The following is a 56459-nucleotide window of genomic DNA, read 5'->3' as shown; positions in this document are numbered from 1 at the left end:
GAACGGGAGGTCGCGAGGCGTGTACTCAGCGTGTCCGATATCGCGCCGTCCCTTTACTGTCCGGCAACCCCTGCTGGTCGGGGGTGCGAGAGGAGTACCCATGTCGCTCGACGTCTCACCGGCCCTACTCGAGAAGGCCGAGCGAGGCGAGGTCGACGAAGCAGAATTCGTCGACTGCGTCCGGACCTCCCTGCCCTACGCATGGGAGATGATCAGCTCCCTGGTGGCACAGCTGAAGGTAGACGGCGGAGCGTTCGCCGACAACCAGACGCCCCCGCCGGACGAGCAGGCGCGCGGTCAGCTGCTGCGTGCGCTCGCGAGTGACGCCATCCGCGGTGCGCTCCAGCGGCACTTCGGGGTGCGGCTGGCCTTCCAGAACTGCCACCGGGTGGCGGTGTTCCCGTTGGACTCCTCCGTCGACGAGACGCTGACCCGATTCACTTCGGTGCGCAGCCAGTTGCTGAACCAGTCGCCGGAATTCCGCGACTGCTGAGGCGATGGCCGTCCGCTTGCCGCTCCGTACGCGGGAGGTGCAGTTCGTACCGGAGCGGCAAGCCTTCCGCCCGGCCCCTCGCGGGCCCCGGGCGCCCGTCCCCGCCCGGCCCACTCAGCGGAGCTGGGGGAGCACCTCGGTCCCGAGCCGGCGTACGTTCTCCTCGGTCGCCGCCAGGTCGCCGGAGCCCTCGACGAGCAGGGCGAAGCGGGAGATGCCGGTCCGTTCGCCGGTCGCCGCGAGCCGGTCCGCGCACAGCCGGGGCGTGCCCACCGGGTGCAGTCCGCAGAGCAGTTCGGTGTAGGCCAGCGGGTCGCGCATCCGCCGGGCCCGGCCGTCCACCGTGACGTGGGCGCCCAGCCCCTGCCGCAGCCAGCCCGGCATCATCTTGAGCAGCGTCTCCGCCGCGTCGGCGCGCCGGTCCGCGATCTGGCAGACCCCGGCCGAGACGTGGGCCGCGTCGCGGACCTCCGGCTCCGGGCGCCCGGCGGCGCGGGCCTGCCGCTGCCACAGGGCGACCATCTCGGCCTTCTCCTCGTCCCCGATGTGCATGCCGAGCAGCATCGGCAGCCCCCGCTCGGCCGCCGTGCGCACGCTCGCCGGGGAGGTGCAGGCCACCACGACCTCCGGCCCCGGGGCCTCGGACAGGGCCTCCGAGGGTCGCGGGACGACGGGCACCTCGCGAAACCGGAAGCGGTCCCCGACGGCTCCGACGGCCGGCTCGCGCAGCCAGCGCACCAGCAGATCGAGTGACTCCGGGAACCCCCTCTCGTACGCCTCGAGTCCGGCGCCGAACACCTCGAGGTCGACCCAGGGGCCGCCGCGGCCCACACCCAGCGAGAACCGGCCGCCGCTCGTGACGTGCAGCAGCGCGGCCTGCTCGCCGAGCGCCACGGGATGGACGGTGGGCAGCACGCTGACCGCCGTGCCGACCCGGATGCGGCGGGTGCGGCCCAGCAGCAGCGCGGCCAGCGTCACGGCCGACGGGCACGTGCCGTACGGCACGAAGTGGTGCTCGGCCAGCCAGACCGTGTCGAGCCCCGCCTCCTCGGCGACCTCGGCCGAGCGGACCGCGCGGTGCAGCGCTTCCCCCTGGCCCTGGCCCGGAAACTGGGCGCCCACCACGAAACTTCCAACGCGCATTGCTCTTCCTGCTTCCTCGGCTCCGACACGGAGCTCCCCCGCAGGGCATAACCGCCGGACACGTGCCGAGGACACGGTCGGACCAAAGGATTTGCGGATTGTCTGCAGAATCGGGCCGTCACAGGAGGTCCGGGGGGCTCCGCCCGTGCCGCGTAGGCTGGAGACGGTCCGTACCCCCTGTATAGCTCCGTGAGGTGTCCCGTGTCCCCGCGTCGCAACCGACCCAAGGAGACCGGCATGTCCGGCCGGAGCGCCGAGGACGACGGCTCCGGCCGCTACGGAGGCTGGCAGTCGTCGGAGAGCTGGCGGGGCGAGGACTGGAGCGTACGGCACGTCGCGGGCGCGAGCGCGCAGGGGAAGTCGTACCGCTGCCCGGGCTGCGACCAGCTCATCCCCGACGGCGTCCCGCACGTGGTGGCCTGGCAGGCGCACGCGGGCGTCGACGACCGCCGGCACTGGCACAAGTCGTGCTGGAACGCGAAGGACCGCCGCACCACGCGGGTGCAGCGGTCCCGTAACGCGCCGAGGTTCTGAACGCCGGTCAGACGTCCCGCTTGTGGAGCAGGGCGACGGCGCCGGCGAACACGACGGCCGTCACGACCAGCATGATCCACAGCGGGTCCCAGCCGGACGGGCCGGACTCGGTGAGCGAGTTGGTGTAGAAGATGCTCATCTGGTTCGGGATCGAGTACTCGAACAGCGCGGTGCGCACGTCCTCCAGGGACTCCGAGAACATGAACAGCGCGATCACCAGCGGCGCCAGCACGGCACCGATCATGAGGGTGATGGCCCCCGCCGAGTGCCGGATGACGGAACCGACGGCGAGCGAGAGCAGTCCGAGCAGCGCGACGTAGAGCGAGACGCCCACGGTGCCCTTCAGCCACTCCCCGCCGGTGGGCGACACCGCGCCGTGGTCCTCCAGCAGGGCCACGTGCAGCAGGGCGACGAGCGTCGCGGACACCAGCGTCACCACGAAGGCGACCAGGAAGAAGACGATCGCCTTCGCGGCGAGCACCCGGCCGCGGCTGGGGCACGCGGTCATCGTCGTGCGCACCATGCCGGTGCCGTACTCCGATGCGGTGGTCAGCACGCCGAGCGTGATGACGCACATGCTGCCGAGCAGCAGACCGAAGAAGCCGAGGCTGAGCGCGCTCTCGCCGGACGCGTCCGCGCCGGAGTTCGCCACCACCACGCCGGTCAGCAGGCCGATGCCGATGACCAGCAGGACGAACACGCCCAGCGTCCACATCGTCGAGCGCACCGACCTGATCTTGGTCCACTCGGAGGCGACCGCGTGCCCGAGATGCGTGCGCACCACCGGGATCGGCGAGGTGTAGGTGGGGAACGGCGCACCGGGCGCCGCCTGCCACTGGGGCGCGGCCTGCGGCATCGGGGGCTGGGGCGTGCTCATCGGGCGTCCTCGGGCTTGGTCGGGTCGGTGACGGGCGCGGGGGCGGTGGCGGGAGCCGGGGCGGCGGGAGCGGGCGCGGGGGCGGCCTGGGGCGCCGCGGGGGCCGACGGGGACGGCTGTGCGTACGGGTTGCCGGCGGACGCGCCCCCGGGCGGTGCGACAGGCGCGGCCGGTGCGGCCGGGGCGCCGTACGGGCCCGCGGGGGCCTGGCCCGGCGCCCCCTGCGGCGCCGGCGCGGGCCCGCCGCCCGGCTGGGGCGGCGGCGGGGCGTACCAGCCGGGCTGGCCCTGTCCGGGCAGCGGCATCGGAGGCTGCGCTCCGGGCGGCAGCGGCTGCTGGAGCCCGGCCTTCTGGTCGATCGTCGACCGGTAGTCGACGGCGCCCTGCGTCATCCGCATGTACGCCTCCTCCAACGAGGCCTGGTGCGGCGACAGCTCCCACAGCCGCACGTCGGACTCGTGCGCGATGTCGCTGATGCGGGGCAGCGCCAGGCCGGTCACCCGCAGCGCCCCGTCCTGCTCGGGCATCACGTGGCCGCCCGCCTCGGTCAGCGCGGACGTCAGCTTCTCGCGCAGCTGCGGCTCGGTGTCCGGCGTGCGCACCCGCGCGAAGTCGGCGGAGTTCGCCGAGATGAACGCCGTCACGCTCATGTCGGCGAGCAGCTGGCCGCGTCCGATGACGATCAGGTGGTCGGCGGTCAGCGCCATCTCGCTCATCAGGTGCGACGAGACGAAGACCGTACGGCCCTCGGCCGCGAGCGCCTTCATCAGGTTCCGCACCCAGAGGATGCCCTCGGGGTCCAGGCCGTTGACCGGCTCGTCGAAGAGCAGCACCTGGGGGTCGCCGAGCAGCGCGGCGGCGATGCCGAGCCGCTGGCCCATGCCGAGGGAGAAGCCCTTGGAACGCCGCTTGGCCACGTCCTGCAGGCCGACCACGCCGAGCACCTCGTCCACGCGCCGGGCGGGGATGCCCGACAGCTGGGCCAGGCTCAGCAGGTGGTTGCGGGCCGACCGGCCGCCGTGCACCGCCTTGGCGTCCAGCAGGGCGCCGACCTGGCGCGGGGCGTTGGGCAGCCTGCGGTACGGGTGACCGCCGATCGTCACGTGTCCCGCGGTCGGGTTGTCCAGGCCGAGGATCATGCGCATCGTCGTCGACTTGCCGGAGCCGTTGGGGCCGAGGAAGCCGGTGACGGCACCGGGCCGCACCTGGAAGGACAGGTTGTACACAGCGGTCTTGTCGCCGTAGCGCTTGGTCAGGCCGACTGCCTCGATCATGCTCCGCACCCATCGAAAGGTTCAGGACAGCGGGGCACACGCCCCCGTAAGGGTTAGGAGGATATCGAGGCGCTGACGGTTCCCTTCAAGTCCGGGTAAAAAAAACCGGGCGCCCCGCACCCCGCCGCTAGGCGTCCCGCCGCTTCAGCACGAGATATCCGCCGACGAGCGCCGCCACCACCCACAGCGCCATGATCCCGAGGCCGCCCCACGGGCCGTAGGGGGTGTCGTCGTCGATGGGCGTCACCACCTGCATGATCTTGCTGCCGGCCTGGTCGGGCAGGAACTGGCCGACCTTCTTGGTCACGTCGACGTTGCCCAGGATGTTGGAGATCAGGAAGAAGAACGGCATCAGGATGCCGAGGGACAGCATCGGTGAGCGCAGCATCGCGGCGACCCCCATGGAGAACACCGCGATGAGCGTCATGTAGAGCCCGCCGCCGATGACCGCCCGCAGCACGCCCGGGTCGCCGATCGACGCCTTGAGGTCGCCGAGCATCGCCTGCCCGAGGAAGAAGGTGACGAAGCTGGTGATCATGGCGACGACCAGGGCGAGCCCAGTGGCCACCGCGATCTTGCTGAACAGGAAGGTCGCGCGCTGCGGCACGGCCGCCAGTGAGGTGCGGATCATGCCGGTGCTGTACTCGTTCGCCACCACCAGCACCCCGAACACGATCATCGCCAGCTGACCGAGGCTCATCCCGGCGAAGCTGATGTAGGTCGGGTCGAAGGAGAGCCGGTCCCGCTCGCTCAAGTTGTCGAACTCGTTGTTCGACAGGGCCGAGATCAGCATGCCGAGGGCGACCGTGACGACCACGGCCAGGGACAGCGTCCACACCGTGGAGGACACCGACCGGATCTTGGTCCACTCGGACCGGACGACCTGTGTCGCGGCCGTGCTCATCGCTGCCTCCAGTCGTCGCCCCACTGCTGTGCCCGCTGCTGTCCGTCCTGACCCGCCCGCTGCGCGGGTGCCGCCGCGACCGGCTGCCCGTCGTGCGCGTGGTACTCCACCGACTCCGCCGTCAGCTGCATGAACGCCTCCTCCAGCGAGGCCCGCTGCGGGCTCAGCTCGTGGAGCACGATCCGCTCGCGCGCCGCCAGCTCGCCGATGGCCTCCGACTTGTCGCCGTCGACCTCCAGGACCTCGGCACCGCTCTCGGCGACCGTGATCCCGGCGTCGTGCAGCGCGTCGAGCAGCCGTTCGCGCTGCGGGGTGCGGATCCGGACGTAACTGCGCGAGTTCTCCGCGATGAACTCGGCCATCGAGGTGTCCGCCAGGAGCCTGCCCTGGCCGATGACGACCAGGTGGTCGGCGGTCAGCGCCATCTCGCTCATCAGGTGGGAGGAGACGAAGACCGTACGGCCCTGGGCGGCCAGCGTCTTCATCAGATTGCGGATCCAGTGGATGCCCTCGGGGTCCAGGCCGTTGACCGGCTCGTCGAACATCAGGATCCGCGGGTCGCCGAGCAGTGCGCCGGCGATGCCGAGCCGCTGCCCCATGCCGAGGGAGAAGCCCTTGGCCTTCTTCTTCGCGACCGCCGTCAGGCCGACGGTGTCCAGCACCTCGTGCACCCGGCGGGCCGGGATCCCGTTGGCCTGCGCCAGACACAGCAGGTGGTTGTAGGCACTGCGCCCGCCGTGCACCGCCTTGGCGTCGAGCAGGGCGCCGATGCGGGTGAGCGGGTCCTTGAGCCGGTCGTAGTGCAGGCCGTCGATGCGGACGTCTCCCGCAGTGGGCCGGTCCAGGCCCAGCACCATCCGCATGGTCGTCGACTTGCCCGCACCGTTCGGCCCGAGGAAGCCGGTGATGATGCCGGGTCTGACGGTGAACGTGAGGTTGTTGACCGCGACCTTCTCGCCGTACCGCTTCGTCAGCCCCTCGAGCTCGATCATGCGGCCCACGCTAGAACGGGACGAAGCCCTCTGCCACCCCAGTGACAGAAGGCTTCGCCCTTTGTTCGCCCTGCCCGGCCGGACCGTGTCCCGGCGTCAGCGGGACTGCTGGGCCGGCACCCCGCGGGAGGCCGACTCGTCCTCGGCCGGCGAGCCGGCCGCGGCCACCGCGGCGCCCGTGAGGGTCGCCAGCATCTCGCGCACGTTGGTGAGCTGCGCGTTGATGGAGTCGCGGCGGTTGGTCAGGGCGGCGAGCTCGCGCTCCGACTCGGAACGGATGCGGTCGGCCTTGGCGTTGGCGTCGGCCACGATGTCCTCGGCCTGACGCTGCGCCGTCTCGACGGTCTGGCGGGCGCGGCGCTCGGCGTCCGTGCGCAGCTTCTCCGCCTCCAGGCGCAGCTGCTCGGCGCGGTGCTCGATCTCCGCGAGGCGCTTCTCGGCCTTGGCCTGACGGGAGGCCAGGTCGCGCTCCGACTGCTCCCGGCGCTTGGCGAGGTTCGTCTCGAAGTCGGCGGCGGCCTGCGCGGCCTTGGCGCGGGTCTCCTCGAAGAGGGCGTCGGCCTCCTCCCGCTTCGACTGCGCGTCCTTCTGCGCCTCCGAGCGCAGCTGCGAGGCGTCGCCCTTGGCCTTCTCGACGATCCGGACGCCCTCGTCCTCGGCCTTGGCCTTGCGCTCCGCGGCGTACGACTCGGCGTCGTTGCGCACCTGCTGGGCGGCCGACTCGGCCAGCTCGCGGTGCTGCTCGGCGGCGCGCCGGGCCTCGTCGCGCAGGTCCTTCGCCTCCTCCTCGGCGAGGCGCAGGATCTTCTCGACCCGCGCACCGAGGCCGGCGTACGACGGCTCGGCGTCATTCACCTGGGCCTGGGCGTTCTGGGTCTCGAGGTGGAGCTCCTCGATGCGCTTTTCCAGAGCGGTGATGCGGGAGAAAGCGCTGTCGCGATCAGAAATGATCTTGGAGATGTACTCGTCCACCTGAGCGCGGTCGTACCCACGCCGCACGTGCTCGAAGCCGTAGGGGGAAGTGTCGCTCATGGGGTTCCTGTCGAAAGAGACCGGGTGAGGTGATAGAGGGAATCCTAGGCGCCAATGCGGTGTGTCATCGAGCGGATGCGTGTTTGATCTGGAGAATGACACCTCTTTTGAGTGGCTAACCCACGGACGGCTTGCCAAAGTTCAGGTCAAAGGTCCAGGCGGAGGGTGAGTCAGAGCCCTCCAGGAGACACCGAAACCGCCTCGGATGCTAGCCGTCTGACGACTTGCCACCCGAACGGGGGGCGCCGACCGTGGCACCGGCCTTGACCCCGCCGTCCTTGCCGCCCGCCGGTGCCTCGAAGGACTCCAGCGCCTCCAGCACGTCCTGCACCCGGGAGATCTCGGTGTTGATGTCCTCGCGGCGCCGCACCAGGATCTCCAGCTCGCGCTTGCCCTCCTCGACCGTGCGCCGGGCCTCCCGGACCGCCTCGGCCTTGAGCTCCTCGGCCTCCCGGACCAGCGAGGCCTTCTTCTGCTCGGCCTCCTTCAGCAGGCCCTCCGCCTTCTTGACGGCGGCGATGCGCACCTTGCCGGCCTCGGAGTTGGCCTCCGACACAAGCTCCTTGGCCTTCGCCTCCGCCTTGGCGAGCTGCTCCTCGGCGGCCTTGATGAGCGCGTCGCAGCGGTCGCCGGCCGACTTCATCGTTTCGGCGGCCTCGCGGCGGGCCCGCTCGTGCAGCTCCTCGATCTCGGACGTGAGGCGCTCGCGCAGCTCCTCCGCCCGCTCCCTTATGGCCGTCGCGTCCCGCCGGGCCCCGACGAGCAGCTCGTCCGCGTCCGTGCGGGCCTTCTCCACCCGGGTGTTGCCCTCGACCGTCGCCTCGGCGACGATCCGGTCGGCCTCCGTACGGGCCGCGCCGACCATCGTGTCCGCCTGCGACTCGGCGTCCGCGGTGGTCTTCTGGGCCTGCTGCCGGGCCTCGGTGAGCAGCTTGTCGGCCTCCGCCGTGGTCTCGGTGATCAGCGTGTCGACCTGCTCGGCCGCCTCGGAGCGCCGCTTGTTGGCGTCCTTGCGGGCCTCGTCCAGGGTGCGCTCGGCCTCCTCGCGGGCGGCCGTGGTCACCCGTTCGGCCTCCGCCGCCGCCTCCGCCCTGAGCCGCTCCGCCTCGGTGCGGATGCGCTCGGCGTGCTGCTGCGCGGAGCCGACCGCCTCGGCGGCCTCGGCCCGCAGCCGCTCCGCCTCCCCGCCGGCCTCCGACAGCAGCCGCTCCGCCTGGGCGCTCGCCTCGGACCGGACCCGGTCGGCCTCGGAGACCGACTCCGTGCGCAGCCGCTCGGCCTCCTCCAGGGCGGCCGTGGTGACCCGCTCGGCCTCCGCCGCCGCCTCGGTGCGGACCCGCTCCGCCTCGGCGACCGTCTCCGTGCGGATCCGGTCGGTCTCCGCGGCCGTCTCCGTGGTCAGCCGCTCCGCCTCGGAACGCGCCTCGGTGATCAGGGTGTCCGCCTGCGTCGCCGCGTCGGACCGGATGCGGTTGGCGTCCTCGCGGGCGTCCGCCCGGGTGCGCGCCGCGCTCTGCTCCGCCTCGGCGATCGTGTCCGACGCCTCCGTGCGCACCCGCTGGGCGTGCTCGGACACGTCCGCGCGGATCCGGTCGGCCTCCGTGATCGCCTCGGACATCGTCCGCTCGGCGAGCGACTTGGCGGCCTCCGACTCCTCCTGCGCCTCGCGGCGCATCCGACCCGCGTCCTCGCCGGCCCGCTCCCGCTCCGCGTAGGCGTCGGCGCGGACCCGGTCCGCCTCCTCCTCGGCCTCGCGCCGGGTGCGCTCCGCCGCGTGCTCGGCGGCGCTGCGCAGCCCGGTGATCTCCTCCTGGGCCTGCTCGTGCAGCCCGGCGACCGACTCGCGCACCTGCTGCGCGTGCTGCTCGGCCGCCGACACCATCTCGGTCGCGCGCCGGTCGGCCTCCTCGACCAGCCGGGTCGCCTCGGCCTGCGCCTCCTCCACCCGGGTGCGCGCCGAGGCCAGCAGCTCCTCGCTCTGCTCGCGGGCCCGCTCGCGCTCCTGGTCCGCCTCCTGCCGGGCGGCGCCCAGCAGCTCCTCGGCCTCGCGGCGGCGCCGGGCGGCCTCCTCCTGCGCGGCGGCCAGCGTCTCGGACGCCTCGGCCGCGATGCGCTCGGCGGCGGCCTGCGCCTCCGCCCGGACCCGGTCCGCGCTCTCCTGCGCCTCCGACTTCAGCCGCTCCGCCTCGCCCGCGGCCTCCGACCGCAGCCGTACGGCGACGGCCTCGCCCTCCGCGCGGGACGCGGAGGCGTCGGCGGCGGCCTCGGTGCGCAGCCGCTCGGCCTCCGTCTCGGCCTGCTGCTGGAGCGTGCGGATCCGCTCCGCGGCCTCGGTGCGCAGCCGCTCGCTCTCCTCGGCGGCCTCGCGGCGGATCCGCGCGCCCTCCTCACGGGCCTCGGTCAGCGCCTGCTCCGCGGAGTTCCGGCGCTCCTCCGCCTCGGTGTGCAGCCGCGTCAGCTCCTCGGCGGCCTCCGCCTGCCGGGCCTCGACGGCGCGCTCGGTCTCCTCGCGCAGCTCACGGGCGGCGCGCTCGGCGTCGGCCTGGAGCTCCTCGGCGCGTTCGGCGGCCTCCGCGCGGTGCCGCTCGGCCTCGGCGCGGGTGCGTTCCAGCGTCTCCTCGGCCTGGCGGCGCAGGGTCGTCGCCCGCTCGATCGCCTCGGTGCGGACCTTCTCGCTGTCCGCGGTGGCCGTCCGCCGCAGCTCGTCGGCGTCCGCCTTGGCCTTGGCGAGCAGCTCCTCGGCGGTCTTCGCCGCCTCCTCGATCTGCGCCACGGCCTCCTTGCGGGCCCCGGCACGGATCTTCTCGCCCTCGGCGGCCGCGTCGGCGCGCAGCTGCTCGGCCTCGCCGCGCAGCCGGCGCGCCTCCTCCTGGAGCTCGACCGTCTTGGCGCGGTACTCCTTGGTGTCGTCCTTCGCCGCGCCCTTGAGCCCCTCGGCGATGTCGTGCGCCTCGGCCCGCAGCCGGTCGGCCTCCGCCTCGGCCTCGGTGCGGATCCGCTCGGCCTCCTCGACGGCGGCCTTCGTGGTCCGGCTGGCCTCCTCGGACGCCTTGTTCAGCACGTCCTCGGCGGTCTTGGCGGCCTTGGACAGCTGGGTGGCCGACTCCTCGGCGGTGACCGTACGGGCCTTCTCGGCGGCCTCGGCGACGATCTTCTCGGCCTCGGCACGGGCGTCCGCGACGAGCTGCTCGGCCTCGGCTTTGGTGGTCTCGGCGTCCTTGGTGGCCTCGCTGACCAGCCGGGCGACCTGCTCCTTGGCCGTGCGGGTGCGCTGCTCGTTGGCCGACTCGGCGCTGGAGAGGGTCTTGGCCGCGGACTCCTTGGCCTCGGCGACCAGCTTCTCGGCCTCGGTCTGCGCCTTGCGCAGCGCCTCCTCGGCCTCGCTCATGCGCTGCTCGGCGGTCCGGCTCAGCTCCTGGGCCTGCCGGCGCGCGGACTCCGACTCGCTCGCCGTGGAGCTGCGCAGCTGCTCGGCGTGTTCGGTGGCCTCCTGGGCCTGTGTGGAGGCGGCGTTCAGCAGCCGTTCGGCGTCCGCGCGGGCGCGGCGCAGGATCTGCTCGGCCTCGCCGCGCGCCGCCTCGGCGTCGTCGCGCAGCCGCTGCCGGGCCTCGGACGTCAGCCGTTCGGCCTCCGCGCGGGCCGTGGCCAGGGCCTGCTCGGCCTCGGTACGGGACTCGTCGAGCAGCCGGCGGGCCTGCTGCTCGGTGCGGGCGCGCAGCTGCTCCGCCCAGGCCACGTTCTCGTTGACGTGCGACTCGACGGTCTGCCGGCGCTCGGCCAGCTCCTGGTCGAGCTGCTGGCGCCGGGTCACGGCCTCCTGATGCAGCTCGGCCTGGAGCCGGGCGGCCTGCTCGGCGTGCTCCTGCAGGATGCGCTGGGTCTGCGCGCGGGCCTGGCTCAGCTCCCGCTCGGCGTCCGCGCGCAGCTGGTCGGCCTGCATCTGCGCGTTGCGCAGCAACTGCTCGGCCTGGTACCCGATGTCGCCGCCGTCGAAGGCGGGCCGGGACATGATGGTGCGCCGCGCCTCGTGCAGCTTGGCGCGCAGCACCTCGACCTGGTAGCCGAGGTCCTCGGCGTGCTGGATCGCCTTTTCCCGCTCGGTCTTCAGCCGCTTCATCTCGGCCTCGAACCGAGAGAGGTGGTCGACGTCAGCCGCCGGCTCTCGCTCCTGGCTCTCGTAGCCCCGCACTGCGCGGTCCCATCCGTCCCCTGGTCGCAAATCCCTTAGAACGGGCTCCGTCCGTCCACCGAACGGGGCCCCCGGGGGAATGGTGTCAGATCAACGGCGGAGCATGGGCTGCTGCCCCGTCCCTCGCCCCCCGAAACACGGACCCCGGCGGTCCCGGCGCCGGCGACGACAGGACCGGGTCACCCTGGACTGAGCGGCGACCGCACCCAACCCTACCGGCCCTTATGTACGAGGGTCAGTGCTCAGGTGACTCAACGGCCGCCGAAGTGACGAGTTCTGTCAGGACGCCATGGCAGTCCTTGGGGTGCAGGAAGGTGATCCGGGACCCCATGGAACCGCGCCGGGGCTCGTCGTACAGCACGCGTACGCCCTTGCCGCGGATGTCCGCCGCGTCCGCGTCGACGTCCGCCGTCCCGAACGCGATGTGGTGGACGCCCTCGCCGTTCTTCGCCAGCCACTTCCCGACCGCGGAGTCCTCCCGGGTCGGCTCGAGCAGCTGGAGGTACGAGGCACCGCCGTCCGACGTATCGTTGATCTTGAGCATGGCCTCGCGCACGCCCTGTTCCTCGTTGACCTCGGTGTGGAACACCTCGAAGCCGTAGGTGGCACGGTAGAACTCGACGGTCGCGTCGAGGTCGTGGCAGGCGATTCCGATGTGGTCGATTCGCGTCAGCATGGAATCAGTGCAGCGCTCCGGAGGTGGTTGCGCAACGTGCGGGCGATCACACCGACAGCACGGTGACGGGCGGGATACCGCTCAGTACATTCGAGTAAACCCTCGTTCACTCCTCGGCCTGTGCGGGCCGGAAAAGGGGATCGCAGCTCATGTCTTCTGCAACGAACGGCACGACCTCCGTCATCGTCGCGGGTGCCCGCACCCCGATGGGACGGCTGCTCGGCTCGTTGAAGTCCTTCTCCGGGGCCGACCTCGGAGGTTTCGCGATCAAGGCCGCCCTGGACCGCGCGGGGATCGCCGGTGACCAGGTCCAGTACGTGATCATGGGGCAGGTCCTCCAGGCCGGCGCCGGCCAGATCCCGGCCCGCCAGGCCGCCGTCAAGGCCGGCATCCCCATGAACGTCCCGGCGCTCACGATCAACAAGGTGTGCCTCTCCGGCCTCGACGCCATCGCGCTCGCCGACCAGCTGATTCGCGCGGGTGAATTCGACGTGGTCGTGGCCGGCGGCCAGGAGTCCATGACCAACGCCCCGCACCTGCTGCCCAGGTCCCGCGAGGGCTACAAGTACGGCGCGGTGCAAATGCTCGACGCCATGGCGCACGACGGCCTGACCGACGCCTTCGAGAACATCGCCATGGGCGAGTCGACGGAGAAGCACAACACCCGGCTCGGCATCGCCCGTCCGGAGCAGGACGAGATCGCCGCCCTGTCCCACCAGCGCGCCGCCGCCGCCCAGAAGAACGGCATCTTCGAGGCCGAGATCACCCCGGTCGAGATCCCGCAGCGCAAGGGCGACCCGGTGCTGTTCAGCAAGGACGAGGGCATCCGCGGCGACACCACCGCCGAGTCCCTCGGCAAGCTCCGCCCGGCCTTCTCGAAGGACGGCACGATCACCGCGGGCTCCTCCTCGCAGATCTCCGACGGCGCGGCGGCCGTGGTCGTCATGAGCAAGGCCAAGGCGCAGGAGCTCGGCCTGGAGTGGATCGCCGAGATCGGCGCCCACGGCAACGTGGCCGGCCCCGACAACTCTTTGCAGTCGCAGCCGTCCAACGCCATCCTGCACGCCCTGAAGAAGGAGGGCCTGGAGGTCGGCGACCTCGACCTGATCGAGATCAACGAGGCGTTCGCGGCCGTCGCCGTGCAGTCCATGAAGGACCTCGGCGTGTCCACCGAAAAGGTGAACGTCAACGGTGGCGCCATCGCCCTGGGTCACCCCATCGGCATGTCCGGCGCCCGGCTCGTCCTGCACCTGGCGCTGGAGCTGAAGCGGCGCGGCGGCGGCGTCGGCGCGGCGGCGCTGTGCGGCGGCGGCGGCCAGGGTGACGCCCTGATCGTCCGGGTATCCAAGGCCTGAGCCCCCTCTCCCTCACGTACGTGCACCTCGGAACGGAGCTGTGATGCAGGACGTCTCCTCGCTGGTCGCCCAGGCCCGGGAAGGCCGGCCGCGGGCCGTGGCCCGGCTGATCTCCCTGGTGGAGGGGGCGTCTCCGCAGCTCAGGGAGGTCATGGCGGCCCTCGCGCCGCTGACCGGGGGCGCGTACGTGGTGGGCCTGACGGGCTCGCCGGGCGTCGGCAAGTCGACGTCCACCTCGGCGCTGGTCACGGCGTACCGCAAGCAGGGCAGGCGGGTCGGCGTCCTCGCCGTCGACCCGTCCTCGCCGTTCTCCGGCGGTGCCCTGCTGGGCGACCGGGTCCGTATGTCGGAGCACGCCTCCGACCCCGGCGTCTACATCCGTTCCATGGCCACCCGCGGCCACCTCGGCGGCCTCGCCTGGGCCGCGCCGCAGGCCATCCGCGTGCTGGACGCGGCGGGCTGCGACGTGATCCTGGTCGAGACCGTCGGCGTCGGCCAGTCCGAGGTCGAGATCGCCTCGCAGGCCGACACCTCCGTCGTCCTCCTCGCCCCCGGCATGGGCGACGGCATCCAGGCCGCCAAGGCCGGAATCCTGGAGATCGGCGACGTCTACGTCGTCAACAAGGCCGACCGGGACGGCGCGGACGCCACCGCCCGCGAGCTGAACCACATGCTGGGCCTCGGCGAGGCCCGCGCCGCCGGAGACTGGCGCCCGCCCATCGTCAAGACGGTCGCCGCGCGCGGCGAGGGCGTCGACGAGGTCGTCGAGGCGCTGGAGAAGCACCGCGCCTGGATGGAGGAGCGGGACGTGCTGGCCGAGCGCCGCCGCGCCCGCGCCGCCCGCGAGGTCGAGACGATCGCCGTCACCACCCTGCGCGAACGCATCGGCGACCTCCACGGCGACCGGCGCCTGGGCGCGCTGGCCGACCGGATCGTGGCGGGCGAACTCGACCCGTACCGCGCCGCGGACGAACTGGTGGCCGGACTGACGCGGGGATGACGCGGCCGGCGCGCACCGGAAAAGGGATGGCGGGTGCGCGCCCCGCGCTGCTAGCTTGACGCGCGTGTTCCTCCTCTTGGCCTAGGACCCGCCCCGCACGCGACCGCCGCATCCGGCCGTCGCGCGCTTCGGCGTCCCCAGTCGCCTCCCTCCCGAGGAACCCTTCGCGTGTCCACGCCCCTTCCGCGGCCCTCGTACGCCGCCGTCCTCCGCGCCCCCCATGCCCGCCGCACCTTCGCGGCCGCCCTCGTCGGCCGGCTGTCGTACGGCACGGTCAACCTCGCCCTGATGCTCTCCGTGACCCGGGCCACCGGGTCGTACGCCGTGGCCGGCTCGGTCATGGCGCTGTTCGGCGCGACGAGCGTCCTGCTCTCCCCCTACCGCGCGGGCCTGGTCGACCGGCACGGCCCGCGCCGGGCCCTGCTGCCCATGGCCCTCCTGTACGCCGCCCTGCTGTGCGCGCTGGCGGCGGCCTGCGTCCACCCGGGCACCCCCGCGGCCGTCCTCGCGGCGACCGCCGCCTGCACGCCCCCGCTCGGCCCCACGATGCGCGCGGTGTGGGCCGGACTGCTGCCCGACCGGCGGATGCTCCAGCGCGCCTACAGCCTGGACGGGGTCGCCGAGGAGCTGCTCTTCGTCTCCGGTCCGCTGCTGGTCGGCGTGGTGGTCGGCGTCGCTCCGCCGGCCGCCGCCGTGGTGCTCAGCGCCCTGCTGGTGGCGGCGGGCACCCTCGCCTTCGCCGCGTCGCCGGCGGCGGGCGCGTCGCCGGCCGCCGATGGCGCGAAGGAGGACGCCGGCCGGGCGGGCAGGGGCCAGACCCGCGCCCTGCTGCAACCCGTCGTGGTCACCGCGGCCGTCGGGGTCGCGGTGAGCGCCGTGGACCTGCTGGCCGTCGCCTTCGCCGGACAGCGCGGCCTCGGCGGCGCCACCGTGGCCTGGGTGCTCGCGGCCCTGTCGGTGGGCAGCGCGGTCGGCGGCCTGCTCAACGGCGCCGTCGCCTGGGGCTCGTCCGCCCGCGCCCGGCTCCCCTTCCTCGCCGCCGGCCTCGGCCTCTGCCTGACGGCCGCCGGACTCGCCCCCGGCGTCGGCACCCTGGTGGCGGCCGTCGCCTGCGCGGGGCTGTTCGTGGCACCGGCGCTCACCACGGCGTACCTGGTCGCCGACGAGAGCGTGGCGCCCGGGTACCGGAACCGGGCGGGAGCCTGGGTCAACGCGGCCGTGAACGCGGGCAGTTCCGCCGGTGCCGCGACGGTGGGCCTGCTGGTGGAACGGCTGCCGCTGCCGGTGTGCTTCGCGGTGTCCGGCGCGGTCGCCGCGGTGGCGGCGCTGGTGCCGCCGGGCCGCCGCGGCCGGCCGGGCGAGCCGACGGGGCCGCTCAGTCGTCGTCCGGGCCGGAGTCGTCCGGCTCGTCCGAGCCCGAGCCGGCCCGGTGATCGGCCGTGACCTCGCCGGTCCGCCCGTCCACCCGCCAGTCCTGCCCGGCCTGGCCGGCGGAGCGGGTCCCGACCTCCCAGACGGCCGTGCCGTCGCCGTGACGGCCGTCGTCGTCCAGCTCCACCGAGGTCACGGTCCCGTGGCCGGCCCCGGCGGCCTTCGCGGCCTCGGCGGCGCCCACGGACGTGCCCTTCAGGGCGGCCCGCACCTCGGCGGTGTCGTCCTCGTCCTCCGTCCGTTCCCCGAGGACCTCGCCGGTGGCCGGGTCGATCCTGACGCCGTGCCAGGTGCCGTCGCCGGCAAGGACGTCGACCTCCCAGACGGCGCGCTCGCGGCCACCGTCGTCGCCCTTGCCCCGGTCGTCCCGGTCGTCCCGGTCGTCATCGTCGTCCTCGGAGTCGAGTTCCGCCGAGACGGCGGTGCCCGGCACCTCGCGCAGTGCGGCGGCGAGGGCGTCGCCGGCCGTCACCTCGACCGAGGTCGTACGGGCGCCGTCGTCCGCCTGACGTGCCGTGCCGGTGCCCGGGGCGTCGTCGTCCGAGGCCGCCAGGGCCGTCGCCGTCACGCCTCCGGCCAGTGCGGCGGCGGTGACGGCGGCGATCACGATGGTGCGCTTCATACGTCTTCCTCCGAGTCCGTGGGCTGTCGCTCCGTTCCGGCGTCCCACTCTGACCGGCCGACGCTGAGGGCAGCCTGAAACCACCTGAAGGGATCTTCAGCTTGCCTCTGGGACCCTTCTCGCATGCGCCTGTTGATCGTGGAGGACGAGAAGCGGCTGGCCCTGTCGCTCGCCAGGGGCCTGACCGCCGAGGGCTACGCCGTGGACGTCGTCCACGACGGGCGGGAGGGACTCCACCGGGCCGGCGCGGGCGCCTACGACCTGGTCGTCCTCGACATCATGCTGCCCGGCCTCAACGGGTACCGGGTCTGCGCGGCCCTGCGCGCCGCCGGGCACGACGTGCCGATCCTCATGCTCACCGCCAAGGACGGCGAGTACGACGAGGCGGAGGGCCTGGACACGGGTGCCGACGACTACCTCACCAAGCCCTTCTCGTACGTCGTCCTCGTCGCCCGCGTGAAGGCGCTGCTGCGGCGGCGGACCCGGGGCGCCGGGGCCTCGCCCGTGCACGTCCACGGGGACCTGAAGGTCGACACCGCCGCCCGCCGGGTCTTCCTGGGCGAGAGTGAAGTGCCGCTCACCGCGAAGGAGTTCGCCGTCCTGGAGGAGCTCGTGCTGCGGGCCGGGCAGGTGGTGTCCAAGGCGGAGATCCTGGAGCACGTCTGGGACTTCGCCTACGACGGCGACCCCAACATCGTCGAGGTCTACGTCAGCGCGCTGCGTCGCAAGCTGCGCGCCGGGCTGATCCGGACCGTGCGGGGCGCCGGGTACCGGCTGGAGGGCGGGCGGTGAGCCGGCTCCTCGGCTCCGTCCGGGCCCGCGCGACCCTCGCCGCCACCCTCGTCGTGGCCGTCGCCCTCATGGCCGCCGGCACCGCGGTCCTGCTGTCCCTGCGCTCCAACCTGCTCGGCGAGGCCGGCACCCAGGCGGAGCGCTCCGCACGGGAGGTCGCCGCCGAGCTCTCCGTCGGGACGCCGTACGGCGAGCTGTCGCTGGACGTGGACGACCGGCCGGTGCAGGTCGTCGACGGCGACGGCGGGCTGGTCGCCGCCAGCGAGGACCTGGAGCGGATCAGCGGCACCGGCGTCGGCACGGTGAAGCCGCTGCCGGCCGCCACGGGGGAGCGGGGCGACGACGACGGGGACGACGACCGGGACGACGACCACGGCTCCGGCGAGTCCCTCGAACCGGGCGAGATCGGCGAGCGGACCACCGTCGGTGACGGATCCGCGACGATCGACGGCGACACGGAGGACTACCGGTTCGCCGCCGTGTCCGTCGAGACCCGGGACCGCGGCCGGCTCACCGTCTACGCCGGTGCCCCGCTGTCCGCCGAGCACGGCGCCGTGGACACCGCGCTGACCGTCATGCTGATCGGCTTCCCGGCGCTGCTCGCGGTCGTGGCCTGGGTGACCTGGCTGGTCACCCGGCGCGCGCTGCGCCCGGTGGAGGGCATCCGGCGGGAGATGGCCGCGATCACCGCCAGCGAGGACCTCGCCCGGCGCGTCCCGGTGCCGGACACCCACGACGAGATCGCCCGGCTCGCCACCACGACCAACGAGACGCTGGCCGCGCTGGAGAGCTCGGTGGAACGGCAGCGGCGGTTCGTCGCCGACGCCTCGCACGAGCTGCGCAGCCCGATCGCCTCGCTGCGGACCCAGCTCGAGGTGGCCGCCGCCCATCCCGAGCTGCTCGACCTGGACGGTGCCGTCGAGGACACCGTGCGGCTCCAGCGGCTCGCCGCCGACCTGTTGCTGCTGGCCAGGCTGGACGCGGGGGAGCGGCCCGCCGACGCGCGGGTCGACCTCGCCGCGCTGGCTCGTGCCCAGGCGGCGGGCCGGGCCGGGGTGCGCGTGCGGGCCCGGGACGCGGTGGCGGTCGCCGGGTCCCGGGGCCAGCTGGAGAGGGTGCTGGGCAACCTGCTCGACAACGCGCAGCGGCACGCGCGCTCGGCGGTGGAGGTGTCCGTGCGCCGGGAGGGCGAGGTGGCGGTGGCCGCGGTGGCCGACGACGGGGAGGGCGTCCCGGCGGCCGACCGGGAGCGGATCTTCGAACGGTTCGTACGGCTCGACGCGGCCCGCAGCCGCGACGACGGCGGTGCCGGTCTCGGGCTCGCCATCGCCCGTGACGTCGCCGTGCGGCACGGCGGCACGCTCACGGTCCGCGACGCGCCGGCAGGCGGCGCCCTGTTCGAGCTCCGCCTGCCGGTCGCCTAGGACCCGTCCCGCGGGACGTCCGGGGTCAGGGACGTCCCCGCTGGCCGCGCAGGTGCTCCGCGATGGGCCGGAGCGCCTTGTCGAGCTCCGTCAGGGCCTCGGGGGCCAGCAGGTCGATGAAGTGCCTGCGCACGGACGCCACATGGTGCGGGGCGACCTTCCGCATCGTCTCCAGGCCGTGCTCGGTGAGGACGGCGTAGAGCCCGCGGCGGTCGGACTCGCAGTTCTCCCGCCGGACCAGGTTCGCGTTCTCCATGCGGGTGATCTGGTGGGAGAGGCGGCTCTTGGACTGCAGGGTGGCGGCGGCGAGGTCGCTCATCCGCATCCTGTCGTCCTCCGACTCGGAGAGGTTCACCAGGATCTCGTAGTCGTTCATTGTCAGGCCGAAGGGCTGCAGATCCTTCTCCAGCTGGTGCGTCAACAGCCTGTTGACCTCCAGGTGGGTGCGCCAGGCACACTGCTCCGTATCGGTCAGCCAGCGGGTGGCCGTCTCGGTCTCCATGAATGAAGTCTACCTAAAAAGTTGAAAGGCGAACTAGTGAGGGGTTTCCGGTGACGGTGACGGTGCGCACGCGTTCGATGTCACACTCCGCAGGTTACCGCTCACAGCCCGAAGCGGCGTTGGAGGTCCCCCAGCTGTCCGGGAAGCCCCGGTACCCCTGACCGGCCTCCCGGTGTGCCGGGCACCCCACCGCCGGGTACCCCCGCCTGCTGCGGAGCGACCCCCGTTGCCTGCTCCGCCATCAGCGCCTCGCTCGACTGCAGCAGCACCGTCCCCGCTCCCGCGAACTCGAACTGGTGCTCCTCCCCGGACGCCCCGCCCAACCCTGTCATCGCACGTAGACCGCCCAGCAGGCCGGTCATGTACCCGTGGTCGTAGTGATGGCAGGGCGACGGGCAGTCGGCCCAGCCGACCAGGGCCTGCGGGTCCACCCGGATCGGAGGTTCCATGAACACCACCGGACCGTTCGACGCGGCCACGAACCTTCCGGTTCCGAGCAGGGTCAGAAAACCCGGCACGATCGACTGCTTGAGAGCGAGACTTGGCTGAAAAGCGAGCAGGTTGCCCGAGCGAATGGTCAGGTTGCCGTCCTGGAGGTCGTACGAATTCACGTCGAAGGCCCGGTCGGCGAGCAGCATCTTGCCCGACCCCTCGGCCACGACCCAGTCGCTCGCGTGCAGAGGCGAATGGAAGGACGTGCGCATCAGCCGGTCCAGCCGGCCGTGCCCGACGCCGTTGAAGTCGATCGTCCCGTAGTAGGCGATCATCTTCCCCTTCTGGAGGAACCACCGGCTTCCCCGGAGCTCCACGCAGAAGGTGTACGCGTTGACGTTGTCATCGGCCGGCAGCGTCGCCGGGTCGTGGTGGACCGTGCTCACAGCTTCTCCTCCGAGGCCTGGACGAACACCGTGCCGCTGCCGCTCAGCTCCAGCTGGAACGCCTCCCCGGAGCCGCGGCCCACCATGTCCCGCCAGCCCAGCGCCGTGGACAGCCTGTTGCGCACGTCGCCGTGGTGGGCGACGTAGGCCTGCGGGTCGACGTGCACCGCCCGGTGCGGGGTGACCGGCACCTCGAAGACGCCCCCGTGGGCCATCACCGCCACCGCGCCGTGACCTCTCAGGGTGGTCGTGAACAGCCCCTGCCCGCTGACCTGGCCGCGCACCATGCCCATGACCCCGCCCTGCGAGCCGAGGAACATCGTGCCCTGCTCCAGCGTCCCCTCGAAGGCGAGGAGCCGGTCCGCCTCCACGTACAGGGTGTCGCCCGAGAGAGTGATGACCTGCACATGGTGGCCGCCGTGCCCGAAGAACACCGTGCCGCTCCCCTCGACGGTCATCAGCGGGGTGTCCTCGTTCGCCACCCGGCGCCCGATCATCGACATGACGCCGCCCTGACCGCCGGTCGTGCTCGGGGTGAACGACACGTCGCCCTGATACGCGAGCATCGCGCCGCGCTGACTGAACAGCCGCTGCCCGGGAGCCACGGTCGCCCGGACCATCTTGGAGTTGATCTCCTGGAAGGCCATGTCACACGTCCCCCGCGATCGTGTTGCGCTCGCTCGGCTGCACGTACACCAGTCCGTCGCCCTCGAAGCGGATCTGGAAGGCCTCGCCGCCGCCCTCGCCGAGCAGCGTGCGGAAGGTCACACCCGACTGGAAGGACTGCCGCAGGTTCCCCTGGTGCGCGACGTACGCCCCCGGGTCGACGGACAGCGGGTACTGCGCGCTGACCCGCAGCACCACCGCCGGGCCGTCCGACATGATCGCCGCCTGCCCGTGCCCCTCGACCGTCGTGGTGAACAGCCCGTTGCCCTGGGCGGCGCCCCGGGTCCCGGTGAAGCTCGTGCCCGTGCGCAGCCCGGCGTCGGCCGCCAGGAAGTTGCTCGACTCGACGTACAGCGTGTCGCCCCGGAGCCCCACCAGCGTGATCTCCGAGGCCCGGTCCGCGAACCAGCAGGTCCCCTGCCCCCTCACCTCCATCACCGTCATCTGCTCGCCGGTGATCCTCCGGGTCACCATGCCCCGGAGGCCCTCACCACCGCCGCTCAGCTTCTTGAAGGCCATCTCCCCGTCGTACGCGACCATCGAGCCGTTCTTCGCCTTCACGGCGTCCCCGGTCATGTCGACGGCGAGCACCTTGCTGCCTTGAAGTCGGAACATCGCCACAAATGAGAACGTAGCCGTCGAACGGGTCCGCCGACAGGCCCCGTGGGGGGACCCCGACCCCCTCACCCGGACGTGCCGCGGGTTTGCCACAATGGACCAGCGCTTGTGAGTGTGTTCACAAGGCATCGGCTCGCGATCGATCCCTCACCCACCCCTCTCCCACCGAAGGTGACCCGTGGACCTCAAGACCGCCACCGCCCTCCGCCGCCTCCGCCTGGTCTCGGGCCCCGAGGCGATCTCGTTCCTCCTGCTGCTCGTCTGCTCGGTCCTGAAGCGGACCACGGACTTCAACGCCGTACCGGTGATGGGCGCGGTCCACGGTGTTCTCTTCGTGCTGTACGTGCTCTTCTGGGCGGACGCCTGGAACCGCGCGAAGTGGCCCGTCGGCACGGCCGCCCTCTACTTCGTCCTGTCGGTCCTGCCGACCGGCGGCTTCTTCGCCGAGCGCCGGCTCAAGCGTGAGGCCGAGGACGCGGTCATCGCCTCGCGCGCCCGCCAGGAAGGGGTCGTCAACGCATGATCGTCGCCTTTTCCGTGACGCCGCTGGGCGTCGGCGAGGACGTCGGGGAGTACGTGGCCGAAGCGGTCCGGGTGGTCCGCGAGTCGGGCCTGCCCAACCGCACCGACGCGATGTTCACGTCCGTCGAGGGCGAGTGGGACGAGGTCATGGACGTCGTCCGGCGGGCCGTGGCCGCCGTCGAGGCGCGGGCGCCGCGGGTGTCCCTGGTCCTCAAGGCGGACATCCGCCCCGGCGTCACGGACGGTCTGACGTCCAAGGTGGAGACGGTGGAGCGCCACCTCGCCGGCTGACACCGCCGCCGGGCGGTGGTATCGAAAGGCGAGACGGGGCTGACCGGCATATGACCGGCCGGTAAGGTCTGGTGCCGTGCCGAAGCCCCTCAGCCTCTCCTTCGATCCCATCGCCCGCGCCGACGATCTCTGGAAGCAGCGCTGGGGCGGCGTGCCCTCGATGGCCGCGATCACCTCGATCATGCGCGCCCAGCAGATCCTGCTGGCCGAGGTCGACGCGGTGGTCAAGCCCTACGGCCTGACGTTCGCGCGCTACGAGGCGCTGGTGCTGCTCACCTTCTCCAAGTCGGGCGAGCTGCCGATGTCCAAGATCGGCGAACGGCTCATGGTGCACCCCACCTCCGTGACCAACACCGTCGACCGCCTGGTCAGGTCCGGTCTGGTCGACAAGCGCCCCAACCCCAACGACGGCCGCGGCACGCTCGCCAGCATCACCGACAAGGGCCGCGAGGTCGTCGAGTCGGCCACCCGCGACCTCATGGCCATGGACTTCGGCCTGAGCGCGTACGACGCCGAGGAGTGCGGCGAGATCTTCGCCATGCTCAGGCCGCTGCGGGTGGCGGCGGGGGACTTCAAGGCGGAGTGAGCCCGTCGGCGGGGCCGCCGGAAGATCGCCCGAAACGTGTGGTTACGCTCGTGGACATGAAAAAGAGCGTGCTGACCCGCTACCGCGTCATGGCGTACGTCACCGGTGTACTGCTGATCGCCCTGTGCCTGGGCATGATCGCCAAGTACGCCCTGGAGATGGACGGCGCCGCCGACTTCACCCGGGTCGTCAGCATCGCCCACGGCTGGCTGTACGTCATCTACCTCGTCTTCGCCTTCGACCTGGGCTCCAAGGCGAAGTGGCCGGTCAAGAAGCAGCTCTGGGTGCTGCTCGCGGGAACGGTCCCGACGGCCGCCTTCTTCGTGGAGCGCAGGATCAGCCGCGAGCTGGACGCCAAGGTGGCCCGGCCCGCCCCGGCGCCCGCCGAGGCCTGACCCCCGCCGCACCGCCGTACGGACACCCGTACGGCGGTACCCCATCGACATTTACTTGGACGTCCTAGTAAATTCGAAGGTATGGACGCTGACGCCGTAGAGGAAGGCCGCCGCCGGTGGCAGGCCCGGTACGACGTCGCGCGCAAGCGTGACGCCGACTTCACCACGCTCTCCGGGGATCCCGTGGAGCCGGTGTACGGGCCCCGGGACGGGGACAGGTACGAGGGGTTCGAGCGGATCGGGTGGCCGGGGGAGTTCCCCTTCACCCGGGGGCTGTACCCCACCGGCTACCGCGGGCGGACGTGGACCATCCGGCAGTTCGCCGGGTTCGGGAACGCGGAGCAGACCAACGAGCGGTACAAGATGATCCTCCGCAACGGCGGAGGAGGGCTCTCCGTCGCCTTCGACATGCCGACGCTGATGGGCCGCGACTCCGACGACCCGCGCTCGCTGGGCGAGGTCGGGCACTGCGGGGTGGCCATCGACTCGGCCGCCGACATGGAGGTGCTGTTCAAGGACATCCCCCTGGGGGACGTCACCACCTCCATGACGATCAGCGGGCCCGCCGTGCCCGTGTTCTGCATGTACCTCGTGGCGGCCGAGCGGCAGGGCGTCGACGCCTCCGTGCTGAACGGCACGCTCCAGACGGACATCTTCAAGGAGTACATCGCCCAGAAGGAGTGGCTCTTCCAGCCCGAGCCGCACCTGCGCCTCATCGGCGACCTGATGGAGTACTGCGCGGCCGGCATCCCCGCCTACAAGCCGCTCTCCGTCTCCGGCTACCACATCCGCGAGGCCGGGGCGACCGCCGCCCAGGAGCTGGCGTACACGCTCGCGGACGGCTTCGGGTACGTCGAGCTGGGGCTCAGCCGGGGACTGGACGTCGACGTCTTCGCGCCCGGGCTGTCCTTCTTCTTCGACGCGCACGTCGACTTCTTCGAGGAGATCGCGAAGTTCCGCGCGGCCCGGCGCATCTGGGCGCGCTGGATGCGGGACGTGTACGGCGCGAAGAGCGAGAAGGCGCAGTGGCTGCGGTTCCACACCCAGACCGCCGGTGTCTCGCTGACCGCCCAGCAGCCGTACAACAACGTCGTGCGCACCGCCGTGGAGGCGCTGGCCGCAGTGCTCGGCGGGACCAACTCCCTGCACACCAACGCCCTGGACGAGACCCTCGCGCTGCCCAGCGAGCAGGCCGCCGAGATCGCCCTGCGGACCCAGCAGGTGCTGATGGAGGAGACCGGCGTCGCCAACGTCGCCGACCCGCTGGGCGGTTCCTGGTTCGTCGAGCAGCTCACGGACCGGATCGAGGCGGACGCGGAGAAGATCTTCGAGCAGATCAGGGAGCGCGGGCTGCGCGCCCACCCGGACGGGCGGCACCCCATCGGCCCGATCACCTCCGGCATCCTGCGCGGCATCGAGGACGGCTGGTTCACCGGCGAGATCGCCGAGTCCGCCTTCCGCTACCAGCAGGCACTGGAGAAGGACGACAAGAAGGTCGTCGGCGTCAACGTGCACACCGGCTCCGTCACCGGCGACCTGGAGATCCTGCGGGTCAGCCACGAGGTCGAGCGCGAGCAGGTGCGGGTGCTCGGCGAGCGCAAGGCGGCCCGGGACGACGCGGCCGTGCGCTCCGCGCTGGACGCCATGCTGGCCGCGGCCCGCTCCGGCGGCAACATGATCGAGCCGATGCTGGACGCGGTGCGCGCCGAGGCGACGCTCGGTGAGATCTGCGGGGTGCTGCGGGACGAGTGGGGGGTGTACACGGAGCCGGCGGGCTTCTAGAGGCCGGTGCCGGCGCGGCCGGGAGGGCACCGCCTCCCGGCCCCCGGGTCTATGCCCGGCCGCCACCCGGCTCGGCGGGGCGGGAGGCCAGGCCCCACAGCAGTACCTGTGTGAAGCCCCGCACCCACTCCCCGTCCGCCGGTTCCGCGCTGACCAGGGTGCGGTGGACCACCGCACCCGCCACCACGTCGAAGATGAGGTCCGCGGTGCGGGCGGCCTCGGCCGGGTCGGGCTCGTCGGGCAGCTCGCCGCGCGCCTGGGCGCGGGACCTGCCCTCCAGCACCAGGCGCTTCTGCCGGTCGACGATGGAGGCGCGGATGCGTTCGCGCAGCGCGTCGTCCCGCGTGGACTCCGCCACCACCGCCATCAGCCCGCTCCTGGCCTCCGGCCGGGCCAGGATCGCCGCGAACTGAAGCACCACGCCCTCGATGTCGGCGGCCAGGCAGCCGCGGTCGGGCAGTTCGAGTTCGTCGAAGAGCTCCGCCACGGCGTCCACGACCAGTTCGTTCTTGCCGGCCCAGCGACGATAGAGAGTCGTCTTCGCAACCCCGGCCCGCGTCGCCACGTCTCCCAGGGTGAGCTTCGACCAGCCGAGGTCCACCAGGGCCGCCCGCGTGGCGGCCAGGATCGCGGTGTCCGCCGCGGCGCTGCGCGGGCGCCCGGCACGGCCGGCGGGGGTGCTGCTCTGCATGTGCCGACCATAACCGCGCGTTTGCGCCGGCCCGCCGTGAGGGAGATCACCGGGGCGGGGTGTTCCGACGGCCCGTCATGGCATTACGCTACGACTCGTAGCGAAAGCGCGGGTACGCCCGTGCCCGAGCGACGACCACGGGCGCAGGGTGGGGACCCGGCGCCGGACAACCCGTGCCAACGGCACACATCAGGGCGGGCTTTCCCGCCGCTTTTCACACACGCGCGCAGGACAGGGGAGGATAGACCCATGCAGCCACGGAACATGTCCATGAGCGGGGTCGTCGACCTCGCCGCGGTGAAGGCGGCCCAGGAGGCCAAGGCGAAGGCGGAGCAGGCTCGCGCCGAGGCCGCCCGGCACGGCGGAACGGGGGGCGTCTCCCCGGCCGACCTCGTCATCGACGTCGACGAGGCACGCTTCGAGACCGACGTCCTGCAGCGGTCCACCGAGGTCCCGGTCGTCATCGACTTCTGGGCCGAGTGGTGCGAGCCCTGCAAGCAGTTGAGCCCCGTCCTGGAGCGGCTCGCCGTCGAGTACAACGGGCGCTTCCTCCTCGCCAAGATCGATGTCGACGCCAACCAGATGCTCATGCAGCAGTTCGGCGTCCAGGGCATCCCGGCCGTCTTCGCGGTCGTGGCCGGACAGGCGCTGCCGCTCTTCCAGGGCGCCGCGGGCGAGGCGCAGATCCGCCAGACCCTGGACCAGCTGGTGCAGGTCGCCGAGCAGCGCTTCGGCCTGACCGGTCTCGTCGTCGACCCGGAGGCGGAGCCCGGCGCGAACCCGGCCGCCGCCCCCGAGCGTCCGGCCGGGCCGCACGACGCGGCGCTGGAGGCCGCGGTGCAGGCACTGGACGCCGGCGACCTCGCCGGTGCCGTCCGCGCGTACAAGAACGTGCTCAGCGACGACCCGGGCAACACGGAGGCCAGACTCGGCCTCGCCCAGGCGGAGTTGCTCCAGCGCGTGCAGGACGCCGACCCGCAGCGGGTCCGGCAGGACGCGGCCGACAAGCCGGACGACGCGCAGGCGCAGATCGCCGCCGCCGACCTGGACCTGGTGGGCGGTCACGTGGAGGACGCCTTCGGCCGGCTCATCGACACGGTGCGCCGCACGGCCGGGGACGACCGGGACGCCGTACGGGTGCGGCTGCTGGAGCTGTTCGAGGTGGTCGGCGCCGACGACCCGCGGGTGACGGCGGCACGCCGGGCGCTCGCCCGCGCCCTGTTCTAGGGGGCGTTCCGGGTCCCGCCCGCCGGGCGGTCGCAGACCGTCCGGCCGGGTGATGCCCGAGTGAGGGAACTGCCGACGAGACGTCACTGCGGCCGCGCTTTGCCAAATCTTGGTAATCGCGGCCGCTGTTACTGCCAGTAAGGCAGGGGCGTTGTTGTGTCGGATTCTGTCCAGCGATCAATAGTTTTGTCCCCCTCTCATGACACACCCAGCGTCGCCGTACGGGGCCGGTGTGTCGTCTCGCGGTTATCCGGCCGTTACTAGCCAGTAACGAACCCCCTTGTGTCGGCGGCGAGAATGCACCACGATCGGCGACGCTCGGTCCATTCCCGTAACCCGAAAGCCAGTCGGGTCGCGGGGGTTCCCTGGGTCCCCACCGAGCAGAGCCGGCGGCAGTGGCGCCGGCTCTTGGGCAGGGGGGTCTTCACCCACCCGGTGAAGCCTGTCCAGCAGGGTTGTGCGTGATGCCTGTCAGGCGCGACCAGTGGTTGTCGCTCGGGGGTGATCGCCGGTGATTCGGGCGCGTCGTACGTGCCGCCGAGCGCAGGCGCTCTCCTTCCCGAGGACGTAGCACTTCTCCCATCCCTGCCAGGCCGAGCCACCGATCCCGGGGGCGGGCCGAGGCCAGGAGATGTACGTCCGAGAAGGAGGAAATATGGAGTCCCAGGTGCGTGGCGGGACCAGATGGAAGCGGTTCGCCGTCGTCATGGTGCCCAGCGTGGCCGCGACGGCCGCCATAGGCGTGGCGCTGGCGCAGGGTGCCCTGGCGGCGTCGTTCAGCGTCTCCGGCCAGTCGTTCAAGGTGACGGCCGACCAGCTCGACGGTACGGGCTTCGTCCAGTACGGGGCGATCGACTCGGGTTACACGCTCGACGGACAGAAGACGGCTCACCCCGTCGCCGTCTCGGCGTTCAAGTCCGCGTCGATCAAGGGCATGTGCCAGTCCGTGGTCACCCCGGACATCCCGCTCATCGGCTCGGTCAGCCTCATGCTGAAGGCCGGCGGCGGCAGTAAGGCGGTCGAGGCCGAGAACCTGTACATCGACGTCGAGCAGCTCGAGGCCGATGCCACGTTCCGCGGCATCGACATCGGCGTCGCGGCCAAGGACGCCGCCAAGGGTCCGGGCATCAAGAAGGGCGACACGGCGAACCCGTACGGGTTCTCGCAGCAGGCCGACTCGGTCACGCTGACCGGCGTGAAGCAGACGGCGTGGGCGACCACCGCCGGAACCTTCAAGCTCAGCGGTCTGAAGATGTCGCTGTCCAAGGGTGTCAAGGAGTGCTACTAAGCACTCGCTGACGGGCGGGGGAGCCGGTGGCGCCCCCGCCCGTCCACTCTCCGGCCGCGGCTTCACGCGCGGCCCACATCTCCACCACAGCAAAGCCGTACCAGGGAGCTGTTTTCCATGAGCGCCGAGACTCCTGCCGCAACCGGCCAGTTCAGCCGCCGGAGGCTGCAGTTCCGTGCCTGGCGAGGCGCGCGGCCGTTCTGGGCCGGTCTGTTCGTCGCCCTCGGCGGACTCCCCATCGCCTACTTCCCGTACGCGAACCTCCAGATCGGTCACCTGACGCTGGCGATGGCCACCACCGCGGGCGCCGGGTCCCTGATCATCGGCGTGCTGCTGGTCGTCCTGGGCGTCAGCCTGTGGTTCCAGAAGCACGTCCGGGTCTTCGCGGGCGTGGCGGCGATCCTGCTGGCCCTGGTGTCCATCCCCGTGTCCAACCTCGGCGGTTTCCTCATCGGCTTCCTGCTCGCGCTGGTCGGCGGAGCGATGGCCGTGTCGTGGGTACCGGGTCAGCCGCCGCAGGCCGAGCCGCCGCTGGACGGCAGGGGAACGGGCGACGCGCCCGAGGGCGTGGTCCCCGGCACCCCGGTGCCCGACACGACGGTGCCGCAGCCGCGGGACGGCCTGGCCGACGGGGGCTCCCCCCAGGCCTACAAGTCCCTGGGGGAGAACGATCTGTCAGGAACGAGCCCGGCCAACGGGGCGAACGGGAGGCACAGTGCCGGCTGACGAGGTGACCCGCGGGACTGACGTGGAGTCGTTCCGTGTGAGAACCGGGCCGCGCCACGCGGCACCCAAGAAGCCGTTGTTCACCAGGTTCCACATGCCGGCCGGCAAGGCGATAGCCCTGGCCGCGATGCCCACGGCGGTCCTCATGGGGATGGGGTTCACGCCGACGCTGGCCCTCGCGGACGGCAACGACGCGGCACCGCCGTCGAACAGCCTGACGGCCGACGAGTACAAGGACTGCGTGGCGGCCCTGGAGGACGCCGAGAAGGGCTCGTCGGAGTCCCCGACGCCGTCGCCCTCGGCGACCGACGGGACCGACGACGAGAAGGCCGACGACAAGGGTGACGCGACGGAGCCGGATCCCTCGGCCTCCGGCGACGCGGACCAGGACAGCGGCAAGGGCGCCGGACAGGGCGCCGATTCGTCCTCTTCGCCGGATTCAGGTTCCGACGACAAGGCCGAGCCCGCACCCTCCGCGTCCCCCGAGGCGCAGAGCCAGGAGAAGGCACCCGCCGCCGAGACCCCGTCGCCCTCGCCGTCCGAGAGCGAGAAGGGCGGTGTGCTGAAGGACCTCGGCGACGCCATCGAGGGCATCTTCACCGGCGGCAAGACCGAGGAGAGTCCCAGCCCCACGCCCACCCCGACGGCCTCCGCGAGCGCCGCCGAGGACCCCGCCGGCACCGTCGAGGACACCGTCGACAAGGCCACCGGGACGGCGAAGGACACCGTCCGGGACGCCACCGACGCGGCGTCCGAGGCGGCCGAGGACACCGGGAAGACGGTGGACGAGGCCGTGCAGGAGGCGACGGAGGCCGCCGAGGAGGCCACCGCGTCGCCCAGCCCCGACGCGTCCGAGAGTGCCGGCCCGGACGTGGACGACTGCCCGGTCGCCACCGACGCGGAGGGCGGCGTCGACAACCAGGTGCCGCTCCCGGACGACCCCTGGTACCTCAACGCCAGCTCGCTGCTGCTCAAGGGCGCCTCGTACAAGGGCATCGTCGAGGTCAGGACGGCCAACGGCACCACCAAGAAGGTGCTGAAGTACGTCATCTCCAACGGCACCGACATCGGCGACCTGCACCAGACGGTGAAGGACGAGCAGTCCGGCAAGACCTACCACGTGCAGGCGGCCAAGGGCTCGACGTCCACGATCCGCGACGGCGAGACGGTGATGTACACGGAGAGCATCTCGGGCAACCTGCTCGGGCTGATCCCGATCACCTTCGACCCGGAGAACCCGCCGCCGCTGGACATCCCGCTGATCTACTTCACCAAGGTGACGGTCGTCCAGGCCGGTCAGTTCGGCGGCACCCTGCACGTCCCCGGGCTGCACCAGTACACGAGCTGAGCACACCCCCGCACCCGTCCGGGAGCCGCGCGACACCGAGGGCGCCCCCTGAACCACAGGGGGCGCCCTCGTCGTGCGTCGCGGGCGGCGTCAGGCGCGGCGCGTCTCGCCGAGGTGGTGCACGCGGACCATGTTGGTGGTGCCGGGCACGCCGGGGGGCGAGCCGGCGGTGATCACGACGACGTCGCCGTCGTTGAAGCGGCTCAGCTTCACCATCTCCTGGTCCACCAGCTCGACCATCTCGTCCGTGCTGGCGACGAACGGCACCACGTGCGGCTCCACGCCCCAGCTCAGCGCCAGCTGGTTGCGGGTGGACTCGTCGGTCGTGAAGGCGAGGATCGGCTGGGCGGCGCGGTAGCGGGACAGCCGGCGGGCGGTGTCGCCGGACTGGGTGAACGCCACCAGGCCCTTGCCGCCGAGGAAGTCGGCGATCTCGGCGGCGGCCCGGGCCACCGAACCGCCCTGCGTGCGCGGCTTCTTGCCCGGGACAAGCGGCTGGAGGCCCTTGGAGAGCAGCTCCTGCTCGGCCGCGGTGACGATCTTCGACATCGTCTTCACGGTCTCGATCGGGTACGCGCCCACGGACGACTCCGCCGACAGCATGACCGCGTCCGCGCCGTCCAGGATCGCGTTGGCCACGTCGGAGGCCTCGGCGCGGGTCGGCCGGGAGTTGGTGATCATCGACTCCATCATCTGGGTCGCCACGATCACCGGCTTGGCGTTGCGCCGGCACAGCTCGATCAGGCGCTTCTGCACCATGGGGACCTTCTCGAGCGGGTACTCGACGGCCAGGTCGCCACGGGCGACCATCACGCCGTCGAACGCCATCACGACGTCCTCCATGTTGTCGACCGCCTGGGGCTTCTCCACCTTGGCGATCACCGGGACGCGGCGGCCCTCCTCGTCCATGACGCGGTGCACGTCGGCGACGTCCTTGGCGTCCCGGACGAAGGAGAGGGCGACCAGGTCGCAGCCCATGCGCAGCGCGAAGCGGAGGTCCTCGACGTCCTTCTCGGACAGCGCGGGCACGTTCACCGCGGCACCGGGCAGGTTGATGCCCTTGTGGTCGGAGATGACGCCGCCCTCGATGACGATCGTCCGCACCCGGTGGCCCTCGACCCCGGTGACCTTCAGCTCGACGTTGCCGTCGTTGATGAGCACCTGGTCGCCCTTGGTCACGTCGCCGGGCAGGCCCTTGTACGTCGTGCCGCAGATCGTCCGGTCGCCCGGCACGTCCTCGGTGGTGATGGTGAACTCGTCACCGCGCACCAGCTCGACGGGGCCCTCGGCGAAGGTCTCCAGGCGGATCTTGGGGCCCTGCAGGTCGGCGAGGACGCCGATGGCCCTGCCGGTCTCCTTGGCGGCGGCCCGGACACGGTCGTAACGCCCCTGGTGCTCGGCGTGGGTGCCGTGGCTGAAGTTGAAGCGGGCCACGTTCATGCCGGCTTCGATCAGGGCGACGAGCTGCTCGTGGGAGTCGACCGCGGGGCCGAGAGTACAGACGATTTTCGAACGGCGCATGGGGCGATCCTATCGGTTTGTTTCGCTGCGGAATATTCCGTCTGGCGGAAAATACAAAAGGGCGGGATGCCGCTCAGGTGAGATTCCCCGAACCAATTACCAGCGCGTAGGTTTGTGTCGCGATCTCCATTTCCTCGTCGGTCGGCACCACGGCCACCGCCACCCGTGCGGACGGCGGAGAGATCAGCCGCGCCCCGTCGCCGCGCACGGCGTTCAGGTCCGCGTCGACCGCCAGGCCCATTCCCTCCAGGCCCGCCACGGCGGCCTCCCGCACCGGGGCCGCGTTCTCGCCGACCCCGGCCGTGAAGACGACCGCGTCCACCCGTCCGAGAACGGCGTAATAGGCGCCGATGTACTTCTTCAGCCGGTGAATGTAGATGTCGAAGGCCAGTCGCGCCCGTTCGTCACCGTCGTCCATCCGGCGGCGGATCTCCCGCATGTCGTTGTCACCGCACAGACCGATCAGACCGCTCCTCTTGTTGAGGAGATCGTCGATCTCGTCGGCGGACATTCCGCCGACCCGCATCAAATGGAAGATGACGGCCGGGTCCATGTCTCCCGAGCGCGTACCCATCACGAGCCCCTCCAAAGGCGTCAGCCCCATGGAGGTGTCCACGCAGCGACCGCCGCGCACGGCCGAGGCGGACGCCCCGTTGCCCAGGTGCAGCACGATGACGTTCACCTCCTCCGGCGTCCGGCCCAGCAGCTTCGCCGTCTCCCGCGAGACGTACGCGTGCGAGGTGCCGTGGAAGCCGTAGCGCCGGACGCGGTGGGCGTCGGCGGTCTCCACGTCGATGGCGTACCGGGCGGCGGACTCCGGCATCGTCGTGTGGAAGGCGGTGTCGAAGACGGCGACCTGCGGCAGGTCCGGGCGCAGTGCCCGCGCGGTGCGGATCCCGGTGAGGTTCGCCGGGTTGTGCAGCGGGGCGACCGGGATCAGGCGCTCGATCTCGGCCAGCACGGCGTCGTCGACCACGGTCGGCTCGGTGAACCGCTTCCCGCCGTGCACCACCCGGTGCCCGATCGCGGCCAGCTCCGGCGAGTCGAGGCCGAGCCCGTCCTTGGCCAGCTCCGCCGCCATGCACTTCAGCGCGGCCTCGTGGTCGGCGACGGGCCCGTCCCACTCGCGGGCCGCGCCGTCCGCCTGGGTGTGCCTGAGCCGCGAGGTCTCCTCGCCGATCCGCTCGACGAGGCCCACCGCCAGCCGGCTGTGGTCGCGCATGTCGAGCAGCTGGTACTTCACCGACGAGGAGCCGGAGTTGAGGACGAGGACACGGGTGGAGCTCACAGGTCGGACGCCTTCTCGCTCGGGGACTGCTGGGCCTGGATCGCCGTGATGGCGACGGTGTTGACGATGTCCTGGACGAGCGCGCCCCGGGACAGGTCGTTGACGGGCTTGCGCAGGCCCTGGAGGACCGGGCCGACGGCGACGGCGCCGGCCGAGCGCTGCACGGCCTTGTAGGTGTTGTTGCCGGTGTTCAGGTCGGGAAAGATCAGCACGCTGGCCTGCCCGGCGACCTCGGAGCCGGGCAGCTTGGTCGCGGCGACCGACGGCTCGACGGCGGCGTCGTACTGGATCGGTCCCTCCACCCGCAGGTCGGGGCGGCGCGAGCGGACCAGCCCGGTCGCCTCGCGCACCTTGTCGACGTCCGCGCCGGAGCCGGACGTGCCGGTCGAGTACGACAGCATCGCGATCCGCGGATCCACGCCGAACTGCGCCGCCGTGGCCGCCGACTGCGTCGCGATGTCGGCGAGCTGCTCGGCGTCCGGGTCCGGGTTCACCGCGCAGTCGCCGTAGACGAGGACCTTGTCGGCCAGGCACATGAAGAAGACGGAGGAGACGATCGACGCCTCCGGCTTGGTCTTGATGATCTCGAAGGCCGGGCGGATGGTCGCCGCCGTCGAGTGCACGGACCCCGACACCATGCCGTCGGCCAGCCCCTCCTGCACCATGAGCGTGCCGAAGTAGTTGACGTCGGAGACCACGTCGTAGGCCAGCTCCACGGTGACGCCCTTGTGGGCGCGCAGGGCCGCGTACTTCTCGGCGAAGGAGTCGCGCAGCTCGGACACCGCCGGGTCGATCAGCTCGGCGGCGCCCAGGTCGATGCCCAGGTCGGCGGCCTTCTTGCGGATCTGCTCGGCCGGACCGAGCAGCGTCAGCTCGCACACGCCCCGGCGCAGCAGTACCTCCGCCGCGTGCAGCACCCGCTCCTCGGTGCCCTCGGGCAGGACGACCCTGCGCAGATCGGAGCGGGCCTGCTCCAGCAGCTGGTGCTCGAACATCATCGGGGTGACGCGGTCGCTGCTCGGCGCCGAGACCCGCTTGCTGAGGTCGGCGGTGTCGACGTACCGCTCGAAGAGGCCGAGGGCGGTCTCCGCCTTGCGCGGGGTGGCCGCGTTGAGCTTGCCCTCCAGGGAGAACAGCTGCTCGGCCGTGGGGAAGCTGTTGCCGGTCACCGACAGCACCGGCGTGCCGGGGGCGAGCCGGGCGGCGAGGGTGAGGATGCCCTCGCCCGGCACCTCGTCCAAAGTCAGCAGCAGCCCGGCGATCGGCGGGGTGCCGGCGCTGTGCGCGGCCAGCGTGCCGATCACCAGGTCGGCACGGTCGCCGGGGGTGATCACCAGGCAGCCGGGGGTCAGCGCGGCCAGCAGGTTGGGCAGCATGGCCCCGCCGAAGACGAAGTCCAGCGCGTCGCGGGCGAGCCCCGAGTCGTCCCCGAGGACCACCTCGGCGCCGAGGGTGTGCGCGATCTGGGAGACGGTCGGCGCCGACAGCGCGGGCTCGTCGGGCACCACCCAGCAGGGCACCGGAAGCCGGTTCGCGACCCGCTCGGCGATCTCGTCCCGGTCCTCGCGGGCGACCCGGTTGGTCACCATGGCCAGGACGTCGCAGCCCAGCCCGTCGTAGGCGCGGAAGGCGTTGACGGTCTCGGCGAGCACGGACTCCGCGGTCTGCTTGCGGCCGCCGACGACCGGGAGCACCGAGGCGCCGAACTCGTTGGCGAGCCGGGCGTTCAGCGACAGCTCGTCCGGGAGCTGGGTGTCGGCGAAGTCGGTGCCGAGGACCAGGACGACGTCGTAGTCGCGGGCGACCAGGTGGAACCGGTCGACCAGCGCGGACACCAGCTCGTCCGTGCCCTGTTCGGCCTGGAGCGCGGACGCCTCCTGGTAGTCGAGGCCGTAGACGGTCGCCGGGTCCTGCGAGAGCCGGTAGCGGGCGCGCAGCAGCTCGAAGAGGCGGTCCGGGCCGTCGTGGACCAGGGGCCGGAAGACGCCGACCCGGTCGACCTGCCGGGTCAGGAGCTCCATGACCCCCAGCTCGACGACCTGGCGGCCGTCGCCGCGGTCGATACCGGTCAGGTACACGCTGCGCGTCACGCGTGCTCTCCGTTTCGTCTGAGGGCGATCGTCCGGCGGCCGGCTCCGTACACAAAAATCGCCCACCGGGGTGAGCGGAACCATCTTGACAATACCCCTCCCAATAGATAAGGCGCCCGTCAGTGAGCCGTGCTCGAGGGCGGCTATGGTGCCGACCGTACGGAAGCGGCATCCCCTTGGGCGACGTGAAAGAATCGGACGTGGCTCACCGGTGTCCACAGCGAGCAGGAGACACAGCACGATGCGTATCGGAGTTCTCACCGCAGGCGGCGACTGCCCCGGCCTGAACGCAGTGATCCGGTCGGTCGTGCACCGAGCGGTCGACAACTACGGCGACGAGGTCATCGGCTTCGAGGACGGCTACGCGGGCCTCCTGGACGGCCGTTACCGCGCCCTCGACCTGAACGCGGTCAGCGGCATCCTGGCGCGCGGCGGCACCATCCTCGGCTCCTCCCGGCTGGAGCGCGACCGGCTCCGCGAGGCCTGCGAGAACGCCGGCGACATGATCCAGAACTTCGGCATCGACGCGCTGATCCCCATCGGCGGCGAGGGCACGCTGACGGCGGCCCGGATGCTGTCCGACGCGGGGCTGCCGGTGGTTGGCGTGCCCAAGACGATCGACAACGACATCTCCTCCACCGACCGCACCTTCGGCTTCGACACGGCCGTCGGCGTGGCGACGGAGGCGATGGACCGCCTCAAGACCACCGCCGAGTCCCACCAGCGCGTCATGGTCGTCGAGGTCATGGGCCGGCACGCCGGCTGGATCGCCCTCGAGTCCGGCATGGCCGCCGGCGCCCACGGCATCTGCCTGCCCGAGCGGCCCTTCGACCCCGCGGACCTGGTCAAGATGGTCGAGGAGCGGTTCGCCCGCGGCAAGAAGTTCGCCGTCGTCTGCGTCGCCGAGGGCGCCCACCCCGTCGAGGGCTCCATGGACTACGGCAAGGGCGCGATCGACAAGTTCGGCCACGAGCGCTTCCAGGGCATCGGCACGGCACTGGCGTACGAGCTGGAGCGCAGGCTCGGCAAGGAGGCCAAGCCGGTCATCCTCGGCCACGTGCAGCGCGGCGGCACCCCGACCGCGTACGACCGGGTGCTCGCCACCCGCTTCGGCTGGCACGCGGTGGAGGCCGCGCACCGGGGCGAGTTCGGCCGGATGACCGCGCTGCGCGGCACGGACGTCGTCATGGTGCCGCTGGCCGAGGCCGTGACCGAGCTGAAGACGGTGCCGAAGGACCGCATGGACGAGGCCGAGTCGGTCTTCTGAGCCGTGGAGGGGCCCGCCCGGGCCCCGCGTCCCGTCAGGCCGGGTCCCGCACCACCGCGGCGGTGAGGCGCGCCGCCAGCGCCGCGACCGCGCCGCGCAGTTCCTCCCCGCCCTCGACGCGGAAGGCGAACGGCAGCCGCGCCAGCCACTCCTGCGCGTACATGTCCGGGTTGCGGGTGCTGCCGACCAGCACGCACCCGTCCCCCGAGGGTTCGAGCCGTCCCATGGGCGGCCGGATCCAGGGCGCCACCTCGGCCGGCGGGGCGTCGAACACCACGCGGGTGGCGAACTCCCAGCCGAGTCCCAGGTGCTCCTCCAGCACCGCCACCGGGTCCAGGTCCGCGGGCGGTGCGAAGGCGTGCCCGGTGGGCCGGACCGTGCGGATCCGGTCGACCCGGTAGGTGCGGATCGCGTCGGCGCGCAGGGAGTGGCACAGCAGGTACCAGCGGCCGTGGCGGACGACGAGGGACCACGGTTCCACCTCGGTCTCCCACGCGTCGCCGGTCTCGGGGCGGTACCCGACCAGCACGCGGTGCCGGGCGGCGACGGCGTCGACGAGGTCGCTGGTGACGGCCGGATCCGGACGGACCGCGTACGGGTCGGGCGCGGCCGACGCGTACTCCCGCAGCAGTGCCGCCTGCCGGCCGACGCTCTCCGGCAGCGCCTTGACGACCTTGCCCAGGGCGCTGCCGACCAGGTCGTCGGCGTCGGCGTCGGCGTCGGCCGCGGCCGGCTGGTCGCCGAGCACCGCCATCACCAGGCCCAGCGCCTCGGCCTGCGTGAAGTGCACGGGCGGCAGCCGCGTCCCGCGCCCCAGCCGGTACCCGCCGTGCGGCCCCCGCACCGACTGCACGGGGATGCCGGCCTCCCTGAGGATCCCGACGTACCGGCGCGCGGCCCGCTCCGTGACCCCCAGCCGCTCGGCGAGGTCACCGGCCGTCGTTCCGGGACGGGCCCGGAGTATCTCCAGGGTGCGCAGCGCTCGCGCGGTGGGGCTGAGATCGTTCGGCACGGCAGCAGGCTAGGGCCTGCCGGTGACGGTCGCCGGGGGAAGCGGCAGCGGATCGTCCGGAACTCCTCCTACGGTGAAGCCCTCGCGGGGGACACCCCGTGTTCGCGCGGTCTCCGCGGCAGGGGACCGCCGTACCCAAGAAGGAGAACCGACCATGGACATCCTGCTCGTCGGCGGCCTGTGGCTGGACGGGTCCGTGTGGGACCGCGTCGCGTCCGCGCTGGAGCCCCTCGGCCACCGCCCCGTGCCGGTCACCCTGCCCGGCCAGGGCGACGGCGCCCGGTCCGCCACGCTCGACGACCAGGTGGCCGCGGTGCTCGCCGCGGTGGACGCGGCGCCCGGCAGGCCCATGGTGGTGGGGCACTCCGCCGCCTCCACCCTGGCCTGGCTCGCCGCCGACCGGCGCCCGGAGCGGCTGGCCAAGGTCGCCCTCGTCGGCGGCTTCCCGGCCGGCGACGGGCAGCCCTACGCCGACTTCTTCGAGGTCCGCGACGGTGTGATGCCCTTCCCGGGCTGGGAGCCGTTCGAGGGGCCGGACGCCGCCGACCTCGACGCGGACGCCAGACGGAAACTGGCGGACGCGGCGGTTCCCGTGCCCGAGGGCGTGGCCCGGGGCGTGGTGCGGCTCGCGGACGAGCGGCGGTTCGAGGTCCCGGTCGTGGTCGTGTGCCCGGAGTTCACCGCCGCGCAGGCGCGGAAGTGGATCGACGCCGGCGACGCCCCGGAACTCGCCCGGGCCGGACACGTCGACTTCGCCGACATCGACTCGGGCCACTGGCCCATGATCACCAGGCCCGCCGAGCTCGCCCGGATCCTGGCCGCCGCCGCCGACGCGGCCTGACCGGCCGCGCCTCACTCGGTGTGCGTGCGCACCACCGCCCAGAAGTGCTCCACGATCCGGTCGAGGTAGTCGCGGCCGGCCGCGCTGGAGTCGCCGCTCCCGCCGCCCCAGCGGAGGGTGGCGACCATGTGCCCCTGGTAGTCCTGGTGCAGCTCCTGCAGCACGTCCTCCAGGAGCCGCCGGTCCAGCGGGGCGATCTTCGAGACCGGCCGCACGTACCCCTGCCAGCGGGTGTTCACCGCGCTGCGCAGCAGGTCGGCGAGTTTCCCGTCGCGCCCCGTGACGCTGACGAAGTCGGGCAGCCCGAGGCCGAGCACGTCGGCGAGCGCGGACGACTGGCGGTCGGTGCCGCGCCAGTCGTCCTTCTCCTCCATCCGCAGGTAGGCGTCCGGGCCGAGCCCGACGGCACGCGCCACGTCCTCGGGTGCGAGCCCGCGGGCCAGGCGGTGCTCGCGCAGGGTCTGCGGGCGGCCGATGAGTTCACCGGGCGAGCACCACAGCACGCCCGCGAGGGCCGTGAGCTCGGGGCTGCCGGGGGAGACGAGCCCCCGTTCCCAGGCGACGACGAGATCCGGGGTCACGTACGGCAGCCCGTACGACACCCGCATGCCGTGGGCGACGTGCTCGGGGGCCATGCCGAGGGCGGCCCGCAGGCGGCGGGCGGTGAGGGCGTTGAACGGGGGACCCGACTGGTTCGGGCGGGGTGAGGGTCGGCGCACGGGCCACACCGTAGGGGCCCGTGCGCGGCTTGACTACGGTCTGTTCACCCAGCGATACGGATGGTGCGAACCTACGGGCGGGCGCGGCCGCCACCCCGCTCACCCCTTCACCGCCCCGCCCAGCGCGAAGCCGCCGCCGAGCCGCCGGGAGATCAGCACGTACAGCAGGATCACCGGCGTCGAGTAGACGATCGAGAACGCCGCCAGCTGCCCGTACGCCACCATGCCCCGGTTGCCGAAGAAGTCGTTGACGCTCACCGACGCCGGCATTCGGTCCGGAGAGAGCAGCAGCATGAAGGGGACGAAGAAGTTGCCCCACATCATCACGAACGAGAAGACCGTCACCACCGCCACGCCCGGCCCCATCAGAGGCAGCACGATCCGCAGCAGCGACTGGAACGAGGAGGCGCCGTCCGTCCACGCCGCCTCCTCCAGCTCCTTGGGCACGCCGTCCATGAAGTTCTTCATCAGCCAGATGGCGAACGGCAGTTGGGACGCGGCGAAGAAGAAGACCGTGCCCTGGAGGGTGTCGATCAGGTTGACCCGCACGAACAGCGCGTAGACCGGCACCATGATCGCGGTGATCGGCAGGCTGGTCGCGAACAGGACGGTCAGCAGGAACGGCCGGTTCAGCCGGGACCGGAAGCGGGACAGCGGGTACGCCGCGAGCGCCGCGCACACCACCGTCAGCAGGGTCGCGCCGCCGCACAGCACCAGGCTGTTGAGCAGCGGGGTGAAGGTGATGTCGTCGGTGAGGATCGCGTCGAAGTTGTCCAGGGTCAGGCCGTCGGGAGCCTTCACCCGCAGGTTCGCGTGCGGGTCGAGGGCGGACAGCACCACCCACGCCAGCGGCAGCACGAAGGCGGCGGCGGCCACCAGCAGTCCGGCGTCGGCGGCCAGCCGCCGTCTCGTGCGACGGGAGGCGGGTGTGCGCGTCGTGCGGGCCATGGGCGGTCAGACCTCCGTCCGCAGCAGGCGCAGGTACACGACCGAGAACAGCGAACCGATCAGCAACAGCAGCAGCGCCACCGCCGTGCCGTAGCCGATCAGGCTGTTCTGGAAGGCCTGTTCGTACATGAAGAGCGGCAGCGTCTGGCTCCTGCCGCTGGGGCCGCCGCGCGTCATCACCCAGATCAGGCCGAACACCGAGAGCGTCTGGAGAGTGTTGAGCATGAGGTTGGTGCCGATGGAACGGCGGATCATCGGCAGCGTGATGTGCCACATGCGGCGCCAGCCGCTCGCCCCGTCCACCTCGGCGGCCTCGGTGATCTCCTTCGGGATGTCGTTCAGGGCGGCCGAGTACACCAGCATCGAGAACGCCGTGCCCCGCCAGACGTTGGCGAAGGACACCGCCAGGATCGGCAGCGTGAACAGCCAGTTCTGGGTGGGCAGATGGAGCTGGTCGAGGATGGCGTTGAGGGTGCCCTCGCGGCGGAAGAAGGCGTAGAGCAGGAAGCCCGCCACCACCTCCGGCAGCACCCACGCCGTGACGACGACGCCGCCGGTGAGCGTACGGACCGGCTTCGAGGCCCGCCGCATCAGCGAGGCCAGCGCGAGCCCCAGGGTGTTCTGCCCGATCAGCGACGACAGCACCGTGAAGACCAGCGTGAGCCACACGGCGTTGAGGAACGCCTCGTCCCGGAAGGCCCGCCGGAAGTTGTCGAACCCGACGAAGGACTCCTCGGCCTGTCCGGTCAGCTGAAGGTCGGTGAAGGCGATGACGACGCAGTAGACGATGGGGCCGGCGAGGAAGAGCAGCAGCAGGACGACGGCGGGGGAGACGGGCAGGGCGCGGAGCAGGGAGCGGCGCACGGAGCCGGGCCCCGGGCGGGCCGGGGCGGCGGCGGGCGGGCCCGGCGGGACCTCGCGGACCTCCGGACCCGTGTGCCGCGGCGCGGCCGCGGTCACCCGCCGACCACCTGGTCGTCCGTGGCCTCCCTGAGCGCCTCGTCGTAGCCGCGCGCCGCCTCCTCGACCGACAGGTCACCGGTCGTCACGCCCTCCATGGCCTCCTGGACGGCGACGGAGACCTTCGGGTAGGCCGGGTAGGCGGGCCGGTAGTGGGTGCTGGCGACCAGGTCGGTGAAGAACTCGATGCCGGGCTGGGCGCGGATGTACGCGGGGTCGCTCGCGACGTCCTCGCGGACCGCGATGCCGGAGTTGGCGATGTACCACTTCTGCGCGTTCGCCTTGGTCTGCATGGTCTTGACGAACTCGAAGGCCAGGTCCGGGTTGGCCGCCTTGGCGGGGATCGCCCAGGTCCAGCCGCCGGACATGCTCACCTTGCCGGGCGCCTGGCCCTTCTGGGTCGGCATGGCGGCCAGGCCCAGCTCCTTCGACCACTCGGGCCACTCGTGGCCGCTGCCCTCCAGCCAGTCCTGGGGCAGCCAGGAACCGTCCAGGGCGATGCCGAGCCGGCCCTGCGGGAGGAGTTCGCCGCGGACCGTGGTGGAGAAGTTGGGGTCGAGCGCGTCGGACACCTCCGGGCCGAGCTTCTCCTTGTAGACCGTCTCGACGAAGGCGAGGGAGTCCCTGAAACCCTGCCCCGCCGTGATCCACTTCCTGCTGTCCTTGTCGTACAGCGGGTCGGTGGTCCCGTCGTTCGTGCCGTACAGCAGCATCTCGAAGCCCTGCATGGTGGCGGCCTCGCCGGCGGGCTTGCCCGTGTACACGTTGAGGGGCGTGACGCCGGGGACCCTCTCCTTGATGGTGCGGGCCGCCGAGAGCACGTCGTCCCAGGTCCGCGGCTGCCAGTCGGCGGGCAGACCGGCCTTGGCGAAGACGTCCCTGCTGAACCACAGCCCGCGGGTGTCCGTGCCGTCCGGGACGCCGTACGTCTTCCCGTCCTCGCCCCTGGCCGCCGCCTTCGCGGTGTCGACGAACCGGTCCCAGTCCCGCCACCGGGCGAGGTAGGCGTCGAGCGGCTTCAGGTATCCGCTGGTGATGTCGGAGTTGATGAGGAAGGTGTCCTCGTAGACCAGGTCCGGCGCGGTCTTGGGGGAGCGCAGCATCTGCTGCACCTTGGTGTAGTACTCGGAGTCCGGGGCCTTGATCGGGACGAGCTCGACCTTCTTGCCCGGATGGGCCTTCTCGAACTGCTTCTTGACGTCGGCGAGGTAGGTGTCCATCACCTTGACGGAGTTGTCCGTCGACTGCTTGTAGGAGACCTTCACCGTGTCCGGATCGCTGCCGGAACCGCCCGAACAGGCGGCGAGTGCGGCGGAGGCGAGCGCGGTCAGGGTGACGAGAGAGGTGAACCGGACGATGGAACGCACGGGCAACGACCTCCTGCGGGCGCACTACGTTGTGGCCGGGACGGCTGCCCGGCGAACGTAAGAGGGGCGCTCCGGCCGGGTCAATGCGTGTGCCGTGGATTACCTGTGTTCATCTGCCCCGCTCCGTCCCCCGGACCCACCGGTACACCAGCTCCGGGCGCCCCACCTGTCCGTAGAGCGGACGCCGCCGCGCCCGGCCGGTGTCCACCAGGTGTTCCAGGTAGCGGCGGGCGGTGATCCGCGAGATGCCCACGGCCTCGGCCGCCCCGGCCGCCGTGAGGCCCTCCTCCGTGTCCCGCACGGCGACCGTCACCCGTTCCAGCGTGGGCGCGCTGAGCCCCTTGGGCAGCGCCGCCGGGCCGGGGGCCCGCAGCGTGGCCAGCGCCCGGTCCACCTCCTCCTGGCCGCTCGCCTCCCCGGCGGTGCCCCGGAACTCGGCGTACCGCACCAGCCGGTCCCGGAGCGTGGCGAAGGTGAAGGGCTTCAGCACGTACTGGACGACGCCCAGCGACACGCCCTCCCGCACGACCGTCAGGTCCCGGGCCGACGTCACCGCTATCACGTCGGTGTGGTGCCCGGCCGCCCGCAGGGAACGGGCGAGCTGGAGCCCGTGCACGTCCGGCAGATGCAGGTCGAGCAGCAGCAGGTCGACCGGCGTGCGGTCCAGCACCCGCCGCGCCTCCGCACCGGTGTGCGCGGTGCCGACGGCCGTGAACCCCGGCACCCGCCCGACGTACATCACGTGCGCGTCGGCGGCGACGGGGTCGTCCTCGACGACGAGCACCCGGATGGGCTGCTGCTCGCTCATGCCAGGCCTCCGCACCCCTGTCCGCGCGCCCCGGCGACGGCCACGGCACCGGACGTCCGCCAGACGGCCGGGATCCGGGCGCCGTCGGTGATCGGGACCCGCCGGGGCCGGTCGGCGGCAGGGGCGGGGCGGAGTGACCGGGTGCGGCGGTCGGTGGTCGGGACGTGGGGGGTGGTCATGCGGTGGCTCCCGGGGTCGGGGCGGCCGTCCGGGGGGCCGGTGCGGTCGTGCCGGTGCCGGCCAGTGGCAGCCGGGCCTCGAAGCGGGCGCCGCCCCCCTCGGCCTCCGCCACCGTCAGCGTGCCCCCGTGCCGGTGCACCGCCTGACGGACCAGCGCGAGCCCCAGGCCCCGCCCGCCGGGCCCGGCCGGCTTGGTCGAGAAGCCCCGCTGGAAGAGCAGACCCGCGTGGGCGGGGTCGACGCCCGCGCCGGTGTCCGACACCCGCAGCACCAGCTCCGGGCCGCCCCCGTCCGCACCCGTGCCCGTGTACGCCGCCACCGTCACCCGCGAGGGCACCCGTCCCTGGGCCGCGTCCACCGCGTTGTCGATCAGGTTGCCCAGGATGGTCACCAGGTCCCGGGAGGGCAGGGACGGCGGCAGCAGCCCGTCGTCCAGCCGGCTGTCCTGCGACACCACCAGTTCCACCCCCCGCTCGTTCGCCTGCGCCGTCTTGCCCAGCAGCAGCGCGGCCAGCACCGGCTCGCCCACCGCCGCCACCACCTGGTCGGTGAGCGCCTGCGCCAGCTCCAGCTCGGCCGTCGCGAAGTCCACCGCCTCCTCGGCGCGCCCCAGCTCGATCAGCGAGACGACCGTGTGCAGCCGGTTGGCGGCCTCGTGCGCCTGCGAGCGCAGCGCCTGCGTGAAGCCGCGCTCCGAGTCCAGTTCGCCCATCAGCGACTGGAGCTCGGTGACGTCCCGCAGGGTCACCACCGTGCCCCGGCGCTCACCGCCCGAGACCGGCGAGGTGTTCACCACCAGCACCCGCTCGGCCGTCAGGTGCACCTCGTCCACCCGCGGCTCCGACGACAGCAGCGCCCCCGTCAGCGGCGCCGGCAGCCCCAGTCCGGCGACCGGGCGGCCGACCACGTCGCCGCCCACGCCGAGCAGCTCCCGTCCGCCGTCGTTGATCAGAGCGACACGGTACTGCCCGTCCAGCATCAGCAGCCCCTCCCGTACCGCATGCAGCGCCGCCTGATGGTAGTCGTGCATGCGGCTGAGCTCGTCCGCGTTCATGCCGTGGGTGTGCCGGCGCAGCCGCGCGTTGATCACGTACGTGCCGACCGCGCCGAGCACGAGGGCCCCGGCCGCGACACCGAGCAGGGCCGTCAGCTGGTCCTGCACCCGCCTGCTGATCTCCTCGACCTTGATCCCCGCGCTGACCAGGCCGACGATCCGTCCGTCGTCCCGCACGGGCGTGACCGCCCGGACCGACGGGCCCAGCGTCCCGGTGTAGGTCTCGGTGAAGGTCTCGCCGCGCTGCGCACGCCCGATGTGGCCCTGGAACGGATGGCCGATCTGCAGCGGGTCGGGGTGGGTCCAGCGGATCCCCTCGGGGGTCATGATCGTGACGAAGTCGACGTCGGTGTCCCGCATGACGCGCACCGCGTACGGCTGGAGCCGCGCCGTCGGGTCGGCGGTGCCGACGGCCTCCAGCACGGACGGCGAGTCGGCGATCGACAGCGCCACCGACCTGGCCTGACGTCGCGCCGAGTGCTCGGCCTCCTCCCGGTCGCTGAGGTAGCTGAACAGCGCGTAGCCGGCGACGACGACCGCTATCAGCACGGCCTGCATCGCGAAGAGCTGGCCGGCCAGGCTGCGGGGACGGGGGACGCTGAGGCGCATGCCGCAAGTGTCTCTCCTGGCTGATTGCGAACTAAATGAACGCAAGGGTGACCGCGCTCACAGGGCGCGAGATAGTCACCGCATCCCCAACCCAACCGCCCGGACGTGAGCCGCACGCCGGTGATGCCGACGACGTCGTCAAGGAGGGCCGCCGTGACCAGCGCTGCCGATACGGCACCTGCCGCACCCAAAGCCAAGCGGGACCGCACGCACTATCTCTACATCGCGGTGATCGTCGCGGTCGCCCTCGGCATCGCCGTCGGCCTGATCGCGCCCGACTTCGCGGTCGAGCTGAAGCCGATCGGCACCGGCTTCGTGAACCTGATCAAGATGATGATCTCGCCGATCATCTTCTGCACGATCGTGTTGGGCATCGGCTCGGTCCGCAAGGCCGCGAAGGTCGGCGCGGTGGGCGGCATCGCCCTCGCCTACTTCATGGTGATGTCGATGGTCGCCCTGGCGATCGGCCTGATCGTCGGCAACATCCTGGACCCGGGCACCGGCCTCGCGGTCACCGACGCCGTCAAGGAGACCGGTCACGCGCAGGTCGACGCCGAGGCCAAGGACACCACCGAGTTCCTGCTCGGCATCATCCCGACCACGATCGTCTCGGCGTTCACCGAGGGCGAGGTCCTGCAGACCCTGCTGATCGCGCTGCTCTGCGGCTTCGCGCTCCAGGCGATGGGCAAGGCCGGCCAGCCCGTGCTGCGCGGCGTCGAGCACATCCAGCGCCTGGTCTTCCGCGTCCTCGCCATGATCATGTGGGCGGCGCCGGTCGGCGCGTTCGGCGCGATGGCGGCGGTGACCGGTTCGGCCGGTGTGGACGCCCTGAAGAGCCTGGCCGTGCTGATGCTCGGGTTCTACGTCACCTGCATCCTGTTCGTCATCGTGGTGCTGGGCGCCCTGCTGAAGATCTGCACCGGCGTCAACGCGCTCTCGCTCTTCAAGTACCTGGGCCGCGAGTTCCTGCTGATCCTGTCCACGTCCTCCTCCGAGTCGGCGCTGCCCCGTCTCATCGCCAAGATGGAGCACCTGGGCGTCAGCAAGCCGGTGGTCGGCATCACCGTCCCGACCGGCTACTCCTTCAACCTCGACGGCACCATGATCTACATGACCATGGCCTCGCTGTTCATCGCCGACGCCATGGGCACGCCGATGTCGATCGGTGAGCAGATCCCGCTGCTGCTGTTCCTGTTCGTCGCCTCCAAGGGCGCCGCCGGTGTCACCGGCGCGGGCCTCGCGACGCTGGCCGGAGGTCTCCAGTCGCACAAGCCCGCCCTGGTCGACGGCATCGGCCTGATCGTCGGCATCGACCGCTTCATGAGCGAGGCCCGCGCCCTGACCAACTTCGCGGGCAACGCGGTGGCCACCGTCCTGATCGGCACCTGGACCAAGGAGATCGACAAGGACCGGGTCGCCGAGGTGCTGGCCGGGCGGGTCCCGTTCGACGAGCGGACGCTCCTCGACGACGGCCACGACGACCGCGGCACCCTTGACGGGATGCCCGAGCAGGGCGGCGAGAAGGAGCTGGCGAAGGCCTGACGCCCGCCCCGTGAAGACCCCGGGCGGCTGAGGGCTCCCCTGTTGCTCAGCCGCCCGGCCCTTTTCCCCTCCCCCCTCCTCCTTGCCTTGACGTCCGCGTCAAGGCTTACGTTCGTCCGCATGCGAATCGGTGAGCTGGCCGCACGCGCCGGGACCACGACGCGGACGCTGCGGTACTACGAGTCGCGCGGGCTGCTGCCCGCGCGCCGGGACGATCAGGGGTACCGGACCTACGACGAGCGCGACGTGAAGCTGCTGGAGCAGATCAGGACGCTGCGCGACTTCGGGTTCGACCTGGAGGAGACCCGGCCCTTCGTGGAGTGTCTGCGGGCCGGTCACCCGGAGGGCGACTCGTGCCCGGCGTCGCTCGCCGTCTACCGCCGCAAGCTGGCGGAACTGGACGCGCTGATCGGCGAGCTGCGGGGCGTGCGCGCGACGGTCGCGGACCAGCTGGCGCGCGCGGAGACGGCGCGGGACGGGCTGGCCACCGAGGCGCTGGTTCCGGGGGGCCCGGAGCCCGAGTGCGAACTGGGAGGGCGAGGACTGTGAGCGTAGCGAGTGGTGTGGCCGAGGTGACCGACGTGACCTTCGCGGAGGAGGTCATCGGGGCGGGGCTGCCGGTGCTGGTGGAGTTCACCGCGGACTGGTGCCCGCCGTGCCGGCAGATGGCCCCGGTGCTCGGCGCCCTGGCCGCGGAGGAGGCGGACCGGCTCCGGGTGGTCCAGCTGAACGTCGACGCGAACCCGGAGACGACCAACGCCTACAAGGTGCTGTCGATGCCGACCTTCATGGTGTTCCGGGACGGCGAGCCGGTGAAGGCGATGGTGGGTGCCCGGCCCAAGCGGCGGCTGCTGGAGGAGCTGTCCGACGTGCTGTGACCTCGCGGCCGTGACACCTCGGCAAAAGAAATCCCCCGAGCGCAATTGCGCTCGGGGGATTTCTTTGCGTATATTTGTTGATTCGTGACTTCACGAAAAGGGAATCACGAAGAAGTTCACTGAGCACAGTATATGCGGGCGGGAGTGGCATTGTCAAACACCGAATTTCCGGACGATGAATTGCGGCAGGAACAGGAATTCATCGACGGACTGTACGCGCGCGTGGACGCGCTGCGCGGCGACACCGAGGTCTCGGTCACGGACGCCCTCGCGCAGGGCAACACCCCCATGCAGGCCAGGCTGGAGCGGGACATCCTGGTCGCCGAGCGCTCCGGGCTGCTCGCCGCGCTCAACGCGGTGGACGGCTCCCTGTGCTTCGGCCGGATCGACCTGGCCTCCGGCGCGGGCCACCACATCGGCCGCATCGGCCTGCGGGCCGACGACGCCGAACGCACCCCGGTCCTGATCGACTGGCGGGCCGACGTCGCCCGTCCCTTCTACCTGGCGACCGGCCACACCCCGATGGGGCTGCGCCGCCGCCGGCACATCGCGAGCGAGGGGCGCCGGGTCACCGCCCTGCACGACGAGATCCTCGACCTCGGCGACGACACCCGCACCGGCCACGAGGACCCGTCGGGCGACGCCGTGCTGCTCGCCGCGCTGAACTCCGCGCGCACCGGCCGCATGGGCGACATCGTGCAGACCATCCAGGCCGACCAGGACCGCATCATCCGCGCCCCGCACCGCGGTGTGCTGGTCGTCGAGGGCGGCCCCGGCACCGGCAAGACCGCCGTCGCCCTGCACCGCGCCGCCTACCTGCTCTACGAGCACCGCGAGCTGCTCGCCAAGCGCGCCGTCCTCATCGTCGGCCCCAACCCGGCCTTCCTCGGCTACATCGGCGAGGTGCTGCCCTCCCTGGGCGAGACCGGGGTGCTCCTGGCGACCGTCGGCGAGCTGTTCCCCGGCGTGCGGGCCACCGCCACGGACACCCCCGAGGCGGCGGCCGTGAAGGGCCGGGCCGGCATGGCCGACGTCCTCGCCGAGGCGGTCCGCGACCGGCAGGCGCTGCCCGACCCGGTCATCGCCATCGAGCACGACCGCGACGTCCTCATGCTCGACGACGACCTGGTCAACGTCGCCCGCGAGCGCACCCGTGCCACGGGGCTGCCCCACAACGCGGCCCGCGAGCACTTCGAGGGGCACATCCTCAACACCCTCACCGACATGGTCGCCGAACGCATCGGCACCGACCCCTACGACGGCTCCAACCTGCTCGACCCCAGCGACATCACCCAGATCCGCGACGAGCTCGCCGAGAACCCCGAGGTCTGGGCGGCCGTCGACCGGTTGTGGCCCCGGCTGACCCCGCAGCGCCTCGTCGCCGGCCTCCTCGCCGAGCCCGAGGCATTCCTGTCCGCCGAGGACGCCGCCGCCGTCCGCCGCCCGGTGACCCGGCGCTGGACCGTGGCGGACGTGCCCCTGCTGGACGAGGCGGCCGAGCTGCTGGGCGTGGACGACCGGATCGCCCGCTCCCGCGCCGAGCGCGAGCGGGAGGAGCAGATCGCCTACGCGCAGGGCGTGCTCGACGTGTCGTACGCGTCCCGGACGTACGAGTTCGAGGACAAGGACGAGGACGACGCCGAGGTCCTGCTCGCGCACGACATCATCGACGCCGAGCGGTTCGCCGAACGCCAGGAGGAGGAGGACCACCGCAGCGCCGCCGAGCGCGCGGCGGCCGACCGCACCTGGGCGTTCGGGCACATCATCGTCGACGAGGCGCAGGAGCTGTCCCCGATGGCGTGGCGGCTGCTGATGCGCCGCTGCCCGACCCGGTCCATGACCCTGGTCGGCGACCCGGCGCAGACCGCGGAGGCGGCCGGCGTCGGCTCCTGGTCGAAGATCCTCGCCCCCTATGTCGAGGACCGCTGGGAGCACACGCGCCTCGGCGTCAACTACCGCACCCCGGCCGAGATCATGGACCTGGCGGCGGCGGTCGTCCGCGCCGAGGACCCGGAGTTCGCCCCGCCGAGCTCGGTGCGCTCCACGGGCGTGCGGCCCTGGATCCGCGCCACCGGCGACCTCCCGGCCGCCGTCGCCGAGGCCGCCCGGGAACTGACCCCGGACGAGGGCCGCCTCGCCGTCATCGCCCCGCGCGAGCTGCACCGGGCCCTCGCGGCCCGGCTGGACGGCGTCACGGAGGGCGCCGAGCCGGACCTGACGCGGTCCGTCGTCCTGCTCGACCCGCGCCAGTCCAAGGGCCTGGAGTTCGACTCCGTCCTGGTCGTCGAGCCCGGCCGCTACGGCACGAGCGACCTGTACGTCGCCCTCACCCGGGCCACCCAGCGGCTCGGCGTCCTGCACACCGAGCCGCTGCCGAAGGGACTGGTGGACGCGTAACCCGTAAGGCGCCTACGCCGGGCGCAGCCATACCGTCGCCAGGGGCGGCAGGGTCAGCCGGATGCTCGCCGGACGGCCGTGCCACCCCTGCGGCTCCGGCTTCACCGGCCCGGGGTTGCCCACGTCGCCGCCGCCGTACCGGCCGGCGTCGGTGTTGAGCACCTCGTGCCAGGCGGGGACCTCGTCGGGGACGCCGAGCCGGTAGTCGGGGCGGACGACCGGCGCGAAGTTCGACACCGCCAGCAGCGGGACGCCGTCCGCGTCGCACCGCAGGAACGCGAGGACGTTGTCCTCGGAGGCGTCCCCGACCACCCACGAGAAACCGGCCGGGTGGGTGTCCCGCTGCCACAGCGCGGGCGTGTCCCGGTACACGGTGTTCAGATCGCGGACCAGGTCCAGCACGCCCCGGTGGTCGGGGGCCGCCCCGTACTGCGGGTCGAGCAGCCACCAGTCGGGGCCGCGCTCCTCGGACCACTCGGCGCCCTGCGCGAACTCCTGGCCCATGAACAGCAGTTGCTTGCCGGGGTGGGCCCACATGAAGCCCAGGTACGCCCGTTCGTTCGCACGCTGCTGCCACCAGTCGCCCGGCATCTTCGACACCAGCGACTTCTTGCCGTGCACCACCTCGTCGTGCGATATCGGCAGCACGTAGTTCTCGCTGTACGCGTACACCATGGAGAAGGTCATCTCGCCGTGGTGGTACTTGCGGTGCACCGGCTCGTGGCTCATGTACTCCAGCGAGTCGTGCATCCAGCCCATGTTCCACTTCAGCCCGAACCCGAGCCCGCCGAAGCCGCTCGGTCCCTTGTGGTGCGTGGCCCGCGTGACCCCGTCCCAGGCCGTGGACTCCTCGGCGACGGTCACGACGCCCGGCACCCGCCGGTACACCGTCGCGTTCATCTCCTGGAGGAACGCCACCGCGTCGAGGTTCTCCCGGCCGCCGTGCTCGTTGGGCGTCCACTGCCCCGGCTCGCGCGAGTAGTCCAGGTACAGCATCGAGGCGACCGCGTCCACGCGCAGCCCGTCGATGTGGAACTCCTCGCACCAGTACACGGCGTTGGCGACCAGGAAGTTGCGCACCTCGCGGCGCCCGAAGTCGAACTCCAGCGTGCCCCAGTCCGGGTGGGCGGCCCTGAGCGGGTCGGAGTGCTCGTACAGCGGACGCCCGTCGAACTCGGCCAGTGCCCAGTCGTCGCGCGGGAAGTGCGCCGGGACCCAGTCCATCAGCACGCCGATGCCGGCCTGGTGCAGCCGGTCGACCAGGTACTTGAAGTCGTCGGGCTCGCCGAGCCGGGCCGTGGGCGCGTAGAACCCGGTGACCTGGTAGCCCCACGAGCCGCCGAAGGGGTGCTCGGCCACCGGCATCAGCTCGACGTGCGTGAAGCCCAGGTCCCCGACGTAGGCGGGCAGTTGCTCGGCGAGTTCGCGGTAGGTCAGCCCCGGCCGCCAGGACGGCAGGTGCACCTCGTACACCGACATGGGCGCCTCGTGCGCGGGTGCGTCGGTACGGCGCGCCAGCCACTCGTCGTCGCCCCAGGTGTAGGCCGAGGCGTACACGACGGAGGACGTGGCGGGCGGGACCTCCGTGCGGCGGGCCAGCGGGTCGGCGCGGAAGGTGCGGGAGCCGTCGGGCCGGGTGATCTCGAACTTGTACGGCTCGCCCGCGCCGACGCCGGGCAGGAACACCTCCCACACGCCGGTCCCGCCGAGCGACCGCATGGGGTGGCCGGTGCCGTCCCAGAAGTTGAAGCCGCCGGCGACCCGCACCCCGCGCGCGTTCGGTGCCCACACCGCGAAACGGGTGCCGGTCACCCCCTGGTGGGCCGTGGGGTGCGCGCCGAGCGCCTGCCAGAGCTGCTCGTGCCGGCCCTCGCCGATCAGGTGCAGGTCCAGGTCGCCCAGCGTGGGCAGGAAGCGGTACGGGTCCTCGGTCTCCTGGACCGTCTCCCCGTAGGCGACGAGGAGGCGGTAGGCGGGGACCTCGCCGAGCGGCAGCAGGCCGGAGAAGAAGCCGTCCCCGTCGTGGCGCAGCTCGGCGCGCAGCTCCCCGGCCAGGACGGTCACGGCCGTGGCGTAGGGCCGGAACGCCCGGACGGCGACCCCGCCGGGCACCGGGTGGGCGCCGAGCACGGAGTGCGGGTCGTGGTGCGTGCCGACCAGCAGCCGCTCTCGGTCATTGGCGTCGACCGCGAGGGATGCGGGAGCCCTGCCGGCGACGGCCTTCTCGGCGGCGACCCGCTTCGACGCCGGGGCCCTCCCCGCGGCGCCCTTCTCCACGACGGCCTTCTTCGCGACGGCCCTCTTGGTGACGGCGGCGGTCTGCTTCGCCGCGGTCTTCCCCGTAGCGGGCTTCTCGGCGACGGCCTTGTTGGCGACCGTCTTCTTCGTGACGGCCTTCTTGGTGACGGCGGTGGTCTGCTTCGCTGCCGGGATCTTCCCCGTAGGGGCCTTCTTGGCGACCGCCTTCTTGGTGGTGGCCTTCTCGGGCGGGGTCTTCCGGGCGGCCGCCTTCTTCGCCACCGCGGACTTCGCGGGCGTCTTCTTCGCCGGCGCCTTTTTCGCGACCGCGGACTTCGCCGGCGCCTTCTTCGCGACCGCGGACTTCGCCGGCGCCTTCTTCGCGACCGCGGACTTCGCCGGCGCCTTCTTCGCGGTCGTCGCCTTGGCGCCCGTCTTCTCGGCGGGCGCCTTTTTCGCGCTCTTCTCCTCGGCCGTCTTCTTCGGATCCGGACCGCTGGACGGGGGACGGGGGGTCACGGGAGGAGCCTCCTAGGCGACGAGCGAGCGGGAGAAGGGGGTCAGGAGATGACGCCGGTCCGGTCGGGCGCGGCCAGGCGGCGCACCGCGGAGAGGGGCACGTGGAGCCAGTCGGGGCGGTGCCGGGCCTCGTACACGACCTCGTAGACGGCCTTGTCGGTCTCGTAGGCGCGCAGCAGCACCGGGTCGGTGCGCGGGTCGAAGCCGGCGGCCTCCGCGTACCCGGTGCAGTACGCGGCCCGGCAGGTCTCGGCCCAGCCGGGTACCGGAGTCTCTGCCGAGTGCGCCGCGTAGTCGAAGGACCGCAGCATCCCCGCGACGTCCCGCACCGCCGGCTGCGGCATCCGTCGCTCGGCCAGCGGTTTCGCGGGCTCGCCCTCGAAGTCGATCAGGGACCACTGCCCGGAGGCCGACCGCAGGCACTGCCCGAGGTGCAGATCGCCGTGGACGCGCTGACCGGTCCAGGTGCGGCCCTCGCCGGCCAGTTCGGCCAGCGCCGTGAAGGCCGTGCGCAGCCCGGGCGCGTACGGCAGCAGGGCCGGCACGGCGTGGACAGCCTCCTCCAGCCGCGCGAGCATGCCGTCGACCAGCGGCCGCAGCTGACTGTGGCCGAGCGTGACCGTCGGCAGCGCGCGGGCCAGCGCGGTGTGGACCTCGGCCGTGGCCCGGCCGAGCGCCCGCGCCTCGGCCGCGAAGTCCTCGCCCTTGGCCAGTTCCCGCAGGGCGAGCTCCCAGCCGTCGGTCGCCCCCTGCACGAACGGCTGGAGCACGCCCAGCACCCAGGTCTCCCCGGCCAGGTCCGCCACCATCCAGCCCGTGGGCGCGGGCACCCGGGGGCAGCCCTCGCGGGCCAGCGCCAGCGGCAGCTCCAGATCGGGGTTGACCCCGGGCACGATCCGGCGCAGCAGCTTGAGAATGAACGTATCTCCATACACGACCGACGAGTTCGACTGCTCGGCGGTCATCAGGCGCGGCACCAGTCCGGTGCGGATCTCCTGGTCCGGGTCGCGGTCGAAGCGGAGGCCGCCCACGCGGGCCCGGGAGCGGAGCGCCTCGAGGAGCACCTCGGCGGGGCGGGTGTCGTACAGGGCGTCGTAGACGGTGCGCCCGGCCAGCGGGCCCTCGGTGACGTGTCCGATCAGGGCGGGTGCCAGCCGGGGCGGCAGCGCCTCGCGCACCCCTATCAGGAGCTGGTAGCAGTCGCCCGGCTGCTCGGGGGAACCGAGGGCCGGCACGAGCGGCTGGTGGGCGCGCACCAGCACGTGGAAGAGGCCGAGACGGGCGTCCGCCGGCAGCAGCTCGGTGGCCGCGACCAGCGAGAACCCGGTGACCGGTCGCCCCTTGCCGGCGAACCAGCGCTGCCGCGGCAGCCACTCCCGCAGCAGCGGCTCCAGGGACGCAAGGAGTCCGGGCGGGCTCGGGACGGTGCGTATGACGGCTTCCGACATGGCGTCGCGTCCTTTCCCCGGGTCGTCGGGGTGTTACTGATGCGTGCCCCGGGCGGGGCGACGGAAACCGCCCCGCCCGGGGTCCGGGCCTAAGCGGCGTCCTTGCGGAGCCGGAACCAGTAGAAGCCGTGCCCCGCGAGCGTCAGCAGGTACGGCAGCTCCCCGACCGCCGGGAAGCGGACCCCGCCGAACAGCTCCACGGGGTGGCGGCCCTCGAAGGCGCTCAGATCGAGTTCGGTGGGCTGCGCGAACCGGGAGAAGTTGTGGACGCACAGCACCAGGTCGTCCTCGTACTCCCGGAGGAAGGCCAGCACGGCTGGGTTGGACGAGGGCAGTTCGGTGTACGAGCCCAGGCCGAACGCCACGTTCTGCTTGCGGATCTCGATCATGCGGCGGGTCCAGTGCAGCAGCGACGAGGGCGAGGCCATCGACGCCTCGACGTTGGTCACCTGGTAGCCGTAGACCGGGTCCATGATCGTCGGCAGGTACAGCCGGCCCGGGTCCGAGGACGAGAAACCGGCGTTGCGGTCCGGGGTCCACTGCATGGGCGTGCGCACCGCGTCGCGGTCGCCGAGCCAGATGTTGTCGCCCATGCCGATCTCGTCGCCGTAGTAGAGGATCGGCGAGCCGGGCAGGGACAGCAGCAGTGCCGTGAACAGCTCGATCTGGTTGCGGTCGTTGTCGAGGAGCGGGGCCAGGCGCCGCCGGATGCCGATGTTGGCGCGCATCCGCGGGTCCTTGGCGTACTCGGCCCACATGTAGTCGCGCTCCTCGTCGGTGACCATCTCGAGGGTCAGCTCGTCGTGGTTGCGCAGGAAGATGCCCCACTGGCAGCCCGACGGGATCGCCGGGGTCTTGGCCAGGATCTCCGAGACCGGGTAGCGCGACTCCCGCCTGACCGCCATGAAGATGCGCGGCATCACCGGGAAGTGGAACGCCATGTGGCACTCGTCGCCGCCGCTCGGATAGTCGCCGAAGTAGTCGACGACGTCCTCCGGCCACTGGTTGGCCTCCGCCAGCAGCACCGTGTCCGGATACTGGGCGTCGATCTCCTTGCGCACCCGCTTCAGGAAGGAGTGCGTGGCCGGGAGGTTCTCGCAGTTGGTGCCCTCCTGCTGGTACAGGTACGGCACGGCGTCCAGCCGGAACCCGTCGATGCCCAGGTCCAGCCAGAACTTGAGGGCCGAGATCATCTCCTCCTGCACGGCCGGGTTCTCGTAGTTCAGGTCCGGCTGGTGGGAGAAGAAGCGGTGCCAGTAGTACTGCTTGCGGACCGGGTCGTAGGTCCAGTTCGACGCCTCCGTGTCCACGAAGATGATCCGCGCGTCCTGGAACTGCTTGTCGTCGTCGGCCCAGACGTAGTAGTCGCCGTAGGGGCCATCGGGGTTCTTCCGGGACTCCTGGAACCACGGGTGCTGGTCGCTGGTGTGGTTCATGACGAAGTCGATGATCACGCGCATGCCGCGCTGGTGGGCGGCGTCGACGAACTCGACGAAGTCGGCCAGGTCGCCGAACTCGGGGAGCACGGCGGTGTAGTCGGAGACGTCGTAACCGCCGTCCCTGAGCGGTGACTTGAAGAACGGCGGCAGCCAGAGGCAGTCGACGCCGAGCCACTGCAGGTAGTCCAGTTTGGCGGTGAGGCCCTTGAGGTCACCGACGCCGTCGCCGTTGCTGTCCTGGAAGGAGCGGACGAGGACCTCGTAGAAGACGGCTCGTTTGAACCAGTCCGGGTCCCGGTCCTGGGCCGGTGTGTCCTCGAAGGTGTCCGGTACGGGCTCGTTGACGATCATGTTGTGGGGGACCCTCCGATCTGCGGGGTGGACGGTCGCAGAACCGTGCAGACATGCGCGGGCGTCCGGCCCGGCTCGAGGCGCACATAGTTGGCCCTGCCCCAGTGGTAGGTCTCACCGGTGAGCTCGTCGCGCACCGGCACCGACTCGTGCCAGTCCAGGCCGAGTTGCGGCATGTCCAACGAGACCGTCGCCTCCTGGGTGTGGTGGGGGTCGAGGTTGGCGACCACCAGAACCGTGTTCGAACCCTGCCGCTTCGAGTACACGATCACCTCCTCCTTGTCCGAGTGGTGGAAGTGCAGATCACGCAGTTGCCGCAGGGCCGGGTTCTCGCGGCGGATGGTGTTGAGGCGGGTGATGAGGGGGGCGATGGTGCGGCCCTCGCGCTGGGCGGTGTCCCAGTCGCGGGGTTTGAGCTGGTACTTCTCGCTGTCGAGGTATTCCTCGCTGCCTTCGCGCAGGGGGGTGTTCTCGCACAGTTCGTAGCCGCTGTAGATGCCCCAGGTGGGGGAGAGGGTGGCGGCGAGGACGGCGCGGGTCTCGAAGGCGGGGCGGCCTCCGTGCTGGAGGTAGGCGTGCAGGATGTCAGGGGTGTTGGCGAAGAAGTTGGGCCGCATGTAGGAGGCGGCGTCCCCCGTGAGTTCGGTGAGGTACTCCGTCAGTTCCTGTTTGGTGTTGCGCCAGGTGAAGTACGTGTAGGACTGCTGGAAGCCGATCTGGGCGAG

The 56459-nt window shown here is 72.0% G+C and carries 50 protein-coding genes and 1 pseudogene; 22 read left to right on the top strand and 29 right to left on the bottom strand.

Annotated elements, in window-relative coordinates; translation table 11 throughout:
• The first annotated feature begins 100 nt into the window (after positions 1 to 100).
• The gene (locus ACFWJB_RS15420; RefSeq protein WP_356201639.1) at positions 101 to 493 is read left to right on the top strand and encodes an SCO5389 family protein; all 393 of its coding nucleotides are present in this window, start codon (positions 101 to 103) and stop codon (positions 491 to 493) included.
• 114 nt (positions 494 to 607) lie between these two features.
• On the opposite strand, the gene ACFWJB_RS15415 is transcribed toward ACFWJB_RS15420, so the two are convergent.
• On the bottom strand, positions 608 to 1636 hold the full coding sequence (locus tag ACFWJB_RS15415) for an LLM class flavin-dependent oxidoreductase (RefSeq protein WP_385458255.1): 1029 nt from the start codon (positions 1634 to 1636) through the stop codon (positions 608 to 610).
• 201 nt (positions 1637 to 1837) lie between these two features.
• Between ACFWJB_RS15415 and ACFWJB_RS15410 the strand changes: the two genes are divergently transcribed.
• On the top strand, positions 1838 to 2170 hold the full coding sequence (locus ACFWJB_RS15410; protein WP_386922690.1) for an ATP/GTP-binding protein: 333 nt from the start codon (positions 1838 to 1840) through the stop codon (positions 2168 to 2170).
• Positions 2171 to 2177: 7 nt separating this feature from the next.
• Here the strand turns inward: ACFWJB_RS15410 and ACFWJB_RS15405 are convergent, their stop codons facing one another.
• From ACFWJB_RS15405 to mce, 7 genes are all read right to left on the bottom strand, one after another.
• A complete protein-coding gene (locus ACFWJB_RS15405; RefSeq protein ID WP_385458253.1) occupies positions 2178 to 3047 on the bottom strand; it encodes an ABC transporter permease subunit in 870 nt (289 codons plus the stop codon).
• Positions 3044 to 4321 carry an ABC transporter ATP-binding protein gene (locus tag ACFWJB_RS15400; protein ID WP_385458252.1) on the bottom strand — a complete coding sequence of 426 codons (1278 nt, stop codon included), beginning with the start codon at positions 4319 to 4321 and terminating at the stop codon, positions 3044 to 3046. Before ACFWJB_RS15400 ends, ACFWJB_RS15405 begins: the two co-directional genes overlap by 4 nt.
• 127 nt (positions 4322 to 4448) lie before the next feature.
• Positions 4449 to 5225 (bottom strand): ABC transporter permease, encoded by a 777-nt coding sequence (locus ACFWJB_RS15395; protein ID WP_385458251.1) that lies wholly within the window; start codon positions 5223 to 5225, stop codon positions 4449 to 4451.
• Complete coding sequence (locus ACFWJB_RS15390; protein ID WP_385458250.1) at positions 5222 to 6217, bottom strand: ABC transporter ATP-binding protein; 996 nt, start codon at positions 6215 to 6217, stop codon at positions 5222 to 5224. The genes ACFWJB_RS15395 and ACFWJB_RS15390 overlap by 4 nt, the downstream gene beginning before the upstream one ends.
• Before the next feature lie 96 nt (positions 6218 to 6313).
• The gene (locus ACFWJB_RS15385) at positions 6314 to 7249 is read right to left on the bottom strand and encodes a cellulose-binding protein (protein WP_385458249.1); all 936 of its coding nucleotides are present in this window, start codon (positions 7247 to 7249) and stop codon (positions 6314 to 6316) included.
• Between the two features lie 208 nt (positions 7250 to 7457).
• Complete coding sequence (scy, locus tag ACFWJB_RS15380) at positions 7458 to 11438, bottom strand: polarized growth protein Scy (protein WP_386922686.1); 3981 nt, start codon at positions 11436 to 11438, stop codon at positions 7458 to 7460.
• 235 nt (positions 11439 to 11673) lie between these two features.
• Positions 11674 to 12114: a methylmalonyl-CoA epimerase gene (gene mce, locus ACFWJB_RS15375; RefSeq protein ID WP_059301486.1), complete on the bottom strand. Its 441-nt coding sequence runs from the start codon at positions 12112 to 12114 to the stop codon at positions 11674 to 11676.
• 149 nt (positions 12115 to 12263) lie between these two features.
• Here mce and ACFWJB_RS15370 point away from each other — a divergent pair, with 149 nt between their 5' ends.
• The 3 genes from ACFWJB_RS15370 to ACFWJB_RS15360 all read left to right on the top strand — a co-directional run bounded on the left by ACFWJB_RS15370 (position 12264) and on the right by ACFWJB_RS15360 (position 15912).
• Entirely contained in the window at positions 12264 to 13469 is a 1206-nt protein-coding gene (locus ACFWJB_RS15370) for an acetyl-CoA C-acetyltransferase (protein WP_385458247.1), read from the top strand.
• Between the two features lie 43 nt (positions 13470 to 13512).
• Positions 13513 to 14469, top strand: coding sequence for a methylmalonyl Co-A mutase-associated GTPase MeaB (meaB, locus tag ACFWJB_RS15365; protein ID WP_385458246.1), 957 nt, complete (start codon positions 13513 to 13515; stop codon positions 14467 to 14469).
• Positions 14470 to 14637: 168 nt separating this feature from the next.
• Positions 14638 to 15912 carry an MFS transporter gene (locus ACFWJB_RS15360; protein WP_386922683.1) on the top strand — a complete coding sequence of 425 codons (1275 nt, stop codon included), beginning with the start codon at positions 14638 to 14640 and terminating at the stop codon, positions 15910 to 15912.
• On the opposite strand, the gene ACFWJB_RS15355 is transcribed toward ACFWJB_RS15360, so the two are convergent.
• Complete coding sequence (locus ACFWJB_RS15355) at positions 15845 to 16522, bottom strand: PepSY domain-containing protein (protein WP_385458244.1); 678 nt, start codon at positions 16520 to 16522, stop codon at positions 15845 to 15847. The two genes, ACFWJB_RS15360 and ACFWJB_RS15355, sit on opposite strands and share 68 nt — an antisense overlap.
• 123 nt (positions 16523 to 16645) lie before the next feature.
• Between ACFWJB_RS15355 and ACFWJB_RS15350 the strand changes: the two genes are divergently transcribed.
• Positions 16646 to 17314, top strand: coding sequence for a response regulator transcription factor (locus tag ACFWJB_RS15350; RefSeq protein ID WP_385458243.1), 669 nt, complete (start codon positions 16646 to 16648; stop codon positions 17312 to 17314).
• Positions 17311 to 18738, top strand: a complete 1428-nt coding sequence (locus tag ACFWJB_RS15345) for an ATP-binding protein (RefSeq protein ID WP_386922681.1) — start codon at positions 17311 to 17313, stop codon at positions 18736 to 18738. The genes ACFWJB_RS15350 and ACFWJB_RS15345 overlap by 4 nt, the downstream gene beginning before the upstream one ends.
• 25 nt (positions 18739 to 18763) lie before the next feature.
• Here the strand turns inward: ACFWJB_RS15345 and ACFWJB_RS15340 are convergent, their stop codons facing one another.
• The 4 genes from ACFWJB_RS15340 to ACFWJB_RS15325 form a co-directional block, all read right to left on the bottom strand.
• Positions 18764 to 19240: a MarR family winged helix-turn-helix transcriptional regulator gene (locus ACFWJB_RS15340; protein WP_385458241.1), complete on the bottom strand. Its 477-nt coding sequence runs from the start codon at positions 19238 to 19240 to the stop codon at positions 18764 to 18766.
• 101 nt (positions 19241 to 19341) lie between these two features.
• Positions 19342 to 20118: an AIM24 family protein gene (locus tag ACFWJB_RS15335; RefSeq protein WP_385458240.1), complete on the bottom strand. Its 777-nt coding sequence runs from the start codon at positions 20116 to 20118 to the stop codon at positions 19342 to 19344.
• Positions 20115 to 20765: an AIM24 family protein gene (locus ACFWJB_RS15330; RefSeq protein ID WP_386922678.1), complete on the bottom strand. Its 651-nt coding sequence runs from the start codon at positions 20763 to 20765 to the stop codon at positions 20115 to 20117. The genes ACFWJB_RS15335 and ACFWJB_RS15330 overlap by 4 nt, the downstream gene beginning before the upstream one ends.
• Before the next feature lies 1 nt (position 20766).
• Positions 20767 to 21399, bottom strand: a complete 633-nt coding sequence (locus ACFWJB_RS15325) for an AIM24 family protein (protein WP_386922676.1) — start codon at positions 21397 to 21399, stop codon at positions 20767 to 20769.
• 181 nt (positions 21400 to 21580) lie between these two features.
• On the opposite strand from ACFWJB_RS15325, the gene ACFWJB_RS15320 reads away from it, so the two are divergent.
• The 5 genes from ACFWJB_RS15320 to ACFWJB_RS15300 all read left to right on the top strand — a co-directional run bounded on the left by ACFWJB_RS15320 (position 21581) and on the right by ACFWJB_RS15300 (position 24978).
• The gene (locus ACFWJB_RS15320) at positions 21581 to 21925 is read left to right on the top strand and encodes a DUF3817 domain-containing protein (RefSeq protein ID WP_385458237.1); all 345 of its coding nucleotides are present in this window, start codon (positions 21581 to 21583) and stop codon (positions 21923 to 21925) included.
• On the top strand, positions 21922 to 22215 hold the full coding sequence (locus ACFWJB_RS15315; protein WP_386922674.1) for an MTH1187 family thiamine-binding protein: 294 nt from the start codon (positions 21922 to 21924) through the stop codon (positions 22213 to 22215). Before ACFWJB_RS15320 ends, ACFWJB_RS15315 begins: the two co-directional genes overlap by 4 nt.
• 76 nt (positions 22216 to 22291) lie before the next feature.
• Positions 22292 to 22801 carry a MarR family winged helix-turn-helix transcriptional regulator gene (locus ACFWJB_RS15310; protein ID WP_386922672.1) on the top strand — a complete coding sequence of 170 codons (510 nt, stop codon included), beginning with the start codon at positions 22292 to 22294 and terminating at the stop codon, positions 22799 to 22801.
• A gap of 56 nt (positions 22802 to 22857) precedes the next feature.
• Positions 22858 to 23196, top strand: a complete 339-nt coding sequence (locus tag ACFWJB_RS15305) for a DUF3817 domain-containing protein (RefSeq protein ID WP_386922670.1) — start codon at positions 22858 to 22860, stop codon at positions 23194 to 23196.
• A gap of 81 nt (positions 23197 to 23277) precedes the next feature.
• Positions 23278 to 24978 (top strand): methylmalonyl-CoA mutase, encoded by a 1701-nt coding sequence (locus ACFWJB_RS15300; protein ID WP_386922668.1) that lies wholly within the window; start codon positions 23278 to 23280, stop codon positions 24976 to 24978.
• Positions 24979 to 25027: 49 nt separating this feature from the next.
• Here the strand turns inward: ACFWJB_RS15300 and ACFWJB_RS15295 are convergent, their stop codons facing one another.
• Positions 25028 to 25669, bottom strand: coding sequence for a TetR/AcrR family transcriptional regulator (locus tag ACFWJB_RS15295; RefSeq protein ID WP_385458232.1), 642 nt, complete (start codon positions 25667 to 25669; stop codon positions 25028 to 25030).
• 249 nt (positions 25670 to 25918) lie between these two features.
• Between ACFWJB_RS15295 and ACFWJB_RS15290 the strand changes: the two genes are divergently transcribed.
• The 4 genes from ACFWJB_RS15290 (at position 25919) to ACFWJB_RS15275 (ending at position 30258) form a co-directional block, all read left to right on the top strand.
• On the top strand, positions 25919 to 26896 hold the full coding sequence (locus ACFWJB_RS15290; RefSeq protein ID WP_386922666.1) for a tetratricopeptide repeat protein: 978 nt from the start codon (positions 25919 to 25921) through the stop codon (positions 26894 to 26896).
• Positions 26897 to 27551: 655 nt separating this feature from the next.
• Positions 27552 to 28184, top strand: coding sequence for a DUF6230 family protein (locus tag ACFWJB_RS15285; RefSeq protein ID WP_362496871.1), 633 nt, complete (start codon positions 27552 to 27554; stop codon positions 28182 to 28184).
• Between the two features lie 117 nt (positions 28185 to 28301).
• Positions 28302 to 28910, top strand: a complete 609-nt coding sequence (locus ACFWJB_RS15280; protein WP_385458230.1) for a DUF6114 domain-containing protein — start codon at positions 28302 to 28304, stop codon at positions 28908 to 28910.
• Positions 28900 to 30258: a hypothetical protein gene (locus tag ACFWJB_RS15275; RefSeq protein ID WP_386922663.1), complete on the top strand. Its 1359-nt coding sequence runs from the start codon at positions 28900 to 28902 to the stop codon at positions 30256 to 30258. The genes ACFWJB_RS15280 and ACFWJB_RS15275 overlap by 11 nt, the downstream gene beginning before the upstream one ends.
• A gap of 90 nt (positions 30259 to 30348) precedes the next feature.
• Here ACFWJB_RS15275 and pyk read toward each other — a convergent pair whose 3' ends face one another.
• From pyk to pta, 3 genes are all read right to left on the bottom strand, one after another.
• On the bottom strand, positions 30349 to 31779 hold the full coding sequence (gene pyk / locus ACFWJB_RS15270) for a pyruvate kinase (protein ID WP_385458228.1): 1431 nt from the start codon (positions 31777 to 31779) through the stop codon (positions 30349 to 30351).
• A 73-nt stretch (positions 31780 to 31852) separates the two neighbouring features.
• Entirely contained in the window at positions 31853 to 33067 is a 1215-nt protein-coding gene (locus ACFWJB_RS15265; RefSeq protein ID WP_386922661.1) for an acetate kinase, read from the bottom strand.
• Positions 33064 to 35157: a phosphate acetyltransferase gene (pta, locus tag ACFWJB_RS15260; RefSeq protein ID WP_385458226.1), complete on the bottom strand. Its 2094-nt coding sequence runs from the start codon at positions 35155 to 35157 to the stop codon at positions 33064 to 33066. Before pta ends, ACFWJB_RS15265 begins: the two co-directional genes overlap by 4 nt.
• 241 nt (positions 35158 to 35398) lie before the next feature.
• Between pta and ACFWJB_RS15255 the strand changes: the two genes are divergently transcribed.
• On the top strand, positions 35399 to 36424 hold the full coding sequence (locus ACFWJB_RS15255) for an ATP-dependent 6-phosphofructokinase (RefSeq protein WP_385458225.1): 1026 nt from the start codon (positions 35399 to 35401) through the stop codon (positions 36422 to 36424).
• A gap of 34 nt (positions 36425 to 36458) precedes the next feature.
• Here ACFWJB_RS15255 and ACFWJB_RS15250 read toward each other — a convergent pair whose 3' ends face one another.
• Entirely contained in the window at positions 36459 to 37436 is a 978-nt protein-coding gene (locus ACFWJB_RS15250; protein ID WP_386922658.1) for a helix-turn-helix transcriptional regulator, read from the bottom strand.
• 154 nt (positions 37437 to 37590) lie between these two features.
• Between ACFWJB_RS15250 and ACFWJB_RS15245 the strand changes: the two genes are divergently transcribed.
• The gene (locus ACFWJB_RS15245) at positions 37591 to 38277 is read left to right on the top strand and encodes an alpha/beta fold hydrolase (RefSeq protein WP_386922656.1); all 687 of its coding nucleotides are present in this window, start codon (positions 37591 to 37593) and stop codon (positions 38275 to 38277) included.
• An 11-nt stretch (positions 38278 to 38288) separates the two neighbouring features.
• On the opposite strand, the gene ACFWJB_RS15240 is transcribed toward ACFWJB_RS15245, so the two are convergent.
• The 7 genes from ACFWJB_RS15240 to ACFWJB_RS15210 all read right to left on the bottom strand — a co-directional run bounded on the left by ACFWJB_RS15240 (position 38289) and on the right by ACFWJB_RS15210 (position 44922).
• Positions 38289 to 39005, bottom strand: a complete 717-nt coding sequence (locus tag ACFWJB_RS15240) for a helix-turn-helix domain-containing protein (RefSeq protein WP_386922654.1) — start codon at positions 39003 to 39005, stop codon at positions 38289 to 38291.
• Between the two features lie 90 nt (positions 39006 to 39095).
• On the bottom strand, positions 39096 to 39944 hold the full coding sequence (locus ACFWJB_RS15235) for a carbohydrate ABC transporter permease (RefSeq protein ID WP_385458223.1): 849 nt from the start codon (positions 39942 to 39944) through the stop codon (positions 39096 to 39098).
• 6 nt (positions 39945 to 39950) lie between these two features.
• Positions 39951 to 40904: a carbohydrate ABC transporter permease gene (locus tag ACFWJB_RS15230; RefSeq protein ID WP_385458222.1), complete on the bottom strand. Its 954-nt coding sequence runs from the start codon at positions 40902 to 40904 to the stop codon at positions 39951 to 39953.
• Positions 40901 to 42271, bottom strand: coding sequence for an extracellular solute-binding protein (locus ACFWJB_RS15225; RefSeq protein ID WP_386922651.1), 1371 nt, complete (start codon positions 42269 to 42271; stop codon positions 40901 to 40903). Before ACFWJB_RS15225 ends, ACFWJB_RS15230 begins: the two co-directional genes overlap by 4 nt.
• Positions 42272 to 42380: 109 nt before the next feature.
• On the bottom strand, positions 42381 to 43079 hold the full coding sequence (locus ACFWJB_RS15220) for a response regulator (RefSeq protein ID WP_385458220.1): 699 nt from the start codon (positions 43077 to 43079) through the stop codon (positions 42381 to 42383).
• Positions 43076 to 43258 (bottom strand): hypothetical protein, encoded by a 183-nt coding sequence (locus tag ACFWJB_RS15215; RefSeq protein ID WP_386922649.1) that lies wholly within the window; start codon positions 43256 to 43258, stop codon positions 43076 to 43078. The genes ACFWJB_RS15220 and ACFWJB_RS15215 overlap by 4 nt, the downstream gene beginning before the upstream one ends.
• Complete coding sequence (locus tag ACFWJB_RS15210; RefSeq protein WP_386922647.1) at positions 43255 to 44922, bottom strand: ATP-binding protein; 1668 nt, start codon at positions 44920 to 44922, stop codon at positions 43255 to 43257. The genes ACFWJB_RS15215 and ACFWJB_RS15210 overlap by 4 nt, the downstream gene beginning before the upstream one ends.
• 153 nt (positions 44923 to 45075) lie before the next feature.
• On the opposite strand from ACFWJB_RS15210, the gene ACFWJB_RS15205 reads away from it, so the two are divergent.
• The 4 genes from ACFWJB_RS15205 to ACFWJB_RS15190 all read left to right on the top strand — a co-directional run bounded on the left by ACFWJB_RS15205 (position 45076) and on the right by ACFWJB_RS15190 (position 49739).
• Positions 45076 to 46464, top strand: a complete 1389-nt coding sequence (locus tag ACFWJB_RS15205; RefSeq protein WP_385458217.1) for a cation:dicarboxylate symporter family transporter — start codon at positions 45076 to 45078, stop codon at positions 46462 to 46464.
• Positions 46465 to 46584: 120 nt separating this feature from the next.
• Positions 46585 to 47013 (top strand): MerR family transcriptional regulator, encoded by a 429-nt coding sequence (locus tag ACFWJB_RS15200; protein ID WP_386922645.1) that lies wholly within the window; start codon positions 46585 to 46587, stop codon positions 47011 to 47013.
• On the top strand, positions 47010 to 47342 hold the full coding sequence (locus ACFWJB_RS15195) for a thioredoxin family protein (protein WP_386922643.1): 333 nt from the start codon (positions 47010 to 47012) through the stop codon (positions 47340 to 47342). The genes ACFWJB_RS15200 and ACFWJB_RS15195 overlap by 4 nt, the downstream gene beginning before the upstream one ends.
• A gap of 132 nt (positions 47343 to 47474) precedes the next feature.
• Positions 47475 to 49739: a HelD family protein gene (locus tag ACFWJB_RS15190; RefSeq protein ID WP_386922641.1), complete on the top strand. Its 2265-nt coding sequence runs from the start codon at positions 47475 to 47477 to the stop codon at positions 49737 to 49739.
• 12 nt (positions 49740 to 49751) lie between these two features.
• Here ACFWJB_RS15190 and glgB read toward each other — a convergent pair whose 3' ends face one another.
• The 4 genes and pseudogenes from glgB to ACFWJB_RS15170 form a co-directional block, all read right to left on the bottom strand.
• A complete protein-coding gene (glgB, locus tag ACFWJB_RS15185) occupies positions 49752 to 52496 on the bottom strand; it encodes a 1,4-alpha-glucan branching enzyme (protein ID WP_386922639.1) in 2745 nt (914 codons plus the stop codon).
• 41 nt (positions 52497 to 52537) lie between these two features.
• Positions 52538 to 53944, bottom strand: coding sequence for a phosphotransferase (locus ACFWJB_RS15180; RefSeq protein ID WP_386922637.1), 1407 nt, complete (start codon positions 53942 to 53944; stop codon positions 52538 to 52540).
• Positions 53945 to 54033: 89 nt separating this feature from the next.
• A complete protein-coding gene (gene treS / locus ACFWJB_RS15175; protein WP_386922635.1) occupies positions 54034 to 55734 on the bottom strand; it encodes a maltose alpha-D-glucosyltransferase in 1701 nt (566 codons plus the stop codon).
• Positions 55731 to 56459, bottom strand: a pseudogene (locus ACFWJB_RS15170) (alpha-1,4-glucan--maltose-1-phosphate maltosyltransferase); the annotation flags it as partial. The gene treS and the pseudogene ACFWJB_RS15170, both read right to left, overlap by 4 nt.

The organism is Streptomyces sp. NPDC127100 (genome assembly GCF_042724095.1).
Taxonomy (GTDB): Bacteria; Actinomycetota; Actinomycetes; order Streptomycetales; family Streptomycetaceae; genus Streptomyces.
The sequence above is the reverse complement of the archived record's forward strand: the minus strand, read 5'-3'. Positions and strand labels throughout refer to the sequence as shown.

Bases quoted from the DNA above. Each gene is read 5' to 3' on its own strand.
- ACFWJB_RS15280 (WP_385458230.1), top strand. From the start codon at position 28,302: ATGAGCGCCGAGACTCCTGCCGCAACCGGCCAGTTCAGCCGCCGGAGG.
- ACFWJB_RS15400 (WP_385458252.1), bottom strand. From the start codon at position 4,321: ATGATCGAGGCAGTCGGCCTGACCAAGCGCTACGGCGACAAGACCGCT.
- pyk (WP_385458228.1), bottom strand. From the start codon at position 31,779: ATGCGCCGTTCGAAAATCGTCTGTACTCTCGGCCCCGCGGTCGACTCC.
- ACFWJB_RS15245 (WP_386922656.1), top strand. From the start codon at position 37,591: ATGGACATCCTGCTCGTCGGCGGCCTGTGGCTGGACGGGTCCGTGTGG.
- ACFWJB_RS15300 (WP_386922668.1), top strand. From the start codon at position 23,278: ATGGACGCTGACGCCGTAGAGGAAGGCCGCCGCCGGTGGCAGGCCCGG.
- ACFWJB_RS15200 (WP_386922645.1), top strand. From the start codon at position 46,585: ATGCGAATCGGTGAGCTGGCCGCACGCGCCGGGACCACGACGCGGACG.
- treS (WP_386922635.1), bottom strand. From the start codon at position 55,734: ATGATCGTCAACGAGCCCGTACCGGACACCTTCGAGGACACACCGGCC.
- ACFWJB_RS15330 (WP_386922678.1), bottom strand. From the start codon at position 20,765: ATGGCCTTCCAGGAGATCAACTCCAAGATGGTCCGGGCGACCGTGGCT.
- ACFWJB_RS15390 (WP_385458250.1), bottom strand. From the start codon at position 6,217: ATGATCGAGCTCGAGGGGCTGACGAAGCGGTACGGCGAGAAGGTCGCG.
- ACFWJB_RS15210 (WP_386922647.1), bottom strand. From the start codon at position 44,922: ATGCGCCTCAGCGTCCCCCGTCCCCGCAGCCTGGCCGGCCAGCTCTTC.
- ACFWJB_RS15220 (WP_385458220.1), bottom strand. From the start codon at position 43,079: ATGAGCGAGCAGCAGCCCATCCGGGTGCTCGTCGTCGAGGACGACCCC.
- ACFWJB_RS15215 (WP_386922649.1), bottom strand. From the start codon at position 43,258: ATGACCACCCCCCACGTCCCGACCACCGACCGCCGCACCCGGTCACTC.
- ACFWJB_RS15290 (WP_386922666.1), top strand. From the start codon at position 25,919: ATGCAGCCACGGAACATGTCCATGAGCGGGGTCGTCGACCTCGCCGCG.
- ACFWJB_RS15255 (WP_385458225.1), top strand. From the start codon at position 35,399: ATGCGTATCGGAGTTCTCACCGCAGGCGGCGACTGCCCCGGCCTGAAC.
- ACFWJB_RS15295 (WP_385458232.1), bottom strand. From the start codon at position 25,669: ATGCAGAGCAGCACCCCCGCCGGCCGTGCCGGGCGCCCGCGCAGCGCC.
- ACFWJB_RS15235 (WP_385458223.1), bottom strand. From the start codon at position 39,944: ATGGCCCGCACGACGCGCACACCCGCCTCCCGTCGCACGAGACGGCGG.
- meaB (WP_385458246.1), top strand. From the start codon at position 13,513: ATGCAGGACGTCTCCTCGCTGGTCGCCCAGGCCCGGGAAGGCCGGCCG.
- ACFWJB_RS15325 (WP_386922676.1), bottom strand. From the start codon at position 21,399: ATGTTCCGACTTCAAGGCAGCAAGGTGCTCGCCGTCGACATGACCGGG.
- ACFWJB_RS15395 (WP_385458251.1), bottom strand. From the start codon at position 5,225: ATGAGCACGGCCGCGACACAGGTCGTCCGGTCCGAGTGGACCAAGATC.
- ACFWJB_RS15420 (WP_356201639.1), top strand. From the start codon at position 101: ATGTCGCTCGACGTCTCACCGGCCCTACTCGAGAAGGCCGAGCGAGGC.
- ACFWJB_RS15370 (WP_385458247.1), top strand. From the start codon at position 12,264: ATGTCTTCTGCAACGAACGGCACGACCTCCGTCATCGTCGCGGGTGCC.
- ACFWJB_RS15180 (WP_386922637.1), bottom strand. From the start codon at position 53,944: ATGTCGGAAGCCGTCATACGCACCGTCCCGAGCCCGCCCGGACTCCTT.
- ACFWJB_RS15305 (WP_386922670.1), top strand. From the start codon at position 22,858: ATGAAAAAGAGCGTGCTGACCCGCTACCGCGTCATGGCGTACGTCACC.
- ACFWJB_RS15405 (WP_385458253.1), bottom strand. From the start codon at position 3,047: ATGAGCACGCCCCAGCCCCCGATGCCGCAGGCCGCGCCCCAGTGGCAG.
- ACFWJB_RS15190 (WP_386922641.1), top strand. From the start codon at position 47,475: ATGCGGGCGGGAGTGGCATTGTCAAACACCGAATTTCCGGACGATGAA.
- ACFWJB_RS15315 (WP_386922674.1), top strand. From the start codon at position 21,922: ATGATCGTCGCCTTTTCCGTGACGCCGCTGGGCGTCGGCGAGGACGTC.
- ACFWJB_RS15415 (WP_385458255.1), bottom strand. From the start codon at position 1,636: ATGCGCGTTGGAAGTTTCGTGGTGGGCGCCCAGTTTCCGGGCCAGGGC.
- ACFWJB_RS15385 (WP_385458249.1), bottom strand. From the start codon at position 7,249: ATGAGCGACACTTCCCCCTACGGCTTCGAGCACGTGCGGCGTGGGTAC.
- ACFWJB_RS15355 (WP_385458244.1), bottom strand. From the start codon at position 16,522: ATGAAGCGCACCATCGTGATCGCCGCCGTCACCGCCGCCGCACTGGCC.
- ACFWJB_RS15285 (WP_362496871.1), top strand. From the start codon at position 27,552: ATGGAGTCCCAGGTGCGTGGCGGGACCAGATGGAAGCGGTTCGCCGTC.
- mce (WP_059301486.1), bottom strand. From the start codon at position 12,114: ATGCTGACGCGAATCGACCACATCGGAATCGCCTGCCACGACCTCGAC.
- ACFWJB_RS15340 (WP_385458241.1), bottom strand. From the start codon at position 19,240: ATGGAGACCGAGACGGCCACCCGCTGGCTGACCGATACGGAGCAGTGT.
- ACFWJB_RS15350 (WP_385458243.1), top strand. From the start codon at position 16,646: ATGCGCCTGTTGATCGTGGAGGACGAGAAGCGGCTGGCCCTGTCGCTC.